Source organism: Streptomyces sp. TLI_185 (assembly GCF_003814765.1).
Taxonomy (GTDB): Bacteria; Actinomycetota; Actinomycetes; order Streptomycetales; family Streptomycetaceae; genus Streptomyces.
In genome coordinates this window covers 56452-112784 of the sequence record NZ_RKRB01000002.1, presented here as the reverse complement: position 1 = coordinate 112784, position 56333 = coordinate 56452, and the positions used below count along the sequence as shown (strand labels likewise).

Genomic DNA, 56333 nt, shown 5'->3' with positions numbered 1-56333 from the left:
CCGCCGATCCGGAACCGGTCCTGTGGCTGCTGCAGGGCCCCCGTGCTGAGGTCGGCCACCCCGGCGCGGCCGAACCAGCTTCTGTGGCGGCCGTCGAGGATCTGCACGGTGGCCCCGGGCAGACCGCCCTCGGTCACCGCGCGGTTCAGCACGTCCTGAACCCCTGGGTGGGAGCCGTCGTGGCCGGTGGTGGTCGCGGCGGTGGCGGGTGCGGCTGCCGTCATCGCCAGCAGCGTCCCGGCGGCGCATAGGCCGGCGGCGGCGCGGATCTTGAGCTTCAAGGTGTCCCCCTCGGGTGTGTGCGGCCCGCTCGCTGCGGGTTTCGCGGATGAGCTGACGGTTGATCAGCAGCGGTAGTGGTCCGCCTCGTACGGCCTCGACCGGGACGCCGATGTATTCGGCCTGCTCCGGGCGCAGGACGGTGAGCTTGACGCCGAGCGCGTCGGGCGGAGACGGGCGACCTTCCCGTCCATGCGTTCGGGGAGCACATGGGCCCCGATCGGGTACTGCTCGGTCTTGGTGAACAGTTCGCCGGACGGTGCGGCGATGGGCACGCCTGCGCTGAAGACTTTGCGGGCGCCAACTGGAGCACGGGACGCATGGCGCTGGAGTCGGCGGACCGTGGCCGCCCGCCGTCGAGGAACGGTGGAAAGCGAGCCGGGAACTGTTCGAGATCCGCTGGGGAGACACACCGGGAATGGCGCTGTGCCGCGATGGCGTGCGAGCGCCACCCACCTGGTACCAAGGCGCCACAAACACTCCTGGGGAGATGAAGTATCCGTCGGCGGGGATTTCAAGGTCCGTTCGAACGGCTGTCGGTGTGTCCGACACAAGTCGTAATTCATGAGCACTCCAGGACGGCGTGCCAGGCTCCCCCCTGTTCGCACGCGTTACATGGAGGCCTGATGGCGATTCACGCCAGCAACTTCGAACGATCGGGAAACGAACAGACCGGACCAGAGCGGACCGTGGTACCTCAGCAGCGAAGGCTTCCCGGGGAGCGCCCGCGCCGCGGTCAGGTGATGACCACGAAGGTCGGCCTGCGGATGCCCTCCGGGGCGTCCTTCGACGAGTGGGAACAGGCCGGCCGTCAGCTGTCCGGCATCGTCGACTCCTCGTCCTGGTGGCTCGGCGACTGGCTGGTGTTCGGCAAGGACCACTACGTGGACCGCTATCAGCACGGCATCCGGGCCGTCGGGTTGCAGTACCAGACCCTGCGCAACTACGCCTGGGTCTCCCGGCGGTTCGCATTCGACCGGCGGCGCCCCGCGCTGACCTTCCAGCACCACGCGGAGCTTGCCTCGCTGCCGTTGGACCAGCAGGAGATGTGGCTCGACCGCGCGGAGCAGAACCGGTGGACCACCAAGCAGCTGCGCCGGGCCATTCGTGCCTCCCGCGAGCTCGAGGAGCAGACCGGCACGCCCGTCGAGCCGGTCCGTCGGCTCGAACTCCCCGGCAGCCGGCTCCGGTCGTGGCACCGGGCCGCCGAGCAGATGGGCATCGACTTCGATCAGTGGGTGATGGCGAGCCTCGACACTGCGGCCGCCCGCGTCCTGGAGGACCTCAAGGACCTGCCCGAAGTACGTGGACTCAAGGGCGTCAACGAGCTGTCCGAAGCCGAGCGCCCGGCCGCCATCAGCGCCTGAACACGCAGCATCCCGTGAGCTGCGCCGGGGGACCTGACATCTCAGGGCCGGGCATTACGGGAGCCGGGCATCACGGGAGCCGGGCATCACGGGAGCCGGCCTATCAGGTCGGCCGTCGCGCGCTTGTGGATGCAGTCGCTGCCGGCGAACGACTCCCGCACCCGCTCTCGGACCTCGCCAGGCTGCTCCTGGCTGAGCTTGAACATCCCGTCGGCCCCGGTCACCCGCACCCGGAAGGCACCCACAGCGGGCCCGATCTTCCGGAAGTAGCCGAGCGACTCGCTCATGTCCCAGCCGGTGCCGAAGTCGCGCTCGTAGGCCCGCACCGTGGCCTGCACCACGTCCATGGCGTCGTCCATCGAGTCGAGCTTCTCCACCTCGCCACGGACGTGCACCGAGGTGAAGTTCCAGGTCGGGGCGGCCGGGGTCACCTGGTACACGGTCGGCGAGACGTAGGAGTGCGGGCCGGTGAAGGTCAGGAGGACGCCGCCGCCGTCCTCGAGCGCCTTCCAGTGCGGGTTGGCCCGGTTCATGTGCGCCAGCAGGGTGAGCCCGGACAGGTCGGCCGGTAGTTCGGTGCCGTCCTGCGCCGGGTCGCAGATCACCGGCAGATGGGTGGCGAACGGGATGCCCCCAGGGCTGCCGTTGGACACCGCGAGTGCCAACGGATTTTCTCGGATCAAATCGATTTTCCATGAACTGTGCGGTTCACGATAAAAACTCGGGACGAACATCCGGAATTCACCCTCTCAGTGGTTCGACTCAAGACCGCCGTCCTGTCGACCGGACAATGAACACCGTCCGCGAGCCCGTCTTGAGTGACCCTGTCGCGATCTTTCCTCGCTCCTCATGCTGACGTCAAAGAGTTCTCCGGACAATGCCGAACGACCGTCTTGCGGGCCACCACCACCAGGAAGACTCCGATCCACTCCAATTCAAGCCGTCCACAATTCACTTCCGAGCGGAAATGAATCATCATCCGATGAGCAAGACGGAGTTGGCGAGACGGCCGGGCCGACCATGGATCATCTCCGGCCTCCCTCGGCGAACCGGCGGCTTGGGAGTCCTTGCACCGCACCCCCCACATCGCCGGCCGACGCGGCCCACGGCGGCTGTCCTGTCGACCGGACATCGAGTCGCCATCGACCTGAACTCCAGCACTTTTACAGGTGATCGGGGGCAGAGCTTCCACCCGGGCCGACCGGCTCGCAATGATGGATCCGAAACTACAGCCCGGCCGCGGATTCACCACGGCCGGCGATTGCGAGGTTTCTCATGACGCCCAGTCCGCATTCAGCGCTGGCCAAGGCCCGGTCCATCAGCGAGGCACTGCCGTGGCTGGCCCGCCACCAGGGCCGGACGGTCGTCATCAAGCTGGGCGGGCACGCGATGGTCGACGCGGAACTGACCGCGGCCTTCGCCCGTGACGTCGCCTTCCTGCGCTACGCCGGCCTGCGGCCCGTGGTCGTCCACGGCGGCGGCCCGCAGATCGACCGGGAACTTGAACACCGCGGTCTGGAGCGGGAGTTCAGGGCCGGGCTGAGAGTCACCTCGCCGCCCGCGATGAACATCGTCCGGATGGTGCTGGCCGGGCAGGTGCAGCGCGAACTGGTCGGCCTGATCAACAGTCACGGCCCGCTGGCCGTCGGGATGACCGGCGAGGACGCGGACACCCTCACCGCCACCCGGCTGATGCCGTGGATCGACGGCGAGCCGGTCGACGTCGGACGGGTCGGCAGCATCACCCGGGTGGACACCGCGGTCCTGGAGACCCTGCTGGACACCGGCCGGATCCCGGTGATCTCCTCTGTCGCCCGCAGCGCCGAGGACCGCGACGTCTACAACATCAACGCCGACACCGCGGCGGCCGCGCTCGCGACCGCACTGGGCGCCGAGGCGCTCGTCATACTGACGGACGTCGCGGGGCTCTACGCGGGCTGGCCGCACAGCGAGGAGGTCATCCAGCGGCTCACGGCCGGCGAGTTGGAGAAGCTCCTGCCGGAGCTGAGCGACGGCATGGTGCCCAAGATGACCGGCTGCCTGCACGCCGTGCGCGGCGGCGTGGGCGCGGCCCGGGTGATCGACGGACGGATCCCGCACGCGGTACTCCTCGAGATGTTCACCGAGGACGGGGCCGGCACGGTGATCGTGCCGGACCCGGACCCAGACCCGGACGAGACGGAGGTCCTGGCGTGAACGGGCAGCGACAACAGCAACGGCAAACCATCGGCTTGGCATGGCCCCATGGCGGGCGATCCCGGTTCAGCGGCACACGAACGACGACACTCGAGCGAAGGCGAGGGCAGTGCCCATGACCCACACCCTGGGCTCCTCCCACGCCCGACGGCCGGGTCCCACCATGCCGTCATCCGGTCCGGCGGGTCACCATGCCCCAAGGTCGGCCGAGTTCATCCCGCGACCGCCGGATTCCGACCGCCTGACACACGCAGCGGATCTCACACCGCAGCCGGCGGCCGGCGGCCACGAGCTGACCCTCGCGGCCGAAACGGACGGGGACGAGGCCCGCGGGCTCGCCGCCTCTCTCCCGCCCAGGGCCGGGCTCGTACTGCTGAGCGCCGTGGCCGAGACCGACGCCTCGCCACCCGAGCCCGCGGTGGCCCCGCTTCGCTCCGGCCTGAGCATTCTGCCGACGTACCAGGAGCCCGGGCCGGACCTACCGACCGGCGATCCCGAGTCCGGCGCCCCCGAGTTCTGGCAGGCGCCTCCGAACGATCCGCCCGACGCTCTCATCCGCCTGCGGTTCGCCGACGCCATCGCGCTCGAACGTGCCGGCGCCGCCTTCGGCACCGGATCAGGCCCGGACCTCGGCGACGCGTGGAGCGACCTCGCGACGCTCACCCTCCAGATCTCCGGCGACGCCGGCGTCGAGACCCTCCGGGCCGTGCTCGCGGTCCTCGACGCGGCAGCGGTCACGGCCGAGTCGCTCACCGTGCACACACACGAACTCGACGACGTCTACGCCGCGTTCACCAGCCTGCCCTGAAGTCCGGGCGGTCCCGGAGCACCAGTCGGCGGTGGCCGTGGGCCGCGGTGTCACGGCAAGGCGAGGGTGCCGCACTTGACGCTGGCGCCCGCCCGGGGCAGCGTCCGCTCCGGTGCGCACGGTCGCTCAGGCCAGGTCGTCGCGGGTCACCCGGCGGTGCGCGGTGCGCCACTTGCCGCGGGTGCGGACCAGGACGTCCTCCATGACGCACACGTACAGGGCCTTGGAACTGCCTCCGCCCGGTGTGACGTACACCAGGGCCGAGCAACGGGTGTGCAGCGACCCGTCCGCCTGGGGCTGTACGTCGAGCATGCCGACCCAGTGGTCGAGGCGGCTGCCGGCCCGCCGCTGCCGTGCCGCGCCGGCCCGCACGTAGCGGGCGAGCCCGGCGCGCGCACGCACCGGCTCGGACAGGGAGGGCAGTTCGATGACGGCGTCCTCGGTGAAGGTGGCCGCCCAGCGCTCGGTGTCGTGCGCGTCGAGGATCTGCATCTGGTGTGCGTAGAACTGCTGTGCTTCCGCGTACAGGGCGGCGAACTTCCGGCTCTGGAGTGTGCGTTCGGCCGTTCCCTCCAGCTCGACAGTCATGATCTCGGCCTCCGCCTCCGTGCGTGTTCCCTGGGCCGTGTCCCTTGGGGCGGGTGAGGTACGCCGAGGGGATCCCGGGCACTGCGAGGAATCCGAACTCGGTACGGACAGTCTTTGAAGTTCCGCTCGAGCCTCTTTCAAATACGCCTCAAGCGTTCCTGCCGACGATGGATGCCACGAGCCACGACAGCCCCTCGGCCCGACCATCCGGAGGCAATCAGCGGTGATGGACTTTCCGTACCCGGATCTTCCGGTGGACGGCCTGCTTCGGCAGGTCGCCGTGCGCGCCCCCGCGGTTGTTGCGCTGTGCGCGGGACGTGCCGGGGTGCCCTTCGCCGGGCTCTCGGCACCATGGCGAGCGCGGCACCGACTCCGGCTTCGGGCCGCCGCGTCGGGCCCCCGACCGTCTGACCGTGGACATCCCGGGCGACGGCGACATCGGGACCCCACAGACCATCCCCACCGCCCTGGCAAAGGCCTCGTTCACCCCCGAGACCCTCACCGTGCACACGCACGAACCGACGTCTTCCCAGCCCTCACCTTCTGGACGTGACCGGCGACCGGTCCCGGCAGCACCACCCATCCCCTCACATTCCGCGCAAGAGCAGGAGTCTGTACGACATGGCCACCTTTCTCTCATCAGTGGGCCGCTTCGCCTTCCGGCGACGCGGCCTGGTGACCCTGCTGTGGCTCGCCGCCCTCGTGGGAATCGGCGTCGCCGCCTCGTCCGCGCCCACGCCGCCCGCCGACACGTTCTCCATGCCGGGCACGGAGTCCCAGAAGGCCTTCGATCTACTCAAGGAGAAGTTCCCGGCGGCGAACGCGGAAGGCGCCACCGCCCGCGTGGTGCTGCGTGCCCCGCAGGGCCACAAGCTCGCCGACCCGGAGGAGAGGGCCAAGGTCGAGGACCTCGTCGGCCGGCTCGGCAGGGCACCCGAAGTGGTCGCCGTGTCCGACCCGTTCAAGGCGAACGCCGTCAGCAAGGACGGCACCACCGCCTACGCGGTCGCCACCTACAAGGTCGCCGCCACCAAGCTGGACGACAAGGCGCACGACGCCCTCACCGGGGCCCTCGACCACTCCCGCAAGAGCGGCCTGACCGTCGAGGCCGGCGGTGACGCGGTCAAGCTGGACGCGGGCTCCGCCAGCGGCACCGAGGGCATCGGCATCCTGGTCTCCGCCCTCGTCCTGATCCTCACCTTCGGCTCGATGATCGCCGCGGGCATGCCCCTGCTGACCGCGCTCATCGGCGTCGCCATCGGCACCTCCGCGATCACCGCGCTCGGCTCCACCCTGGGCCTGTCGAGCACCACCTCCACGCTGGCGATGATGATCGGCCTCGCGGTCGGCATCGACTACGCCCTGTTCGTCATCTCCCGCTACCGCTCCGAGCTGTCCGAGGGCCGCGAGCGCCAGGACGCCGCCGCACGCGCCGTCGGCACCGCGGGCACCGCCGTCGTCTTCGCCGGCCTCACCGTGATCATCGCCCTGGCGGGCCTCGCCGTGGTCAACGTGCCGATGCTCACCAAGATGGGCCTCACCGCGGCCGGCACGGTCGCCATCGCAGTCCTCATCGCCATCACCTTCGTCCCCGCCCTCCTCGGCTTCGCACCGATCAAGGTCATGCCCCGCGCCGAGCGCAAGCGGTTCTACGGCAAGCCGCTGACCGCCCGTCAGCAGCGCAAGGCCGACAAGCGGGCCGCGCGCCAGAAGCCGAACCTCGGCACCCGCTGGGCCGCGTTCGTCGTCCGCCGCCCCCTGGTCGTCCTGCTCGTCGGTGTCGCGGGCCTCGGCGCCCTCGCCATCCCCGCGGCCGGCATGCAGCTCGGTCTGCCGAGTGAGGGCACGTACGCGAAGGACACCACCCAGCGCAAGGCGTACGACCTGCTGTCCGACTCTTTCGGAGCCGGCTTCAACGGCCCGCTGACCGTCACGGTCCAGGGCAAGGACACGGCCGCCGCGGCGGGCCGGGTCGGCAAGCGGCTCGCGAAGGTCGAGAACGTCGCGATGGCGAGCCCCGCGGCCACCAACCCCAAGGGTGACACGGCGATCATCACCGTCGTACCGAAGACCGGCCCGCAAGACCACGCCACCGAGGAACTGGTCCGGACGATCCGCGGGATGAAGGACGACTTCCGGTCCTCCGACAACGCCACGGTCCTGGTCACCGGCCAGACCGCCCTCTACATCGACTTCTCCAAGACCCTCGACGATGCCCTCCTGCCCTACCTCGGTCTGGTCGTCGGCCTCGCCTTCCTCCTGCTGATGCTGGTCTTCCGCTCGGTCCTCGTCCCGCTCAAGGCGGCCCTTGGCTTCCTGCTCTCGATCAGTGCGGCGCTCGGCGCGCTCGTCGCGGTCTTCCAGTGGGGCTGGCTCGCCAAGAGCCTCGGCATCGAGCAGCAGGGCCAGATCATGAGCACGCTGCCGATCTTCATGATCGGTGTGGTCTTCGGTCTCGCGATGGACTACGAGGTCTTCCTCGTCGCCCGGATGCGGGAAGCGTACGTCCACGGGGCGAGCCCGTCCGACGCGGTGGTCACCGGCTTCCGCTACGGCGGACGGATCGTCACCGCCGCCGCGGTCATCATGGCCAGCGTCTTCTCCGGCTTCATCCTGGACGCGAACGACTTCGTGAAGATGATCGGCTTCGGTCTCGCCGCCGCCGTCCTCTTCGACGCCTTCGTGGTCCGCATGGCCCTGGTCCCGGCCCTGTTCGCCCTGCTCGGCAGGTCCGCATGGTGGCTGCCGCGCTGGCTGGACCGGCTGCTGCCGGACATGGACGTGGAGGGCGAGAAGCTCACCCGCTTCCCGGCCTCCGCCCCGATCCCCGGCCCCCGTCACGAGCGGGAGCCGGTGCACACGGGCTGACTGACCGTCCGCCCCCTGAGTCCGGGCCGTCAACCCTCCGTCCGGACCGGCCAACGGCCACCGCCGACCCGAGTGCCTCACAGCACAGGGCCGGCGGTGGCCGTCTCTTTGCCCGCCTGTCTCTGTCGTTCTACAGGACGAGGGTGCAGCACTTGACGCTGCCGCCCGCCTTGAGCAGCTCGCCCAGCTCCACGCCGATCGGGTGGAAGCCACGGTCCTTCAGCTTCTCGATGAGCCCTGTGGCCGCCTGCGGCAGCAGCACATTGAGCCCGTCGGAGAACGCGTTGAGGCCGAACACCGCCGCGTCCTCGTCCGTGGCCAGAATCGCGTCCGGGAACATCTCCTGCAGCACCGCCCGGCTGCCCGGCGTGAACGCCGGCGGGTAGTACATGATCTCGGTCGGCGAGAGCACCGCGAGGGCGGTGTCCAGGTGGTAGAAGTCCGGGTTGACCAGCGTCAGACCGATCACCGGCAGTCCCAGGAACTCCTGCGCCTCGGCGTGCGAACGCGGATCGGTGCGGAACCCGGTCCCGGCAAGGATCCGCCGCCCCACCCGCAGGTAGTCACCCTCGCCCTCGTTGATGAACTCCGGCCACAGGATCTCGCGATACCCGTTCCGCTCGAACCAGTCCAGATAGGCCGGCCCCTCCGCGGTCCGCTCCCGGTGTCGGAACCGCGCGCCCAGTACCTTGCCGTCGACCACGGTGGCGCCGTTGGCCGCGAACACCATGTCCGGCAGACCCTCGATCGGCTCTATCACCTCGACCGTGTGCCCGAGCGACACGTACAGCTCCCGCAGCTCCTCCCACTGCCGCAGCGAGGCCGCGGTGTCCGTCGGTTTCTGCGGGTCCATCCACGGATTGATGCTGTACGTCACGTCGAAGAACTGTGGACGGCACATCAGCAGACGGCGCGGAACCGCCTCCCGTACCGCCCGGACGGCCCATTCCTCGTCGGCGACGCCGTTCGAAACCATTGCGGGTTCCTCCTTGTGAGAGTGGAGTGCGAGAGTGCGAACCCGGCGCCGCGGGGGTGGGCGGCACCGGGTGTCAGGGGGGTGCCTCAGCTGAGGACGGTCCAGGTGTCGCCGCCGGCGAGGAGTGCGGCGAGGTCGCCCTTGCCGTGCTGTTCGACGGCGGTGTCGAGCTGGTCGGCCATCTGCGTGTCGTAGACGGGCCTTTCGACGGAGCGGAACACACCGATCGGGGTGTGGTGCAGGGTGTCGGGGTCGGCCAGCCGGGAGAGAGCGAAGGCGGTGGTGGGGGACGCGGAGTGCGCGTCGTGGACCAGGACGTCGGCCTCGTTGTCCGCGCTCACGGTCACCACCTTCAGATCGCCCGTCTGCCGGTCGCGTACGACGCCCTTGGACAGGTCGCTGCCGAAGCGGATCGGCTGCCCGTGCTCGAGGCGGATCACCGCCTCCTCGGCCTGTTGTTTGTCCTTGAGGGCGTCGAAGGCGCCGTCGTTGAAGATGTTGCAGTTCTGGTAGATCTCGACCAGTGCCGTTCCCGGGTGGGCGGCGGCCTGGCGCAGCACCTCGGTCAGATGCTTGCGGTCGGAGTCGATGGTGCGGGCGACGAAGGAGGCCTCCGCGCCGATCGCCAGCGACACCGGGTTGAAGGGCGCGTCCAAAGAGCCCATCGGCGTCGACTTGGTGATCTTGCCGACCTCCGAGGTCGGCGAGTACTGCCCCTTGGTCAGGCCGTAGATCCGGTTGTTGAACAGCAGGATCTTCAGGTTCACGTTGCGGCGCAGCGCGTGGATGAGGTGGTTGCCGCCGATGGACAGGGCGTCTCCGTCACCGGTGACCACCCACACGGACAGGTCCCGACGGCTGGAGGCGAGCCCGGTCGCGATGGCGGGCGCCCGCCCGTGGATCGAGTGCATGCCGTACGTGTTCATGTAGTACGGGAAGCGCGACGAGCAGCCGATGCCCGAGACGAAGACGATGTTCTCCTTGGCCAGGCCCAGCTCGGGCATGAAGCCCTGGACGGCGGCGAGGATCGCGTAGTCACCGCAGCCGGGGCACCAGCGCACCTCCTGGTCCGACTTGAAGTCCCGTGCGGCCAGGGGTGTTTCGGACCTGGGGACGAGAGTCAGGGCCTCAGTGGACATCGATGGCCTCCTTGAGGGCGGTGGCGAGCTGCTCCGCCTTGAACGGCATGCCGTTGACCTGGTTGTACGAGTGGGCGTCGGCCAGGTACCTGGCCCGGATGAGGGTGGCGAGCTGGCCGAGGTTCATCTCGGGGATCACCACCTTGTCGTAGCGCTTCAGCACGCTTTCGAGATTGCGCGGGAAGGGGTTGAGGTGGCGCAGGTGCGCCTGCGCGATCGACTCTCCGGCCGCCCGCAGCCGCCGTACCGCCGCCGTGATCGGGCCGTACGTCGAGCCCCAGCCCAGTACCAGCGTCTGCGCGCCGTGCGGGTCGTCGACCTCCAGGTCGGGTACGGCGATGCCGTCGATCTTGGCCTGCCGGGTGCGGACCATGAAGTCGTGGTTGGCCGGGTCGTAGGAGATGTTGCCCGTGCCGTCCTGCTTCTCGATGCCGCCGATCCGGTGCTCCAGCCCCGGCGTGCCCGGGACCGCCCACGGCCGGGCGAGGGTCTGCGGATCCCGCTTGTACGGCCAGAAGACTTCGGTGCCGTCCTCCAGGGTGTGGTTGGGGCCGGAGGCGAACTGGACTCTCAGGTCGGGTAGTTCGTCCAGGTCCGGGATGCGCCACGGCTCGGAGCCGTTGGCCAGGTAGCCGTCGGAGAGCAGCAGCACCGGCGTGCGGTAGGTGACCGCGATCCGGGCCGCCTCCATGGCCGCGTCGAAGCAGTCGGCCGGGGTGCGCGGGGCGACGATCGGGACTGGTGCCTCGCCATTGCGCCCGTACATCGCCTGCAGCAGGTCCGCCTGCTCGGTCTTGGTCGGCAGGCCCGTGGACGGGCCGCCACGCTGGATGTCGACGACCAGCAGCGGCAGTTCGAGACTCACCGCCAGGCCGATCGTCTCCGACTTCAACGCCAGGCCCGGGCCCGAGGTCGTGGTCACCGCGAGTGAGCCGCCGAAGGCCGCGCCCAGGGCCGCGCCGATCCCCGCGATCTCGTCCTCGGCCTGGAAGGTGCGCACGCCGAGGTTCTTGTGCCGGCTCAGCTCGTGCAGGATGTCGGAGGCCGGGGTGATGGGGTAGGAGCCCAGGTACAGCGGCAGGTCCGCCTGGCGGGACGCGGCGATCAGCCCGTAGGACAGCGCCAGATTGCCGGAGATGTTGCGGTAGGTGCCCACGGGGAATGCCTTGGCGGCCGGGGCGACCTCGTAGGAGACCGCGAAGTCCTCGGTCGTCTCGCCGAAGTTCCAGCCCGCGCGGAATGCGGCGATGTTCGCCCCGGCGATGTGCGGCTTCTTCGCGAATTTCGACTTCAGGAACCTCTCCGTGCCCTCGGTGGGCCGGTGGTACATCCACGACAGCAGACCCAGCGCGAACATGTTCTTGCTGCGCTCGGCCTCCTTGCGGGAGAGATCGAACTCCTTGAGCGCCTCCACCGTGAGGGTCGTCAGCGGCACCGGATGCAGGTGGTAGCCGTCGAGCGAGCCGTCCTCCAGCGGGTTGTCCGAGTAGCCCACCTTCTGCAGGGCGCGTTTGGTGAACTCGTCCGTGTCGACGATGAGTTCGGCGCCGCGCGGCAGATCTCCGAGGTTGGCCTTCAGTGCGGCCGGGTTCATCGCGACCAGCACGTTCGGCGCGTCGCCCGGCGTGAGGATGTCGTGGTCGGCGAAGTGAAGTTGGAAGCTGGAGACGCCGGGCAGGGTACCGGCGGGGGCGCGGATCTCGGCGGGGAAGTTCGGCAGGGTGGAAAGGTCGTTGCCGAAGGACGCGGTCTCCGAGGTGAACCTGTCCCCGGTGAGCTGCATACCGTCACCCGAGTCCCCCGCGAACCGGATGACCACCCGGTCCAGGCGCCGGACATCCTTCGCGGGTGCTGTCCCCGTCTCGGGCAGCCCAGTCGTTTCCACAGACATACGTAGCTCGGCTCCTGTCGGTCCGTGACGAGTCTCGCGGCGGCACCGGATAGTGCGTGCACCTGAGCCCGAGGCTAGAGACGGCCGTTAGAGGCCCACTCGCGTCTGCCCGAGCGGCCGGGCCGCCCCGGCCGCTCGGGCAGCAGGGCGCGGCTCGCCGCGTTCCTCATGCAACTGCGGGCAAGTGGGGCCACCGACATGGCACTTCCACGACCTCCACGAACGCGGGGATGAGCGCCTGAGTATGGCGCTTCACGCCGCTCCCGACGCCCGCACCGCCACGTGTACCTGCCGCCCGCGGGCGGCTCGGCGTCCAGCGCTGCGGCCCCCACTGTCCCGGTCGCCCGCGCAATCGCGCCGAGCGTCAACGGGCTCGCGGCCGTCGGCCACGAACAGCCCGCCGGTCCCGACGGGGACGGCGGCCCCTCGTCTACCGCGCCCAGCGACTCGGTGCCCTCGCCCTCGCCTTGTGACCGGCTGTACTGAGCGCGGAGCCACCTCTGATCCGTTGCGCTCACCGGCGTTCAACCGGCACTTCCCGCCGGCTGCGAGCCGCTCACGCTCCGGGCTGGAGCCGGCTGGTGCGGGGCGGACCGCCGGACACGAGGGTCAGGTGCCGTCGCCCAGCCGCCTGCCGGCGTGGGATCCGGGCCGCTGCCGGCCTGGACGGCACGTCGCGCGACACCGGTGCGGTGGACGGCGGGCGCGGGACGCCGGCAGGACGCGGGCGCCCCTCGGCCACGGCGTCCTGGAGCGCCTCGGCAAACCGCTCGATGTCCTCGGCGCGGTGGTCGGGGTGGACGGATGCGCGTACGGCCGTGACGACACCGCGCTCGGGTAGGTACAGCGGGGTCTCCTGGGCGACCGTCTTCCATACGACGACTCCGCGGTCCGCGAGGCGGCGGCGCAACAGTGCAGCCGGCAGTTCCCCGTGCTGGAAGGTGACGATGCCGGACTGGACCCGGCCGGGGGCGATCAGTCCGGTGCCGGACGTGTTCTCCACGGCGGTGCGCAGCCGGGAACCGAGGTCTTCGGGCGCGGGCACGGGCGCGGGCACGTGCAGGGCGAGGGCCGCGTTCAGCGCGGCTGCGGCGGCGCCGCAGGGCGGCACGAGCGGCAGGCCGCCGTGCGGGGCCAGGACCTGCCGCAACCGCGGTGCCGCATAAGCGAACCCGACGGACTGCGGGCCGCGCAGGAAGCGCCAGCCGTCACCGGTGAGCAGGTCGCAGCCGACGCGGGCGACGTCCACGGGGAGTTGCCCAACGGCGTACGAGGCGTCGACGGCGTACAGGCAGCGGTGCGGGGCGAGGATGCGCCCCACGTCCTCGACGGGGTTGACGATGCCGCAGCCCGAGGGAACGTACGGGACACAGACGAGGGCGACGTCGCCGTCGATGTGCTGCGCCATCCACTCCAGGTCGAGGTCGCCGTCGGGGCGCAGCGGTACGACGTCCAGCCGGCAGCCGGTGCGGGCGCGGAGGGCGTTGAGGGCGCTGAGGTTGGCGGCCGACTCGTAGCGAGTCGTCCAGACACGGTCGCGCGGGCCGAGCGGGAGCCGGGACAGGACGGCGGCGAACGCGTCGGTGGCCCCGGTGGACAGCGCGGTGTCGCCGGGTGGGGCGCCGAGCAGGGCGGCCAGTCGCTCGTGGATCTCCCGGTGCAGGACGTCGTCGAGGCGTTCCTCCAGTTCGTGGGGCCCGTACCGGTCCTCGAAGCGCGTCCATTCGGTGAGGAGCTCGCGTACGGCAGCGGGCATGCGGCCAAGACCGGCCGAGTTCAGATGGACCCTTCGGTCACCGTGGGACATCGCGTTCATTTCCGGGGCCTCCCCCCGTCACTGAGATGACCGAGGCAATCTATTGCCTCGTGCTTGGCAACAGATTGCCTTCAGGAATCCAGAACTGGCAACACGGGCTCAGGCGGCGCTCAAGTGAACGAGGCTCGTCAGCTCCGAACTCAGCTGCGCCCGGCTCTTTTTCCTAGGGGTTGCCTAGCGTTGCCAGAGGCTCCGGACTTCTGCCAAAGGTCGGCGTTTTAGCAGCTCACAGGGGGTTTACCTGGGCAATCCAGTCGAGTTCGCCGGGCTTCTGAAGCGTATCTCGCGACGGTCTTGAGCGTAGTTCGACCAATTCCCCAGCGATTCCCGAGATTTACTTGCCAATCTTCTTGGCAAGAGGTTGCCAAGCAACGAACACAGAATTGACACCGAGGAGCCCGCCATGAACCGCATCGCCCGGATCGCCACCGTCGCCGCCGTCGTCGCCGCCGCGTTCTCCACCGCCGGTGCCACCACCGCCGCGAACGCGATCGACTGGCCGACGGCGCCGAAGGCGGTCTCCGCGACGGAATCCATCGACTGGCCCGCCACCACCGCAACCCCCGCCAGCGCCAACATCGACTGGCCCGCCACCACCGCAACCCCCGCCAGCGCCAACATCGACTGGCCCGCCACCACCGCAACCCCCGCCAGCGCCAACATCGACTGGCCCGCCACCACCGCAACCCCCGCCAGCGCCAACATCGACTGGCCCGCCACCACCGCAACCCCCGCCAGCGCCAACATCGACTGGCCCGCCACCACCACCGGCGCCAACATCGACTGGCCGAAGGCCGCCTCCGTCTGATCCGCGCCCGGGCAACCGTGCCCGCCCCGTGACGCCCCCGCCGGCCACCGTGCCGCTGCGGGGGCTTCGGCGTTCTGGGAGGTTCTCACCTCCGTCCCGCTCCACCTCTGTCAGAGGCGCCGCTGGCGGCAGCAATCGGTGGCCGGAGCTCTGGAGACGGCCCTGACCACCTGCACGGTGGGACGTTCCCAAGTGCTGCTGATCGAGGGTGCCGACGGCCGTGTCAACAGCCACCTGCTGAACGCCGTGGCCGAACGGACCGCCGCCGCGGGAGCACCGGGCGCCGGAGGCCCGACCAGCCGCGGCATCGCGGCCCGGCTCCCCCGCCGCGGCACCGCCGCCTTCGCGCGCCGGCCAAGCCCCCCTCTCGGCACACGAGGCAACCCTCCGCCGCTCGAACTGGCAACAATCCACCCGCATCAGCTGCGAGTTCAGTGCCGCTCGACCGTAGCTGGATACCGCCTCAGGTCGCCGTTGCCAATATTCAGGCAATGTTTTGCCAAGCCGGAAGGCGCTGTCGTAAGGAGCGGGTGCTGATGTCGGTCTTGTCGGTCTCTGGCCTCATCGAGCAGCAGGTCCAGGAGGGCCCCGACGCAATCGCGGTCCACTACCCCCAGCACGCCGACAGCCGCGTGGCTCACCTCACCTACCGCGAGCTGAGCCACGCGGCCAACCGCCTCGCCGCCCATCTGCGGGCCCGCGGCATCGGCCGCGGCGACCGCGTGGTGACCTCGCTGCGGCCGGGCCCGGAGATGGTGACCGCCTTCCTCGGGATCGTGCGGGCCGGCGCCGCCTACGTCCCGGTCGACCCCGCCGACCCGGCCGAACGGCGCCGGCTGATCGTGCGTGACAGCGCGGCCGCCGCGGTGCTCACCGCGGGCGCAGACGCCGCGGACTACTCAGGCCTGGACACGGTGTTCGTCGTCCTGGACGCCGAGGCCTCCGAGATCGCCCGACGCTCCGACGCCCTGCCCGAGCAGACCACCGGCCCGGACGACGCCTTCTACGTCTGCTACACCTCCGGCACCACCGGCACCCCCAAGGGCGTCGTCGTACCACACCGCGCCGTGCTGGACTTCGTCCGCTCCACCGACTACCTGCGGCTGACCCCCGCCGACGCGGTGGCCCAGGCCGCGGGCCCCGCCTTCGACGCGGTCACCTTCGAGGTGTGGACGACGCTCACCGCCGGCGCCCGGCTGATCGGCCTCGGCACGGACACCGTCACCGACCCGGGCCGCTTCCAGGACGCGGTCCGCACCCACGGCATCTCCGTGGCCTTCCTGACGACCGCCCTGTTCCACCTGATCGCCCGGGAGCGGCCCGCCGCCTTCGCGTCACTGCGCGCCGTCCTGTTCGGCGGCGAGGCCTGCGACCCGCGCCGGGTGCGTGAGGTGTTCGCGGCCGGCACACCGGGACGGCTGCTGCACGTGTACGGGCCGACCGAGACGACGGCGTTCGCCACCTGGCACGAGGTCACCGAACCCGCCGAAGGCGACCGTACGATCCCGATCGGCCGGCCCATCGGTGCCACCACGGCCGTGGTCGTGGACGCCGACGACACGCCGGTCACCGCGGGCGGCACCGGTGAACTCCTTCTCGGCGGGCCGGGCGTGGCCACCGGTTACCTGCACCGGCCGGAGCTGACCGGGCGGCGGTTCGTCGCGGACCGCTTCACCGGCACCGACGGCCCCCTGTACCGCACCGGCGACCTGGTGCGCCTCGGCGAGGACGGTGCGCTGGAGTTCGTCGGCCGGGTGGCGGACCGGATCGAGCTGCGCGCTGCCTGCACCGAACTCGGCGAGATCGAGCCGGTACCGACCGCCGTCCCGACCGTGTCCGCCGCGGCGTCCCCGCACGAGACCGAGGACGGCGGCAAACACCTGGCAGCACACGTCGTGCAGGCCGCCCCTTCCTCGACGCCGGCCGAGGAGGACGCACGGATCACCAGGTGGAGGGAGACCCACGAGGCGCTCCACGAGGACGCCGCTGCCACCGGTCCGGGCGACAACCTCACCGGCTGGAACAGCAGTTACGACGCCTTGCCGATCCCGCCGGACCACCTGCGGGAGTGGCAGAACGCCACCCTCGAGCGGATCCGTGAGCTGCCGCGCCGCCGGGTCCTGGAGATCGGTGCGGGCACCGGGCTGCTGATGGCGCACCTCGCCCATGACGAGGAGGTCCACGAGTACTGGGCCACCGGCTTCTCCCCCGCCGGCGTCGCCGCGTTCACCGCGCAGGTGGAGGCCGACCCGGTCCTCAAGGACAAGGTCCGGCTGGAGTGCCGGGGTGCCCACGACACCGACGGTCTGCCCGCCGGCCACTTCGACACCATCGTCGTCAACTCGGTGATCCAGTACTTCCCGAGCCTCGCCCACCTACGCACCGTCGTCGAGCGGGCGCTGCCGCTGCTCGCCCCGGGCGGCTCGCTGCTCCTCGGCGACCTGCGCAACCTCGACCTCGCCCGCTGCTTCCATACGGGCATCGCGCTGGCCCGGCCGGGCGGCGCCCGGGGCGACCGAGAGGCGCTGCTCCGCGCCATCGACCAACAGGTCGCCACGGAGACCGAACTGCTGCTCTCCCCCGCCTTGTTCGACGCACTCGCCCGGGACCTGCCCGCCGTGCGCGCCGTCGACGTACGTGCCAAGCGGGGCCGGCACCACAACGAGCTGACCCGCTACCGCTACGAGGCGGTGCTCTCCACCGCCGAGCCGGTCGCCGACCTCACCACCGCGCCCGCCCTCCGCTGGGGCCGGGACATCGCAGGCACCAGTGAGGCCGAACAGCTCCTGACGACGGTGCGCCCCGCCGTGCTGCGCCTGGCCGGGGTGCCCAACCGCCGGGTGCACGACGAGTACACGGCCATGCAGTCCCTCTTCGACCCCCGCGAGGGCATCGACCTCGCGCCGCAGGACGCGCCCGCCCCCGACCCGGAGACGCTGTGCGAGATGGCCGAGCGCCTGGGCTACCGGGCCCTGCCCACCTGGGGCGAGAGCCCGGACCTCCTCGACATCGTCGTCGTCGACCCCGCGCAGGTCCCCGCGGGCGCGCTGAGCGGCGTGTACGCGGCACCCGTCACCGACGCCGAGAGCTGCGCCAACACCCCGGCCGCCGTCGACGACACCGTCGACCCGGTTGTCGTCCTGCGCGGCCGTCTCCAGGAGCAACTGCCACTGCCGGACTGCATGGTCCCGTCCGCGCTGAAGCCCCTGGACACCCTGCCGCTGAACGCCGACGACAAGGTGGACCGGGGGGCCCGGCCCGCGCCCGCGTGCACCGCCGGCCGCCCCGGTACCCAGCCCGGCACGCCGATCCAGGAGATCGTCCGTGACCTGTTCGCCGAGGTGGTGGGCCTGCCGCGGCACAAGGTGCACGCCGAGTCCGACTTCTTCCGCATCGGCGGCCACTCGTCGGCAGCGGCACGGCTGCTGTCCAGGGTCCGTGAGACCCTGGGCGCCGACCTGGGCAGCCGGGCGCTGCACGAGGCGCCCACCCCGGCCGCGTTCGCCGCGCTCGTCGGCGACGCCCCCGCCGCGGTGACCGGGCCGGGCGCCACAGCCGGCGACAGCTCGGAGTTCTCGATGCGGCTGCACGGCGCGCTGGACACCCGCGCCCTGAAGGCGGCCCTGGAGGACCTCGGCCGCCGCCATCCATCGCTGCGCAACTCCCGGCTCGGCTCGGCCGGCACCCGGTTGCGCGCGCTGGCCGCCGACGACCATCTGCTGGAACTGGCCCTGCCCGCCGACTCGGTCGACCTGTGGTCCCACCTGCCGCTGGCCGCCGCAGTCGCCCGGGCCTACGGGGCGCGGGCCACCGGGCGCACCCCGAACCACTCCCCCGCCGCACGGGATGCGGCTCCCCTCGCCATCTTCGGCGACCTGCCGCCCACCCCGCTGCCGGGCAGCGCGTCGCAGGCCGGCGACACCTCCTACGGCACCCTGGAGTCCGAGCTGGACGCGGAACTGCACGCGCGGCTCGCCCGGTTGGCCGCCGAGCACGGCACCACCCTGTTCATGGTGGTGCACGCCGCGCTCACCGTCCTGCTGACCCGGCTCGGCGCGGCCGGCCCGGTCACCGTGGCCGCCCCCGTCCCGGCCCGGGACACCGCCGCGCTGCGCGAGGCCGTCGGCCCCTACGGGCGGGTCCTGGCCCTGACCGTGGACACCTCCGGCGACCCCGCCTTCACCGAGCTGCTGCGCCGGGTCCGCGAGCGGGACCTGGCCGCCTACCGGGACGGCGAGGCGGCGCTGGCGGCGCTGCCCGGCGGACTCGCGCTGACCGTGCTCCAGGAATGCGCGGGCCGGTTCGAGGCGGCCGGGCTGTCCGTGCGGGCCGAGCACTGCGTGCCGCCGGTCCCGGCCACGGATCTGGGGCTGACGCTGACGGAGCGGCAGAGCCCCGCGGGCGCCCCGGCCGGCATCACCGTCACCACCGCCTTCCGCCGCGAGACGGTCGGCGAGACGGCCGCCGCCTCCCTCACCGGTCAGCTCACCGCCGTACTGCGGTCGGCCCTCGAAGCGCCCGCGGCCCCGCTCAGCCGGCTGCGGCTGCTGCCCGGTCCGGCCTCCGGGAGCGGGGTGTGGGCGGGTGCGGACGTGCCGGTAGCCGAGCAGGACATGGCGTCGCTGTTCGCGGCGCAGGTCGCGCGGGCCCCCGAGGCGCTCGCACTGGCAGGCCTGGACTACGCCGAACTCGACGCCCGCTCCGACCTGTTGGCACACGCTCTCATCGAGCACCGGGCCGGTCCCGGCACGTGTGTGCTCACCGCCCTGTCCTCACCGGCCGGGTTCGCGGTGGCCGCGATCGCCGTGGCGAAGACGGGAGCCGCGCTGCTGCCGGTCGACCCGTCACTGGACCTCGCCGAGTCGCTGCGCCCCGCGGTGCTGCTGCTCGACGAGACCGCGGACCTGCTGCTGCCCGCCGTGCCCGGCGCGGCCCGCCTGGTCCGCGAGGAGGCGACCGGCCGGCTGCCGCCGGCCGGGCACTGGCCGGTGCCGGAGGCCGACCGGACCCGGCCGCGGCGCATCGGCGACCCGCTCCTGCTGCTGCCCGGCGAGGACGGCACCGTGGCGGTGGGCGGCGAGGCCGTCACCGCGGCGACGCTGGCCGCACCGGCCGACGCAGCCTGGCTGGTGCGCGGCTACCCGGACGGAGACGCGGCGATCGGGCTGCTGAGCGCCCTGGCCTGCGGCACCCGCGTGCATGTCCCGGACGGCTCGCTCTCCCATGACGTGCCGCACGAGGTGCTGGGCTGGCTGCGCCGGCAGGGGGCCCGGTGGGTGCTGGGCGGCGCCGACGACGTGCTGTGCGCGCTGGTGTCGCTCGCCCGCACCGAGGGCGCCGAACTGAACGTGAGCGGTGGCTGGGCAGAGGGCAGGCTCGTCGTCGAGCAGGTGCCCGGCGCCCCGGTCCGGCCCGCCCCCGGCTACCGGGCCTACCTCCTTGACTCGCTGCTGCGCCCGGTGGGCCCGGGCGAGACCGGATCCCTGTACATCGCGGGCGTGGGCGTGGCCCAGGGGTACGCCGGGACGCCCGGGGCCAGCGGCGAGCGGTTCCTGCCCGACCCGTTCGGCGGCCCGGCCGGTGGCACCGCCCGCATGTGGCGCACCGGCCGCGCCGCCCGCCTGGACGAGGACGGCAACCTGCGGGTGCTGGACGGCCCGGCCCACGACGACCCGTTCGCCGACGAGTTCGCCACCTTCGTGGTGCTGGCCGACCCGACCGGCCACCGCGCCCTGTGGCCCGCGACGGCCGCCGTCCCCGAGGGCTGGTACGAGACCCACGGCGAAGACCTGTACGAGCTGTGCCTCGACCACATCAACGGCCACCTCGGCGAACCGTTCTAGACCGGCGGCGGCACCGGCGGACCGGCGACGCGGGCGGGCCCGCGGCCTTCGGGGACGAGCCGCTGCGGCCGCCAGGCGGGCACGGCACCCGGCCGGCCGTCGCGCCCGGTGACGTCCCCGGCCCGCGGCACGCCTCGCACGCCTCCACCGGCCAGTCCATGTCGAGGGCACCCCGCCGACAAGGTGGAGGAGCCGACGCAGGCCGTGCCGCGCCACAGCGAGCCGAAGGCGGACGGGACGTCAACACCCATGCAGCAGAACGCTGTACGTCCCGCCCGGCGAACTCGACGAGCGGCCAGGACCGTGCAGCGAGTGCGGCCGACGGCGGTCCGCTGCCGGTGCCGCCCTGTGGATGTACCGGCAGGCGAACGACCTGTGGCCGTACCGGCAGGTGAACGCCGGGCCGTTCCGTGGACCCGGGGGTCACACTGCGGTGCCCCGTTCCGTGGCGGACTGGGCCAGGGACTCGGCGAGGATGCGCCAGATCTGCGCGGCCAGGTCGATGTTGGCATCGGCCTGGGCCTGCTCGGCGAGGGCCCGCAGGCCCTGGATCCCGCTGTCGTCGCCGGAGCGGATGCACAGCTGGTGGCGCAGGATGTCCATCTGTACCCGCTCCCGGTAGGTCATCCGGGGCTCGGCCTGGGCGAGTTCGCCGAGCAGGGCTCGGGCATCGTCATACCGGGCGGCGACGAAGGCCAGGTCGGCCTTGAGCGCGATCAGCTGTTGGCGGAGGCCGGGCGTGCCCACGAACACGAGCGCCGACTCGGCTGCCGTGACACACCGCTCGGCGGCCTCGGGGTCGGGCGGCATCTTCTCCAGGTGCAGCCGGCCGGCCGTGAGCCTGAGCCTGAGCCACAGCACCAGGTCCTCCCTGCTGTCGAACTTCTCCAGCGCCTCCTCCAGGTAGACCTGCGCCGCGGTGTGATCGCCCTGCCGGGCACGGACCGCCGCCGCGGTCCACATCGCCTCCGCCCACAGTGCGTCCGACCGGCCCGCCACCAGCTCGACCAACTCGTCGGCGTGGGCGCGGGCGTCCGGCGTCCGGCCCCCCTCGCCCTCCACCGAGACCAGGGCCAGCAGCACCGCGGCGCGGTCCTCCACGTCCAGGTTGTCCTCACGGGCGAGGTGGTGGGCGGTCATCGCGGCGTCGAGGGCGTCGTTGATGTCACCCAGCGAACGCAGGCAGCGGGCGAGTCGGGTCAGCCCGCGCACCCGCAGCGCGGTCAGTCCGACCCCGTCGCCGAGCTGCACCAGCTCCTCCAGGTACTCCCGTTCGCCCCGGTGGTCGCCCTGGAGCCGCCGTTGCCCGGCCAGTTGCCACAGCGCCTGCCAGCGCAGCACCGGCGCCTCGTGTCCCTCGGCCGCCAGGGCCTCGCGGAGCGTCTCCATGGCCGCGTCGGAGCCGGTGGAGGCGACCAGCGACAGCGCGTTGGCGAGCGAACCGCCCGCGGGCTCCTCGAAGTCCGCCACGTCCAGGCCGAGCCGTTCGGCGAGGTAGGCGACGGCCCGCTCGGTGGGCTGGCGGGCGCCGGACTCCAGCCGGGAGAGGTATCCCGTGGACATGCCGTCACCCGCCAACGCGGTCTGGGACAGCCCACGGGACTGGCGCAGTTTCCTCAGACGACGGCCGAAAGCGGGCTGCTGCAGCATGTGACCATTCCCTGGGGCCGGACGAGTGGGGGCGGCCGCGGCGGGGCAGGCGGCCACCGAAAGCCGCAACGAGCGTAGGCGGCCGGGCAAGAGCCGGGCAATGTTTTGCCAGGCGTCGTGCCTTGGGCCTCGTGTGAATCTCACGAGGCTCTCAGTCATCCCTCAAGCGGTCCTTTACCGGATACGAGCAGCATCTCAAGCGTCAGTTACGGTGCCTGCGCACCAGTCCGCTCCATGTCACGGGAACTGGTCCCGTCCGTTTCCACGGGAGTCGTACATGAAGCAGTCGGTTCCTGCCCGCCATGCTGCCCGCGAGGGCCGTGCGGGACGACCGGGACCGAGGCGCGGTACTCCCTCCGACGACGACATCGACTGGCCGTAGAGGTGGTCATGACACACACCTCGATCCAGCACGGCTCCCTCCCGGTCGCCCCGGTTGCGGACCTCGCACAGTCCCTGGACGGCTCGGACGCCCTCCTCAGAGCCTGCGCGTCACATCCCGGCCGGGCACGCGACGCCTGGCACGCACTCCCCCAGTGCCTCAAGGCGTGGGGGCATCCCCAGTCGCATTGCCGAAACGCCCACGTGGCGAGCGGGGGGACCCCATGACGCAGCGCGCTGATCCGACCGGGGATGTGACACAGCCCCTCAAGGCCCGCTCGCCTCGGCGGTCTCGCCGGCCTGGGCCGTCACGCACGCGTCAGCCCGCCATTGCACAACCGGCAACGGCCGCGCCTCGCAGCGCACCTGAATTCCCGTCCGCCGCGGCATAGGGCCGCCTCCGTCTTCCCGACCAGCACCTCCACGCCCGTCCCGCCAGGTTCCACCCACGGTGGCAAACAGGGCCGGTCCCATTCCCGACCAGTACCTGGAAGGCCGCTTGCGCCCACGCGCCCGGACCATCGTCCGCGCGAACATCCGGGGCAGAAACCCACGCGCAGGCACCCACACCACAGCCCCAGCCCCCAGCCAGACGCAAGGCCGGCGACTCAAGCCAGGGCAGGTGGCGCGCTCGCTCGTTGCAGGGCCCTCGCCAGGCTCCGGGGACCGTCCGGATCGTCGCCGGCGCCGCCGACCACGACCAGGGGCGGGCGCATCCCGGGCGCCGTGACCTGCCGGGCCAGTTCGCAGGCGAGGGCGCCGGCGCCGGAGTACCCGCCGAGCACCAGCCGGCCGGGGGAGCGCGCCAGCCGGCCCAAGGCGACGGCCGGGGCGGCGTCCTCGCCGGCGGTGAGCCGGAGCGCGAGGAGCGCCTCCGGCCCGCGGTAGTGCCGTACCAACTCCCCGTGCCCGGTGCGCGGCGCGCCCGGCACGTCGACCAGACACACGGTTGCCGCCGCAGGCGCCGTCGCGCCTCGCAGCGGCACCAGCGGCGCCGTGTCTCGGGCAGCGGGACCGTCCGGTACCCGGGGAGTGACAGCGTCCGGCAGCCAGGCCAGCACGTCCCCGACGGTGGTTGTCGCGGTCGCCGCACCGGGCAGCAGGCGCAACAACCGCGCGGTGTGCGCCAGCAGAGTGCGGGCGGCGCCGCCGTCGACGAGGTCACGGTCGTACGCGCAGGTGAGCACGAGACCGCGGCGGGCGTCGTGACCGGCGCGCAGCCGCAGGGCGTACCCGGCGGGCGCCCCGGGGGCCTCCTGCTCCTCGAGGCGTATCCCGTGCGCGGCGAGCTCCTTGCCGTAGGCGGCTTCGGGACGCGGGCCGCAGTCGAAGGCGAGCAGGCCGCCGGCCCGCGGGCCGGTGTCGCGGGCGGGGGCCGGTCCCCCGGCCGCGACCCATTCGTACGCGGCCATGTCCATGGCCAAGTCGCGCAGTTCGCGCAGCAGCTCGGGCAGGCTCAGCGCCGCGTCGACGGCGACCGTGACAGGCAGCGCGTTCTCGAACGGGCCGGGGATGCCCTCGATGCCCTCCAGGAGCAGCCCCCGCCCTGGAAAGTCCAGGCCGAAGCCGACGGTTGCGGGCCCGGGCGCGGCATCGGAGGTGCGGTACAGAAGCATCGCCCACACCGCTTGGAGCACACTGCTCTCCGCGACACCCCAGCGCGCCGCCCAGTGGGCCAGGTGTGCGCTCCGGTCCGGGGACAGGGCAGTGCGGAGCACTCCGGTGCCTGAGCTGCCGGCGGGCCCGGCCGGGCCGGGCCGGGGCACGGCGGGCGCGGCCGGCCGGCGGGCGGGCCTGTGCCAGAAGTCGTCGACCGGGCCCAGGTCCTGGGCGTCGAGCCAGCGGGCGCAGTCGCCCAGGTCGGGCCGGCGTTCGCCACCGGGCAGCACCCCGTAGGCGAGGTAGGCGCGGCAGCACTCGCGCATCAGCAGCCTGACGCTCCAACTGTCCAGCAAGGCACGGTGATAGGTGATGAGTACGTCGGTGAAGTGCGCTGTCGCGTCCGCGGGGCCGCTGTCCAGCAGCGCCACCCGCGCCGCTTCGGGGCGTCGCAGGTCGAAGCCACGGGCACGCTCGCGGGCCAGCAGCGCCGCGCGCCCGGTCACCGTGCCGTGAGGGTGGCGGACGACGTCCGTCGAGCCGCGCTCGAAGACGACGGCGCGCGGCTGCGGGTCCCATACGAAGGCGGTGCGCAGCACGCTCTCCCGTTCGCCGACGGCCTGCCAGGCTGCCTCGAAGCGTGCGGTGTCGAGGGGGCCGTACCAGCGCCAGACGACCTGCTCGACCTGGTGGTCGGGCCAGGCCAGGGCATCGGCGAGCCGCTGCTGCTGCCGGGGGGTGACCGGCTGGGTGCGCGGCAGCGTCCCGCAGGGCTGGCCGACGGGTCGCGCGAAGGCGCCGGGCCGGCCGTCGGGGGCGGGCTCAGGGGCGGCGGTGAGCAGGTCGGCGAGCAGGCCCACGGGATACGGCGCCGACGCTCCGTCGCCGTCGGGGAGTTCGACGGTGTGCAGGCCGGGGCCGTGTCGCAGCAGCCGGGGTCCCGGGTGCCGGGCCCCCGGACGGATCTCCGCGATGCGGTGCAGGGCCCGGTGGAAGCAGGCGGTGTCCAGCGGTCCGTGCAGTTCCAGGGTGCCGTGGGCACCCCGCTCGGGGTCGATCACCGCGCACACACCGGCAGGCCGGCTGTCGTTCATCGCCTCCCCCTCCTGGCCCCTCCTGGACAAACCGTACGGAGCGGACGTCTGCCCCCGGCTCAGCGGATCGGCCTGCGCGCTTCGGCCGACGAGGCGCAGTGCACCGCGCGGACGCACCGCCGCGGGCGGGACAACCGGCAAAGCCGGGCGGCGGGGGAGGTGGTCACCGGGTGCGCACGCGGCGCCCCACCGAACCGCACAGCACACACCACCGGCCCAGACCCACCACACCTCGGCGCCCCGGGCATCCGACGACAAGCACACGGTTTCGGCTGCAGCGGCGGTATGTGCCGGCCGATGTGGCGCTCTCCCATGACCGCCCCCTCACACTCGACCTCCCCACGCTAGCTCCGCCAGGTCCCGTCCGTCCGTTTTCTCCAGCGAGCCCCGAACCGTCCCCGACCTGCATTCGTCCAGGCCGAACGCTTCCTGCCGCAGGCGCCGTACACCGTCCATCGACGACGAGGCATCGAGCTCCTCGTGGCCCGGGCCGCACCGCACCACCCGGTCGAAACCGCCCTCACTCAGTCGGAGTTCGGCGTACCTCCCACGGCTGCGCCGCGCTATTACGCCGCAACAGCCCGGTCCGGCCAGCCCCACGCCACCCTCACCGGCTGCCCCCTTTCCGCCTTGAAGCCGCCTTGAGGGCAATGGAGTTGATGCCGGTTCGTCGGCCCAGTCAGCTCGCCGGCGTCCCCGGAACGAGCAGGTCGTGGCAGTGCGCAACCCGGCCCGCTGCGTCGAAGCGGAGCTCTGCGACCAGCGACCAGGCCGCCCGTCCGGCGCGCGCGGTCGCCCGCAGCACGACGACGTCACCGTCGGCGAGGACGCTCTCGGCCGTCAGCCCCAGCCCGTCGGGCAGCGCTCGCCCGGCCGTGCCGGCGGGGCCTGCCCAGTGGCGGGTGAGCTGGTTGACCTCGCCACGGTTGCCTGCCGCGACCAGTGCGAGGACGAGTTCCTTGTTGCGCTCCCGCAAGCAGCAAGCGGTGAGGAGTTCGTGCAGCGCCCCGCTGAGGGGCTCGGTCAACGTGGGCACCATGACGAGAGGCCTTTCCTCATGGTTCGTCATCCCGTACAGCTGTCCCGGAGAACATGACCGTCCGCCCTGGAGAGGTGATGGAGAACGAGTGGAATCCGGTGACATTCAAGAAAATACCCATGCACTTTCTCACGCCCGTGAGGCCGTCCCGGCAAGCCGTCACTCAATTCCGGCAATGTTTCCGGAAATTGATCTCGGCTGGATTCGTTTGCCCCACCCCGGACGGCATTTCGTTGTCCGGTGTACGTCGACGCGTGTGAAACCGACACCCTGGTGGGCGTTCCGGCACGGCTCGACCACGCTGACGACTGGTCCCTCGCGTTCGCGGGGCACCTCGCCCGCCAGAACCTGGCGACGGAGTGATCCGCGAACGCGTGGCGCGGTGGCTTCCGCTCTGTTTGCGTCCCCGGCCCTGTTGAACTCCCGTACAGACCGCCGTCCGTGGGCCGGGGGTGCCGTCCCTCATGCCGCGAACAGGTCGAACGTCGAGGTGTGGCGCGGCCCCGCCAGCACGTCCAGCTGCGGATCCACGGCCAGCATCGCCTGGTGCATGCGCTGCAATTGCGGGGAGGGTTCCACCCCCAGCTCGTCGATGAGCCGCATGCGCAGTCTGCGGTAGACCTCCAGCGCCGTGGCCTGCCGGCCGGACCGGTACATCGCCACCATGACCTGAGAGTGCAGCCCTTCGTGGTGCGGATGGCGAGCGGTCAGCTCGGTCAGCTCGGCGATCAGCTCCGAGTGGCGACCGAGCCGCAGGTCGGCGTCGATGCGCCGCTCCACGGTGACCAGTCGGCTCTCCTGTAACCGCATCACCTCGATGTCGAGGACCGGCCCGAGTTTCACATCGACCAGCGGCCCGCCGGTCCACAGGTCGAGTGCCGCGCGGAAACGCGCCGCGGACACATCGTTGTCACCCGCCTCGAACGCGGTCTGGCCCTGCCGGACCAGTTGCTCGTACTGGTTGACGTCGACGCAGCTCTGGTCGATCTGGAGCAGATATCCGCCGTGCCGCGTGACGAGAATGTCCTTCGCTCCGGTCGGCGCACCCGGGCCCATCGCCGTGCCGAGCCTTCTGCGCAATTGGAGGATGTACGTCTGAAGGGTCGTCAGCGCGCTCGCCGGGAGCTCGCTTCCCCAGAGTTCCTCCATGAGTGTGGGAACGGGCATGACCCGCCCGGGATACAGTGCCAGCAGTGACAGAATCTGTCGCGGCTTGCCGGCCGTTGGAACGATTGATCCCCCGTTGACCTCGGCACTCAACGGACCCAGAACCTTAATCTTCATGGTGTCCTCCCCACTTCGTCGAGTTCCTTGTCCAGTTCCTTGGTGGCCGGAAATCTCCGCCCCCGTACGCACGCTAGCCGCGTCCGTGCCCCCCAAGCGAATTCCTGTAGCGGTCCTCTAGCAGTGCTCCAAGTGGGGTGTTGCGCGAAGCCCGCGCGTCTCCCAAGAACACATGTATCAATACTGGAAATGAACTCTCGATTCCGGTCCGGCTTTCGAAACGACGGACAACCTTGCGACGCGTACGCTCTTTTCCCGCACTGTTCCCGCACTGTTCCCGCACCGGTGATGCCCTGGTGGCTCGCCACCTCGCAGGACGAAGGTCAAGCTAGTGCCGCATCAGGCAACGTTCGCCCTGTCGATGGCTACTCTGACGACGTGGCCGATGAGAAGGACAGTGGGAGCGGCTCGATCCGACGCCCCTCGTGGGACCACCCGGTAGTGTCCACCGTCGCGTTGGAACTGGGCGGTCTTGCTGTCTCCGGGTTGGTCGCTCTGGTGGGGTGGCCGTTCGGGTGGCTGCCCGACACTGGTTTCGTCCTCCTCGTGACGGGCCTGATCGCGATCGGGCCTGCGGCTGAGTTGTACAGCGGGGCGGGCCCGCCGCGTCGGCTTGCTGTTGTTGCCGCTCTCCTTGCGCTGGCCACGGTGAGACTGCTCGTGGCTGCAGCAGTGAACTGGGCCTTTCCTGCGCTGGCTGATCCGGGCGTCGGTGTCCTCGTCGGCTACCTTGTTGCGTTACCCATCGGCGTGGCTGTGTTGGCTTGGTTCCTCACCAGGGCGACCGTTGCCTGATGCGGCCCTAGTCATGCGGCGGGCCCACGGGCTCGGGCAGGGCGATGGTGTGCGGTGCGGCCCGGTCCCAGGGGAATCCGTGGTGCAACTCGAGGTGCGGGGCGGAGTGTTCGTCCGCGGGTAGGGCCACCGCGGCCAGCACGTCGGGCACCGGCTCCAGTTCCAAGAACCGCCAGCTCCCGGCCAGGTCGTCGGCGGGCGGTCGGAAGGCGAGCACCCCCCGGTCGTCGGCCAGGGAGAAGGAGAACTCGTCGAAGGGCAGCCCGAGTCCCAGTCCACGGGCCTTGGAGTACGCCTCCTTCAGGGTCCACAGCCTGAGTACCCGGCGGTCCCGCTGCTGTCCCGTGGGGGCACCGGCCACCCACCGCTGCTCCTCGGGGGTGAAGGCGGTCAGGATGCTCTCCAGGGCCCCAGCCTCGCGCCCGAGGCCCTCGACGTCGACTCCGATGCGCTGCCTGCGGACAATGCCGAGCAGGCTGTAGCCGCCTGCGTGGGAGAGGTTGAAGTCCAGGTGGTCGCCGTCCCTCGGCAGGCCTCCGGGCCGGGGCTGCAGGAACGGCCGCCCGCGCGAGGAACGCCAGATGACCAGCTCGGCCTCGGCGAGGCCGGCCTCCAGCGCCAGGGCCCGGCGGACCAGGGTGTGGGCGACGAGGTACTGCCGGCGGTCGCGTTCGAAGAGGAACCCGGCCGCGGTCTTGTGTTCACGCTCGTCGAGCCAGTGCGTTGCCAGCACCCCGGCGACGGCGGGCGGGAGGGCGTCGTTGGGGCACAGCCAAAGCTTCACCGGGGCCCCCGTCTCGGGGTGCGGTGCGGGCCCGGCGCTGAGGGACTCGGGTGCGGTGATGGTCATGATGTCGTCTCGTCCGTCTCGGTTCGCCGTCCCACTGCGGACGGCGCGACGTCGCGGCCCGGGGGCCGCCGGGGCCGAAGCAGGCGGGGAGCTGCCGGTGTTCGACGGGGTGGTGCCACCGTTCAGGCGGATCGGTCCGCCAGGAGAGCGGCGGCCTCGTCGACGCCGATCCGGTCGTCGCGCACCGCGTCGAGAAGCGCGACCATCTCGTCCTGGGACAGCGGGGGCCGCTTCACGGCCGCGGTGGCCGGCGGCTCCTGCCGCGCGCCTTCGCCGGCCGGTGCGCCGCTGTCGGCCTCCGGCGCCGCGGGGCTCACCGTTCCCCCGGTGCGAGAGGCGATGTAGGAGGCCATCGCGGCGAGGCTGGGATGCTCGTGGACGGTGACGGGGCGTTCGCTCAGGCCGTAGGCCCGGTTGACGCCGGCGACGAAACCGGCCGCCAGGATGGAGTCGATGCCCAGCTCGGCGAAGGCGGCACCGCCCTCGATCTCCCAGGGGTCGCAGTGCAGGATCCGCGCCAGCTGCCGGCGCAGCTCCTGCAGCACCGCGGCCGAGGCACCGGGGTCCTGAACGGCTGGGGCCACCTCGGCACCACGGCGGACGGCTGCCAGGTGGCCCGCGAGAAGGGACGGTGTGGGGTGCTCGTAGAGGGCCGCGCCGGCGATCCGGACGCCGAAGCGCTGGGCGACGGCCGCGACGAACTCGACGGTGAGCAGGGAGTCCAGGCCGAGGACGGGGAAGGGCTGTTCGGGGTCGATCCGGTCGGGGTCGGCGTGTACGACACCGGCCAGCACGGCCGTGAGCTCGGCAAGGATGTCTCCGTGGCCATCGGAAGGTGCCGTCGGCTCACTGGTCATGGTGGATGCCTCCAAGGATCGGCCCCCGTGCCGGAGGTCAGTGGGTCGGTGCGAGGGGTCCGGCGGGCGGGACGTGCGCGGCTCGGGCAGCGCGGGCCGGTGCCGCCGGGCCCGGTGTGGTCTCGGGCGTGGCCATCAGGATCGAGTGCTGGAGCCGGGACAGCCGCGGCGACGGTTCCAGGCCCAGTTCGCGCCCGAGGATGGTGCGCAGTTGCAGGTAGACGTCGAGCGCCTCACCTCGCCGCCCTGAGCGGTGCAGCGCGATCATGAACTGGGCGTGCAGGTTCTCATGAGTGCGGTAACGGCTCGTCAGTACCGTCAGCTCGGCGAGCACTTCGCGGTGCCGCCCGAGCCGCAGGTCCGCCTCGATGCGCTGGTCGAGTGCGCACAGCCGGCTCTCGTCGAGGCGCTTGGCCTCCATGGCGAGCTGGATTCCGGTCTGCACGTCCGCGAAGGCGGATCCCGACCACAGGTCCAGGGCGGCCGTGAGGGTGCGTGAGGCACCCGCGAAGTCACCGGCGTCCATGGCCCGGTAGCCCAGTCCCGCCAGGCGCTCGAACTCTCGGATGTCACTGGCGCCGCCATCGGAGGAGAGCAGGTATCCGCCCGGCAGGGTGAGCAGCACGTCCTTGGCGCTGCGGCGTTCCGGCTCGGCGCCGGACTGCTGTCCGGTGCCGCGGGCCAGGGCCGCCGCGATGAGTTCGCGCAGTTGCAGCACATAGGTCTGCAAGGTGGTGCGCGCGCTGCGCGGCGGGCGGTCCGACCACAGTTCCTCGATGAGTGAGGCAACCGGCACCACCCGGTCCGCGTGCAGTGCCAGCAGCGCCAGGACCTGGCGGGGCTTCGGCGCCGTCGGGGCGACGGACACCCCGTTCTCCCTCACGTCCAATGCGCCCAGTACGTCGATGTCCACGCCGTCTCCCCTAGTCACGTGCGCTGCTGGCACCCCCCGATTTAAAAACAGCACGAACGGTATGTCAATACCAGACCGTACGTCCTGTTTCTATCGGTCTTCGAGTGACGGTGCAGCAAGCCTCGAAGGTAGCCGCTCACGTGCCAACTCCCACGTCTGATCGGCCATTTTGACGCGCCCTCTGCAACAACAACGGACCGTTGCGTGTTCACAAAAAGGGAGGAGTCACCCCGAGTCGCTCAGGAGGAACAGACCACTTTCCCTCGCCAAGCTTCCCGGTAACAGACCGAAAGGTTTCTTCAGGGAGCGTTTCTCACCGCCACCCGCGCGATCCCTGGTAGCCCCACGGCCGCAGCCACCAGCGCGGGCGGCTGACCGGCCGCGGCGGTGCGCCCTCGTCCGCCGGCCGGCCGCGCAGGGCCAGCAGTACGACGGTCAGTGCGGCCAGTTCCTCTTCGGTCGCCATGCCTCGCTCGACGCGCAGAGCCGGTTCCGCACGGTCCGTGTCGTCCATGCCGCCTCCTCTTTTCGGCCACCGTCGGCCATGCCACTCAAGAGGCGCTCTCGGCCCGGTGGAAAGCACGGGCAGCGGCGCCACCGGTCAGGTGCTGCGCGCCCGCACCGCCTGCAGGGCCCGCGACAACGCCTCGGCGCTCTCGGCAGCACCGCCGACCCCGGTCATGACCACGGCCCAGGCCTCACCCGTCCGCTCCGCAGCACTGCGGGCGATCTCGTGGGCGACCCGGGCGGCCGGACCGGCACCGCACAGGGTCAACCGCCGCCCGCCGCCGAGCAGTTCCCGGAGGGGCCCGGACGGCACCTGCCGGCCCGTCACGCTGAGCGACACGATGCGTTCCGGCCCCTCGTGCTCGCGCACGAGCGTGTCGTACGCACCGGGCGTGACGCCGGGGACCGTGACCAGGCACACGACGTCCGCCCCGGGGGCCCCGGCCCGCAGTACCGCCAGCGCGAGCCGGGTGCCGCCCGGTTCGGGCGGCGCCAGGCGGGGCACCTCGGAGGTGCTCAGCAACCGCAGGGCGTCGCCGACGGTGAACCCCTCGTCCGGGTGCTCGGGCAGTCTGCGCAGCAGTTGCAGGCACTGCGAGAGGGTGCTGGAGGCGTCGGTGTCGGTGAACCTGGCCCGGTCGTACAGGGCGGTCAGCACGAGGGCGCCGTCGGCGTCGTAGTGCGCGACGAGCGTGACCGGCAGCGTGGTGTCACCACCGGCGCTCTGCGGCACGCCCACACGAATGCCCCGCGCCGCCAGTTCGGCCCGCAGGTTCTGCGGCAGTTCGGGGTGGCTGTCGAAGCGGACGGTGGTCTCGGTGAGGTCCGGCCCGCAGGCGCGCCCGCTCCACTCCCGGATCCGGTCGTTCGAGACCCAGGCGTAGGGGCAGAGGTCGAGCGCCGCGTTCCGCGCCTGCAGCAGCAGGTCCACCAGCGCAGCGGAGGGGTCCACGGTGACCGTCATCGGCAGCGGGTTGCCCAGCAGCCCGGGGATGTCGGCCGCGGCCCGCAGGGACATGTCCCGCCCGGACAGGTGCACGCCGAAGGCCACCGGCAGCGGCCCGTCGGCTCCGGCCGCCCGGTACAGCAGCAGGGCCCACACCGCGTGCAGGGCGCTGCTCTCCCCCGCGCCCCGGCCCGCGGCCCAGGAGCGCAGCCGGGAGGTCTCGGGCGGCCTGAGCCGGCGCTGGATCCGGCCCGGCCCCTCGGTGTGCCGCAGTGGCCCGCCGGGGCGGCCCGGGCTGACGGCGGCGTCGGCAGGCGGTGCGGCCGATGCCCAGAACTCCCGGGCCCCGGCCGGGTCCTGGCGGGTCAGCCACTGGGTGTGATCGCGGATGTCGGGCCGCCGGTCCCCACCGGGCAGCACGCCGCCGGCGAGGTAGGCACGGTAGAACTGCCGCACCAGCAGTCGTGCCCCGCGTTCGTCGAGCAGAGCCCGGTGATAGGTCACCAGCAGGCGGGTGGGCGAGTGCCCGGCACCGGTCGTGTCCGGCGGCCCGTCGAGCAGGGACAGCCGCAGCAGACCCGGCCGGTACAGCTCGAAGCCGCGGGCCCGGTCCTGCCGGAGCAGTTCGCTCCAGGCGACGTCGGCGTGCGCATGGCGTACGACCTCCACGACCGCGCGGTCGTGGAGCACCAGGCGGGCGGCGCCGGCCCAGTCGAAGGACGCCCGCAGCACCGCCTCCCGTTCGGCGACGGACTGCCAGGCGGTGATGAACCGGCTGAGGTCCAACGGCCCCGCCCAGTCCCAGAAGATCTGCTCCACGTACCGGCCAGGGCCGCACCGACTGTCCACCGCCGCCGCGAGCAGCGCCCGCTGATGCCCGGTCACGGCGATCGTGCCCGCTGCGGGCGGCGCCAGCAGGTCGGCCAGCAGGTCGTCGGTGAGCGCCCCACCGGGGTCGGCCGGGCCGCGGGGGGTGAGCCGCAGGAGATGGCGGCCCAAGCCCCCGGCGTCCGGTATGTCGTCCGCCATGTCGTCCAGGTCGACGTCGTACATCCGATGACGCTCGGCGACGCGCGCGGCAACCGCCCCGGCATCCGTGCGGGCGAGTGCACACAGCTCGAAGACGAGCGGCGACCAGGCCTGGGTGCCGAGCGGTTCATGCACCACGGCGAGGACGGCGCCCATGTGCGAGTGATGACTCCTCATCCGCTGCCCGGGGTGCCGGACAGCTCTGCCGCAGCGGCCGTCCGAGGCACCCCAACCTCCTTTTCGAATCGTTTCTGCACGACGCGCCCGGCCACCACCCGGCGGCCCCGCCCGACGCATCCGCTCACCGCTGGCCGGGGCCACGCCGCTGCGGAAGACCGATGGCCCGGGGGCCCTGCGGCGGCAGCGCCTTGGGCGGCCGCACCGGTTCGTCCGCGGATGACGGGGCCCGCGTCCCACCCGGCGCCGGCTGCGCGGCGTCCTGCCGATGCGCCTCGCTCACCAGGAAGCGCCCATCGACGAGATGGGTGGCAAAGGCCCACTCCCCGGCCGTGTCCCCGTCGAGCCGGGCGGTTCCCGTCGCGTCCCACCCGAAGCCGACCGCCGAGAACCGGCGCCGCATGCCGTGCCCGAGCGCCTTGGTGTACGCCTCCTTCAGCGTCCACAGTCGCAGGAACCTGTCGGTGCGCTCCTCCTCGGGCAGGGCAGCGAGCAGTTCGGCCTCCTCGGCGGTGCACACGTGGTCGCGCAGCGCCTCGTAGGAGATCCGGCGCCCGGCAGGCTCGGCGTCCACGCCGACCGGTCCGGCGCGGCTGACACCGACCACGATCAGCTCGTCGGTATGGGTGAGGCTCACCTGCAGGTCGGCGCCGAGCCCGCGCAGCACGGGCCGCCCGCCCGGCAGATAGGCGAGGTCGAGCCGGCCGGCGGGGACCTGGAGAGCTGCGGCGGCCGTGTGCTTGAGCACCACGCGGGAGACGGCGAGGCTCAACCGGCCCGCCGGGGCCGGATGCTGCCGGTAGCGCGGCCAGTCGCGGCCGAGCAGCGTGCGCAGCCCGGGATCGAGCAGGGCCGGTGTCAGCCACTGGCCCCAGGTGGTGTGCACGAGAGCCCGGCCCGTCCGCTCGATCCGCTCCTGGACCTCCTCCCACGGCCCCTCCGGCCCGGGAACATGGCAGGGCGGCGGGAAGGGGACCGGCGGTGTGCGGCCGTGCGCCGCGCCGGCTCCGCTCACCACGGCAGCCTCGTCGCATACAGGTCGCAGTCCACGCCGTTCGCCGCGCGCCGGGCCAGCTCGTCCCACACGCCCGGCTGCGGATCGGGCGTGCGGTCGGGCAGTGGCAGCCCGAGCCGTCCGGCGATCCGTCCCAGCGCCAGCAGCACCCAGCCGGCTGTGCCGAGGAAGGGCAGCTGCGTCCCGGCCGCCGCTTCCCGCACGCCCAGCGCGGCGGCGGCCAGCACCAGCAGGGCCTGTCGGTCCGCCAGGGCGCGCGCCGCCGGGTCGGCGGGGTCGTGCGCGGCGGTGGCCGCGCAGGCGACACGCAGCGCGCGCTGCTCGGTGACCAGCCTGCGGCCGACGCGGGCGAGCGCCGCGGTGCCGGGTTCATCGGCACCGGCGAGCCGGTCGGTGGCACCGGCCAGTGTCGCCGCGACGGTCTGCGCGCTGATGGTGCCGGGTGCCGCGGCGGCGGCCCCGGTGATCCGGAACAGCGCTGCGAGCTGCGTGCCGTCGTCCGGCCGCGAGCCGCCCGTCGCGCTCAGTTCCTCCACGAGGCGGACCTGAGCGGCAGCGGCGGACCTCCAGTCGGACCGGGCGAACGGCCGGTCCCTGAGGATCTTGGCCAGTGTGCGCCGTTCGAGGGTGTCGCCGTCGAAACCGCACTCGTTCAGCACCAGTTCGAGATCGCCGAGCAGCTCACCGACCAGCTGGGGCACGAGGTACCCCACGACCGCGGCGAGCGGTTCGCCGGACGGCCGGGGCGGGCCCGCGCCGGGCACGGCCGCGCCCGGATCCCGGTCGGGGCAGGACCGCAGGGCCACGGTCGTCAGGCTCTCGCAGGCCAGCAGGTCCGCGAAGACCGAGGCCAGCACCGGCCGCCACTGCCTGGCACCGGGTTCGTGGCTGCTCAGGCCGTCCACGATGCGGGTCACGCTGCGCAGGACGCCGCCGGCCGCCGCGAGGAGCGCCGCCGGCCCGAGCAGCGCGGCTGCCGGGTGCGGCAGCGGTGCGCTCAGCAGCGGACGGATGCTCCAGGCATGGGCGAGGGCGAGATCCCGGCAAAAAAGCGGGCGCAGGGCGCGCGCGAGCTGACCGGCAGCCGGCCGCATCTGGTCGGCATCGGGCAGACCGGCGGGAGGGGCGGGCAGATCGTCGTACCGCGCGGCCCACAGGGCGGACCGGCCGTAGGGGTTGTGGCGGTCCAGGGGGTCGCCGAGCAGCGCTTGGAGGCGCGCCGCATACTGCGCCGCGCCGGCCGGTTCGTCCGCGGGGGCGGGGAGGGCCGGGGTCGTCGGGGGCCGCCCGGCATGCGGGGCTGGCCGGGTCAGGGCCATCGCCGATCTCCTCGTCGTCGTGGTACGTGGTACTGGTCGCCGTACTGTCGTTTCCCGGCCGGCTCATCGCAGTCGGCGTACGGCGCTCTCGGCGTGCCACCGCGCCAGGTTCAGGGCCTCCGTGCTCGACCGTCCAAGCCAGTCGCGCACGTACCTGCGGGCATCCACGAGAAGTGCGCCCCCGCCCAGGACGGCCTCCACCGCGCTCTCCCGGAGCATCACGTGGTGGGAGGAGACGACCCGCACTCCGGTCACGTCGGGCTCCAGGTACCACTCCCCGTAGTGCGCGGCGACGGGATCGGGCGTCACGGTCTCCTTGTGGACGATCCGCCCCGCGGCCGGGAAACACAGCCGTATGGCCTCGGACACCAGCGTCTGCCCCGTCTCCGGGTCACAGGTGTGCAGGACCGTCGCCTGCACACCCGGTTGGTCCTCGATGACCTCGGCCCGTTCGACGTGGGGAACCACTTCGGCCCAGTCCTCGATGCGGTAGAGGAAGTCGTAGACGAGTTCGGGGGAGCCGGAGACGTACACGCTGTCCTCGAAGGACAGCAGCAGTTCGTCCAGCCGGTCCCAGCGCTCGGCCGCCTCACGCAGTGCCGTCAGCTCGGTCTTCACGTCCGTCTCGAGTGCCTCGGACATCTCCCAGGGCCCGGCCGTGCGCTCATGCCGCAGGGTCAGCAGGCACCGGTCGGCGCCGTCGGGCGCCACACTCCAGATGCCGGAGGTCGGCGCACCGGGCAGCAGGGCATCCTGCAGTTCGAACTCGATACGGCGCTGGTGTGGCCGCAGCACGCGGCGGGCGAGCGCGGAACACACCTGGCCGTGCCGCAGGTGCCACAGCCGCAGGTTCTCCTCGGCGCCGTCGAAGTCGATGCGTTCGACATGGACGAAAGGGGCCAGCAGGGCCGGCCAGCGCGGAGCGTCGGCGAGGAGGCCGTAGACGACGCCGGCAGGCGCCGCGACCGGGACCGTGTGCTGGGCGGAGTGCACTCGCTGCGTCGACATGCGCGACCCCCTCCTCCAGGTGTGATCAACGCTGCACGGCCGGGCCTGGGCGGTGCTCGAGTCCTGGTGGAGGAGGCGCAAGGTGACGTGGCGTCAGCCCACCGGGGCCACGGCCGCGCCCGTCGCGGGGCGGGCCGGGAGAGTCTCGGGGCCGGACATCAGGATGGAACGCTGCAGCTTGGCGAGCGCGGAGGACGGTTCGAGGCCCATGGCGCGCACCAGGGTGGCGCGCAGCCGCTGGTAGGCGTCGAGCGCCTCGCCTCGGCGGCCGGAGCGGTACAGCGCGAGCATGTACTGACCGCACAGACTCTCGTGGGTGGGGTACCGGTTGACCAGCACGGTCAGTTCGGCGAGCAGCTCACGGTGCCGGCCGAGCCGCAGGTCCGCCTCGACGCGCTGGTCCAGGGCGCACAGCCGGCTCTCCTCCAGCCGCTTGACCTCGGTCTGCAGCTGGGGGCCCGTCTGGACGTCGGCCAGTGCGGGGCCGGTCCACAGCCCGAGCGCCTGGCGCAGCAGACGGGCGGCCTGGGGGTAGTCCTCGGCGTCCATGGCCCGGTATCCGGAGCCTGCGAGACGTTCGAACTCCCGTACGTTGCTGGTGCCGTCGCCGGCCTTGAGGAGATAGCCGCCGGGGACGGTGAGCAGTACGTCCTTGGCCTGGCGGTGCTGCCCGGTTTCGTCCCCGGTGCCGTTCTCCAGGGCGGTGCTGATGAGTTCGCGCAGTTGCAGGATGTAGGTCTGCAGGGTGGCGCGGGCGCTGCGCGGGGGCCTGCTCCCCCACAGTTCCTCGGCCAGGACGGCCACCGGGACGACCTGACCGGCCCGCAGCGCCAGCAGGGCGATCACCTGGCGCGGCTTGGGTGCCGTCGGCGTGATGGACACCCCGTTGAGCCGTACGGCGAGTGTGCCGAGCACATCGATCTCCACGGTGTCTCCCCCATTCATTGGTGCCGTCTACAGCGTTCCCCTAGCACTCCCAAGTAAAAAACAGCACGTGCGGTATGTCAATCCCATACGAGTCGCTCCACTTGGGCTCCAGGCAGACCCCAGACCGCGCCGAGAGGGGACGAACGACTGCCGCGCGGCATGGACTTTCGGAAGGCCGAAGGCCGCGGCGGCAGGTCAGCCCCTCAGCGCGCCGAGTGTGCGCGAACCGCAGGCGCGGCTCTACTCAGACCATCCGCCGAGGTCGCGCACGTGGAGGGTCGGCACCACTCCGTGATCGGGGGATGCCGCGAGCCGCGGCAGGATGAAGGTCCAGAACTGCGCCACGCGCTCCGCCGCGAGCCAGGCGCGGTCCGCCGCACCGGCAGCCTGGAAGCCGAGAGTGGCGGCCACGATGGCAACCATCGCGGCTTCTGACGAGACGTCGTGCGCCAGTTCGCCCGCCCGCTCGGCCTGGGTGATCAGGTCGTACACAAGGGCGCGCCACCAGTGCAGCATCTCCGCCCCGCCCTTGCGGGAGGGGTCGCCGCTCAGCCTGAAGCCGGCCCGGACCACGGGATCGGCAGCAAGGACGAGCAGCAGGCGGCAGGTGGTGTCCACGAGCGCCTGCAGGAATGTGGCCGCCTCGAAGCGGCAGTTGTCGGCCAGCTCGCGCACCGACTCCGCCGCCTCGGCCTCCACCTCGGCAGCCAGGGAGTCCTTGCTCGCGAAGTGGAAGTGCAAAGCCCCGGAACTGACGCCGGCCCGCTTGCTGATGGCAGGCAGAGTGGCCGATGCATAGCCCACGTCGGCGAACATCTCGGCCGCCGCGACGATGAGGGTCTGGCGCGTACGAGCCGCCCGCACCTGCTTGACCATCGCACCCTCCTCCTGTTCCCCTTAGGCAGGACCCATATCAAACCGCATAGTTGGTTGGTTTGCCAGTGCCGGAATCGAGAGTTAACTCGCGCGGGTTGCCGCCAGGACGAGCGTAAGTCTCCTGTCCACCTTCCCTCGATGCCGCAAGTGGACTTACGACAGACCTGCCAGAGGGTCCACACTCAAACAGCACATATGAAATATGGTCTGCTGCATGCCCCGCCTCCTGGGTCACACCCGCCGCCCGCAGGATGAGAGCGCCACCGCACCGCGCCTCAGGATCGGCTTGTGACGATGACAGGGGCAGCGTACAAAACCAGGCGCCTGGTTTTGTACGCTGCCCCTGTTGGGCTCCGGCAAGGCCGCGCGGACAACGCCCGCTTGTCAGGACTCCGCTGCCACGAGCGCTTCGGCGCGCCTCGCTTCCTCGACGACCCGGGCGCCTCGGTCGGGCGCCGTGTCGAGTCTGATCAACGCCGCGGGTGTGGCGATGGCCGGCAGCATGTGGTTGAACAGGATGGTGACCCGCTCGCTCAGGTCCGACCAGTCGGTGACGGCCTCGGAGAACATCTGAATGCCGATCCATGCTCCGAGGAAGCATTCGGCCGTTTCGGCCGGGACGACGTGCGGCAGGACCTCGCCACGCGCCTTGGCCTCCGCCAGAAGCTTGGTGGACAGCTCGATCCAGGCGGGCCAGGCACTGCCGAACATGCGGCGGCCCTGGAGGTCCGCGGACAGCCGGATACCCGCCAGGAAAATCACGTCCCTGGGTATCTGGTAGGCCAGCACCATGCCCACGTCCACCCACTCCTGAAGCTTCAGCTCGCGCGGCATCCAGTGGCTGTCCGAGATCTGAGCCTCGATCACACCGCGCGCCAGGGCCTCTTTGGAGTTGAAGTGGAAGTAGAGGGCGCCTTTGGTCACGCTGGCCCGGTCCAGGATCTCGGCGATGGTGGCCGCGGCGTAGCCGCGCTCGGCGAAGACCTGAGCCGCGGCCTCAATAACCGCACGTCGGGTCCGTACCGCACGCTGTTGTCGCGCCATGGGCCCCCCAACAGATGAGAAATTAAAACCGAACGTTACGTACCTTACCCTGTTCCGACCCCGATAGAACGGAAAGAAACATGGCGTACGGTCCGATGTGGGCCGGCGTTCACCATGCGGTCCGGCCACCGTCCACGGGCAGCGTCGCGCCGGTGACGAAGCTCGCCTTGTCACTGCCCAGCCAGGCGGCTGTCTCAGCCACCTCCACGGGATCGGCGGCCCGGCCCTGGGGCGCGGACCGGTAGGCACGTTGCTCGGCTTCCGGGCTGTGCCTGAACCACTCGTCGATCATTTCGGAGCGCGTGAGTCCCGGAGCGATCGCGTTGACCCGTATGCCGTGCGGGGCGTACTCCACCGCTGCTGCCTTCGTCAGTCCGATCACGGCGTGCTTGGCGGCGATGTAGGGCGCGGCCGTCGAGGAGGCGACCAGCCCGCCGACACTACTGGTGTTGACGATCGCCCCGCCACCGCCCGCCAGCATCGCCGTGATCTCGTGGCGCATACAGTTCCACACGCCGCGCACGTTCGTGTCCATGACCAACTCGTAGTCCTCGTCCTCGAGACGGTGCAGGGGCTCCTTCGCGACTCCCACGCCGGCGTTGTTGAAGGCGATGTCCAGGCGGCCGTAGTGCTCGACAGCGTGTTCGACCGCGCGCCGGACCTCCCTGCCGCTGCGCACGTCCGCGACCCAGTGGCTCGCCTGTGCCCCGGCCTGGCGCAGCTGGGCGACAAGGTCCAGCAACCGGTCCTCGCGGCGGGCGGAAAGAACGACCGCGGCCCCTTGGCCGGCGAACACGCGCGCCGCGGCGGCGCCGATACCGCTACTGGCCCCGGTGATGAACGCGACCTTGCCGGCCAGCGGAGCCGTATCGCTGGTGGCGGTCATGAAAGCTCCTCGCCGTGCAGGCGCGCACCGGCAGTCGCGGCGCTTTCGGCCCGCTGCCAGACGCCGCCCTCGCCGGCCTCGTGGTCCACGGCACGCAGCAGTTGCTCATCGATGCCGGACAGGCTCGAGACGATGTGCCGGACACCCGCCTCCTGCATGAGGCGCCGCTGGAATCCGTGCGCGAAGGAACTGGGGTGCCCGATGAAGGGAACATCCAGTTCCCGGGCGCTCTCGGCCACTGCTGCCACATCGTCGATGAAGAGCACCTGGGCGGGGTCCAGGCCGAAGACGTCCTGGGTGATCTCCCGGACGCCCGGGCGGAAGTCGTTGGTGCAGATGTATCGGGGCTCGGTGAAGAAGGAGGCCCACGCTCCGAGGTGACGGTCGAAGTGGCTCTTGCCCAGACCGCCGTAGCACACGATCTCGAGTCCGAGTGCCCGCAGCCGTTCCAGGAGCGCGACCGCCCCGTCGAGCATCCTCAGCGGGTGTGTGCGCAGGTACCGCTCGCGTTCCGCGAAGTAGGCCGTGAGTATCTCCTGGGGGGTCGCGGTGCTGCCGGCCGCTTCCACGAAGGCCTGGGCCGCGGTCAGTCGGGGCTGGGAGAGGAAGGCGCGCTCGAGCTCGGCCGTGTAGGTGAGGCCGTGCTGGACGACCAGTCGGTGGATGACCGGGCTGAAGGTGTCGTTCAGCAGGACGCCGTCGATGTCGACGGCCGCGAGCCGGAGGGTGCGCAGCGGGGGGTGAGACACAGGAGTTCTCCCTGGGGGGATGAGGAATGTCAGCGCTCAGGCGTCAGCAGGACGGGAAGTTCCGCATGGCCGCTGGAGATGAAGGACTCCGAGGGGCGCAGCTCGTCGGCCGGCACGGCCAGCCGCAAGTGCGGGAAGCGCTCGAAGAGAGCGGGCAGGGCGGTGGTCGCCTCGCTCATCGCCAACGGCCGGCCCAGGCAGTGGTGCACACCGTGGCCGAAGGAGACGTGTTCGCGGCGCGCGCGGGTTGCGTCGAAGGTGTCGGCGTCGGGACCGTGGGTGCCGGGATCGCGGCCTGCGGCGACGAGCGACAGGAGAATCGGCTCCCCTGCGGGGATCACAGTCCCCTCCAGGTCGATGTCCTTGATGGCGAAGCGCAGCGGAATGTTGGCCACCGGGGCCTGGCAGCGCAGTGTCTCCTCCACTACGGCCTCCCAGGTGACAGCTTCTTCGCGGACGAGGCGGAGCTGTTCGGGATGAGTGAGCAGTGCGCAGATGGCATGGTCGAGGAGGTTGATGGTCGTCTCGTGCCCCGCTCCCAGAATCAGATGGAGCGTGTCCACGAGTTCCTTCTCCGTCAGCCCTCCCCCGTCCTCGTCCCGTATGGCTATCAGGGCGCTGGTGAGATCGGCGGCCGGCTCGGTGCGCTTGCGGCGGACCAGGTGGTCCAGGAGCTCGTACAGCTCGATCTGGTTCTGCTGTGCCTTCTCGGGCGTCGTCGAAGTGGTGAACAGTGTGTTGACCACCCGGTGGAAGTCGTGCTGCTCGTCGTCGTCCAGGCCGAGCATCTCCGAGATCACCCGAAGGGGCAGTTCACAGGCGAACTCCCTGCGCAGGTCCACGGGTTGTCCCGCCGGACGGCGTTCCAGGCGGGTGAGCAGCTCGTCGGTGATCGCCCTGATACGGGGCTGAAGGTCCGTCACGCGCCGGGTGGTGAAGGCTCCGGCGATCAGCTTGCGGAGCCGGGTGTGCTCCGGCCCGTAAGCGGTGAGCATGCTCTGCACCGACACCCACATGGCGAGCGGCCACGAGTCGTCCACCTCGCGGCTGATCCACGCGGACCAGTGCTGGTAGGCGTCCTTGGACACGGCCGGGTCCGTCATCACCTGCTTGATCAGGTCGAGTCGGTTCACCGACCAGGCCTTCACACCACCTGGCAGCACGACTTGGACGACCGGCCCAAGCTGTCGCAGCACAGCAGCCTCGCCGTGCAGATCCTGGCCGGACGGGTCCAGGACGACAGGAACGGATAGCTCACGCACAGGTGCCTCCTATTAGAACAGCGACAAAAAAAACCGCGAAACGGGTTTTTTACTGTAGAGCGAGGTTCACAACATCAACCGATCGAGGAAACAAGATTTGTCCAGTTTGTCGCGCTTGCGTCCCTACTTCGCTCAAAACTGGTCAGAGTTAACCACCAAAGCGGAACCTTTCCTTCACCCTTTCTACCGATGCTTGGTCAATCCTTTGCCTCGACGGCGCGCCAAGAAAACCGGTAGGTCCGTATCTTATGAGACGTCGTCGAACAAAGTTGCAAGACGGGGGTCTTTGATGGAACTGGATACGGCACCACAGGGAATCGAACTGTCCGCACTTCCTCGGCTGACCACGACCGTCCCGAAGGAGTACGTGCACCGCGCCTGCCTGGCCGAGGTGTTCCTGACCGGCTGCACCGCCGGCGAAAAGCAGAACTTCTCCCTCACGGGACAGTGGCCGCGTGCGCACACACTGTTCAACAGCGCCGACGGGAGCGGTCACGATCCGCTCCAGGTTGCAGAGACGTTCCGTCAGGCAGGCATGTTCCTCGCCCACGCCGAACTGGGTGTTTCGCTCAGCCACCGGTTCGTGATGCGGGACCTCAGCTACACGACGCACCCCGAGAACATGGGCATCGCCCTGACACCGACGGACTTCAGCGTCGAGGCCAAGTGCACGGAGATCGCCTGGCGGCGAGGAGCGGCCAGTTCGCTGCGGCTCGACCTGTCCATCCACCGCGACGGGGCCCTTATGGCACACGGGGCGGGTTCCTTCTCCACCACCCCGCGGGCGGTGTACAACAGGCTGCGCGCGAACCGCAAACCGTGGTCGGGCGCGGCCTTCGCGATAGCCGAAAGCCGCAGTCCGCTCGCCCCGTCGGCCGTCGGACGCGCCTCCACAAGGGATGTGGTGCTCTCCGCGATGGACACACCCGGCCGCTGGCTGCTCACCCCCGACCTCACACACCCGATCTTCTTCGACCACACCGACGACCACCTCCCCGGTATGGTCCTGCTGGAAGGCGCGCGGCAGGCGGCCTCCGCGGCACTCGCCCCGAAGCGGCTGAAGCCCACGAACGCCACCACCCAGTTCTTCCGCTACGCCGAACTCGACCGGCCCTGCTGGGTGGAGGTCACACGGGCCTCGCCCGAGAACGCGGGGATCATGACCGTGGAGGTCGCCGGCCGCCAGGACGGGGAGACGGTCTTCGTCTCCACCATCACCGGACCGACACTCTGAAGGCAGCCGAGCCTGTCTCCGGCCCGCCCCGCCCGTCATTTCCCACCGGCTGCGCGACGTGGACACCGCACCGCGCAGCCGGTGGCGCCAGGCCCCACCGGCCGTTCACGCGCCCGTGCCCGTAACAGCAGTACGGCACGGGCCCCCAGCTCCATGGACGTGACACCCATGAGCGGCCCTCCCCCGGATCCACCCACCGTGACAGACGAGCCGTCCGGCGCTCACAACTGCCCGGCCTGACTGTTTCCTTCAGCACTGCACCGCCGCAAGGCCCGCCGGGGCGTTCGCCCGCCGGACGCGAGCACGTCGAGCCGGTTACGTGGGCAGCGACGCCCCCGGCAGGGGTGACGACACCGCCCCGCCCTCCGACCGCTCCGTCTTGCACCCCTTGCTCACCGGCACCAGGGTACGCGGATCGATGGCCTCGGCGGGCGCCTCGGTGGCGTACAGCCCGTCAGGAACGGTGTCCCGTCCCGGTCATGGGGCAGCAGCCAGAACACCCGGCGGCGGAAGGTCCAGGACGAACGGGACGGCTTGGCCTCCGGAGCGAGCAGCGCGTAGCCGACCATGCGGCCGTCGCGGTGGTGGGCGGGCCTGCCCCGGCGGGTCGGCAGCCCTGGCCGGCCGACGGCGGGACGTACCACGTGGCGGACCCCCGGCCGCTGCCCATGGACCATCTGGTCGCTCGTCTGCGGGTGCTGCTGCGGCTGCCGGAAGTACGGCAGGTTCCGCTCGAGGAACACCGGTCACCGGTCAAGAGCGCGATGCCGGAGCTCTCCGATCACCAATACGCCCTCCTCACCGAGGACAACTGGTTCGACACAGGCCGGATCTGGCGCCGTACGGGGCTGGAGCCCGGCCCGGGGTTCGAGGACCGTTTCACAGCCTGCGCCGCCCGGTACGCACGGCAGTTGTGCCCCGGCCTCTGGCAGAGGGCGGCTGAAGCGCACGCCCCCCGAGATGATCGATTCCAAGGGTGGGTGGTCGTAGCGATTCCGGACCGGAGGGGTGTCGCCTGCACCCTCATCTGCCTGCGCCGCCTGACTCGCCGATGTGCCGTTGCAACAGCCTGACTGCCAGGTCATGGCCATAGCGAATGGCAAGGTCCATGGGCGTTTGCCCATCAGGGTCAGGGAGTTGCGGATCAGCACCGTAGGCCAGGAGCACAGCGGTGGTATGCACAGTCAGCGGCCTGCCGCTCTGCAAGGCGCTATCGCCTTCCGCGTCAATGGCGTGCGTCAGGAGCGTCATGTTGTCGCATGCCTCATCGGGATCGGCTCCCTTGGCCAGTAACTGAGCCAGGGTCTCTGCGTCCTCGTTCTCCACCGCTTGATGGGCCGGTGTCCAGGTGTTCTCCACGGCGGCATTCAACCGTTGCCGCACCAGTCCGGCCAGCGCATTCCGGCGGAACTGATCGCCAATTGAGATGACTTGTTATCGCCGCCGAGCTGGTCCGGCCGGGTGCGCGGGCGTCCAGCGCCGAGCCGGCCGACCCGGATGCGTTCCATGACAGGGATGAGCTGCGGGGCGTCGCCCCACTGGCCTGAGTGGAGCGCCACGAAGACCAGCGCCGCCAGCAACCCATGGATCAGTGCCGCGATGCGCGGGCAGGACGCGACGCTGGAACGGCTCCGCGTCGACCGCCAACTCGAAGAGGCCCTGGCCCACGGCCCCGACCCGCTCCACCTCGCCGAGGTGTTCGGCCTCGACGAGAAGACCGCGATGCGCTACGCGGAATCCGCACGAGCCCTGCTGGAACAGGGCGCTGAACAGCACCGTCGCTGAAACCTGCTCGACCGCGATGCACCATGAGGGGAATCATGGACGAGTGATGTCGACCGAAGCAGCAGCGCTCGCCCTACAGGACCATGCCGTCCTCTGGAGCATGGGCGAGATCAGTGCTACCCATGTCGTCACCGGCGCCTGTAATGCGCTCGTCGCTGGCCTCGACAGTCCCGCCCTGCGGATGCTGGCCGCGTGCACGCGCGCGGAGGCGGATTACGACGTCCCCGATCTCCTTCCCCCGGCACTCGACGAACTGGGCCTCACCTTCTACCTGGTGGGCAGCATTGCCGGACAGGAAGCCGCCGCACGAGCACTTGCCGCCCGAATGCTGGCCGGCGAGTTGACGCCACGCGAGCTGGTTTTCCGGATCCACCAGCGCTTCGGGCACGAACTGCCCTTGGCCGAACGCCTCGCCAACCTGGACGACGAGTACGACATCCTCGAGTACGGCGACAGGACACCGGCACAGGTCGACGCCGAGGTTCTGGCCGAAGCTCTTCGGCTCACTCAGCATCCTCGTGTTACACCCGAACCCACGGATCCACTGACCTGAAGCACATCGGTGGACTCTTGGGTTCGCACTGAAGAGACCTCGGTTTCCGTGAACCCACGGGGCTCTCGGGGGTCGAGGAACATCGGAACGAAAACCGGCGTCAAGCCCTTCGCGGGCCTGAGAGCGCTTTGACCTGGGGCTCTACGGGGGCGGAGCCTTCGGCAGTCGTGGTGATCATTGACTGTCTGGAGGTCCGGGACCCAGTAGCCCATCTGACTTACGGGTTGGTCTCGGACGAGCGTCGGCGGGCGAGAGCTAGGCTTGTCAGCGTCGTGATCGCCATGGCGCCGATGCCGACCAGCGCCGCGGTGGTGTAGGCGCTGTCGTCGGGGAAGAGGTGGCCGGGGCTGGTGCCCGCGGCGAGGATCAGGCCGCCGATGGCGCTGCCCAGGGAGTATCCGACGCTGCGGACGACGTAGTTGAAGCTCATGGCGCTCGACGTCTCGCTCTTGGGGGTGACGGCCAGGATGACGCCGGGCATCGCGGCCGAGAAGCCGCCGACGCCGAAGCCGAGCACGCCCATCGCCGCGAACAGTTCGGCCAGGTTCGACCGGGCCGCCGCGAACAGGGCGAACCCGCCGCCGACCACGACGGCGCTGCCGGCCAGGAGCAGGGGGTCGGCGATCCGCGTCCGGACCCGCGGCGTGAGCTTGCCGGCGACGAACCCCAGCACCGAGAACGGGATGAGGACCAGCCCGGCGACGAAGGTCGTCAGCCCGAAGCCGTAGCCGGCGCCATGCGGCGTCTGCGCGTACCGGGTGATGAGCGTGAGCAGGAGGTACATGCCGATCCCGCCGACGAACATGGCGAGGTTCGCCCCGGCGACCGCCGGGTGCCGCACCGCCCGCACATCGACCAGGGGCGTCGTGCTGCGCAGCTCGATGACAGCCCAGACGCAGAGCAGCACCACCGCGACGACGGCGAGGCCCGCCGCCACGGCGAGGTGCCGGCTCCACAGATTCCGTTCGCCGGCGAGGAACAGCACCAGGAGCAGCGCAGCGGTCAGGACGACCGCGCCTGCCACGTCCACGTGGGCGGAGCGGCCTTCGGGGGCTTCGGGCATGGAGCGCCACGCGGTCAGGAGGGCGGCGGCGGTGACGACCAGGCCGAGGCCGTAGGCGGCCCGTACCCCGCCGAGCTCGGCGAGCAGTGCGGCCAGCGGGTAGCCGACGCCGGCCCCGATGATCGAGACCACCGAGATCAGGGCGATCACGGCCGCGCTGCGCTCCTCGGGGAGGTGGTCCCGGGCCACGCCCATCATCAGCGCCGTCAGCCCGAGCCCGACGCCCTGGGCCGCCCTGCCGGCCAGCAGCCACGCGAACGGCAGCGGCAGCACGGTGAGCGCGCTGCCGGCGACGACGACCGCCAGCGTGGCGAGGATCGTGGCACGCCGGTGCGGGCCGGCTCCGAGCCGGCCCAGGACCGGCGTGGCGACGGCGCCGCTGAGCAGCGCGACGGTCAGCGTCCACTGCGCGCTGCCGAGCGAGACGTGGAACGAGGTCGCCACGCTGGTGATGAGCGGCGTCCCGAGGCTGGCGACCGCCGCGACGACCAGAGCGATGAACATCAGGGCGGGGACCAGCAGCCGCGCCTCGGAACGCGCCACCGGGAACGCCTTCACCGCGACCCCGCCGACCGGCTGCCCGGTCACTGCTTCGGCCCTTCGCGGTCCTGGCTTTCGAGCTCTGCCAGATGCTTCAGCGCCGGAAGGGCCGCCACCAGCGCCTCGACCTCGTCGCCGGTGAGCTCGCCGATCAACCGCTCGAACGCGTGGACGCCCGCCTGGCGCCGCGTCCGGACATAGGAGGCGCCGGCCTCGGTCAGGCACACCAACGTGACGCGCTTGTCGGACGCGTCGCCCCGCCGCTCGACCAGGCCGGACTCCTCCATCACCCGGACCAGGGCGGTCATCGCGGGCTGGGTGACGCCCTCGACCGCGGCCAGATCGGTGATGCGCCGCGGGCCGGTCCGGTCCAGGGTGGCCAGGGTGGCGGCGGACGTCAGGCTCATGTCCCGGGGCAGGCGTCTCGCGGCCCGGGTGGCCAGGCCGTAGAGGGCTGCCCCGATGGCGGCGGACGCGCCAGGAGCAGTGTCTTGACGACTCATGCTCGAAGCATAACATTTTTATATTCATACTTTATGGAAATGCCCGACTGGCGCGGGCGGCCTCGATCCGCGCCCTCAACGGCAGCCGGCCATCGCGCTCGGTGCGCGGCCGGAACCTGCCGCGCCCGACGACCAGGAAGTGCTCGCCCAGCACCTCCGGCTCGTGGTGGGCCATGGCCGCCTCAGTAAACGAGGACCGCCCCGGCCCCTGTGATGGAGGCAGGGTTCGGAGTGAAGTGCATGTGAAAGCGTGGGTGCTTGGCCAGCCAGGTCCTGATCGCGGGTGACGAGGAACAGACGCACCAGCAGCAGAAGTCACACGACTACTGACGATCAACTACTGGGCGCAGGACACAAGCCGGGCGCCCTGCGGGGGCCGCGCGCTGCGGCGAGCACGCCCGCGCCGAACCAGCAGATCTCCAGAATCGCACGGCCGGCGCCATGCAGGGGATGAGCAGCGGTCGGCGCGGCGAACGTGCCCCAGACGAGGGCCATCAGCGCCACCGCGGCCACCGCTGCGGCAACCCGCAGGGCCCAGGGGCCACGACGCTTCCAGGCCCACCGGCCCACGGCCACATAGACGGCCACCTCGGCCGCGAAAGCCAGTACGTCGACGATCGCGCTCATCGGGCCAGCCACCACGCGGACGCGAGGTGCAGCACCGCGAAGGCGCCGGCTCCCAAGGCCATCCCCATGTTCCTCTGCCGGACGCCGATCGCCGAGTCCCCCACCTGTGCCAGTCCCGCCACGACCAGCATGGGCCAGGTCGCCACCCGGTCGTCCGCCAGCAGCACCAAGGCGGTTGCCAGGCCCAGCGGTACGGCCCGCGCCGCGTACGCGCGGACGTACAGGTCCGTTCCGGCGGTCACCGGTTCACCCGTCGGCAGGGCCAGGCCGGGGCGCAGCACCCCGGCGACGCTGGAACCCGCGCTGACGAGGGCGGCCACCGCGTTGGCCGCCAGTACAGCATTCATCAGATCTCCCCCTGAATCATTCGAGCTATGAACGATATTTATACGGTATCATTCTCTTCGTGAATGATGTCAAGGGAGCAGCGGCCCTCCGCGCCACCGTCGTCTTCAACCTGGGCACCCTTGGGGCCGTGGCCTCGGAACGATTCGCGGCACGGGTCGAAGCGCTGGGGCTCAAGCCCAAGCACGCGGGCCTGCTCGCCGCGCTGGACGCGGGGGCGGCGGCGTCTCAGCTGGAGCTGGCCTCGCGGCTCGGGGTCGCGCCGAGCCTGATCGTGGCACTCGCGGACCAGTTGCAGGAGTTGGGCGCTGTCGAGCGGGTGCGCGACCCGGAGGACCGGCGGCGCCAAGCGCTCAGTCTCACCGCCGAGGGCCGGCGGCTGCTGGCGCGCTGCGTCCGTGCCGCCGAAGACGTGGATGCGGAGCTGACCGCGGGCCTGAGCGAGGCGCAGCGGACCTCGCTCACCCGCGGCCTGCGGCTGCTGGGCGAACAGCAGTTGCCCGGCTAGCGTCCTGCGCCCAGTAGTTGATCGTCAGTAGTCGTCTGACTTCTGCTGCTGGTGCGTCTGTTCCTCGTCGGGGCCCGAAGCTGGAACCATTGCTGCCGTCCGATGACGAGCTGGTCACCACCGACCGGCCGCATCCGAGCAACTGGTTCGGACGTGAGGCCAAGCCTGTACTACAGTCCGATGTTGCCCGCGCCATCGAGCTGGCCCTTCGCCAAGGTTGGACCGCAACCGTCCCGGGCTCTCCGTTCCACCTCGATTGGTCCGCCGGCTTCACGCCTTCGCCTTGAGCCAAGCAGAGGGTGAGCACCGCTTTAGGAGTTCGATCAGACGGCCGTCCTGGGGCCCTTCCCTAGGTATCGATATACAGCCCTGGACTGCCCAAGGTTGCTTGTGTCCGCCGTCGTTGATGTCAGCTGGTGATGTCAGGTTGGATAGCCCGATGGAACGCATTGAGGCGGAGCTGTTCACCGATGGCGGAAACGATGCTGTGGTTCGCCTGCCCGGTCGCCGGTTCCCCGGCGTGCTGATCCAGGGCGACTCTCTTCACATCCTCCGCAGCGACATGGACGAGGTGGTCCAGGCCTGCGAGCGCGGCGACCTGGCCGAGGCCGGGGAGTCCGCCGGCCTCCTGCTGGCGAGCCTCGATGCCTTGCTGATGCGGTACTCCACCGCGTTGGAAGGGCACGAGATTCAGCGGCCGTACTGAACGGCTGGACTCTCAGCTTGGAAAGCTTGGGTTTTCCGAGGGCGATTATCGCACTGACCTGCGGCGGAGCGGCGTTGGAACTCTGGGAGCGCCCGCTGCCAGTCCCCGCTGTTCCCCGTGGTTCCCCGCACGATCTGGCACGCGAATGACACGGCTGTCGCACTGCGTCGGCCGGGGTAGCGATGCCGGGACCCGACCCACCACCGATCCCCCTCCGTTACCGTGGCAGCCCATGACGGTCCTGATTATCGGTGGCAGTGGCTTTCTGGGAACTGAACTGGTCCGCCAGGCCATCGCGGCGGGGCACGAAACGGCCGCGACGTTCGCCTCCCGAGCGGGCAGGGCCTCGGGTGTCGCCTGGCATCCGCTCGACGTCCGGGACCCTGCGGCTGTCGCCACGTTGATCGCTGATGTTGCCCCCTCGGTCGTCGTCAACGCGTCCAGCGGGCAGTCTGACTGGGCGGTCACCGCCGACGGCGCGATCCGCGTGGCGCTGGCTGCCGCCGAGCAGGGCTGCCGCCTGGCCCATGTCTCCAGCGATGCGGTGTTCTCCGGCGCGCACGTGCGCTACGACGAGAGCAGCCCGCCCGATCCGGTCACCCCCTACGGCGCCGCAAAGGCCGCCGCCGAGACGGCTGTGCGGCTGCTGGTGCCGGGAGCCGTCGTCGCCCGCACGTCGCTGATCCTCGGACACGGCCAGTCCGGGCACGAGCGCACGGTGCATTCCCTGGTGGCCGGCACCCGAGATGGGGTCCTGTTCACCGACGACATCCGTTGCCCGGTGCACGTCGAAGACCTGGCCGCCGCCTTGTGGGAGATCGCGCTGTCCGACGCGGCCGGGGTGTTCCACCTTGCCGGGCCCGATGCCCTGAGCCGTCACGACCTCGGTGTGCTCATCGCACGGCACCAAGGACTTGACGGTGCGCAGCTGCCCGCCGGGCGGCGAGCCGACACCAACCTGCCCGGGGCCCTCGACGTGCGCCTCGACAGCCGCGCAACGCAGGAGCGGTTGCGGACCAGGCTCCGCGGCGCCCATGAGTTCCTGCGCGGAGACGGCCGCATCATTCAGGACCCGCTCCAGTTGCCCCTGCAGCGGTAGTCACACACGGACCTCTTCGTCTCGAAGCAACTTGGGTGGGGGCTCTGCCTTGGACGGGTGTGCCGCTCACCTGTACTGACGGTCCGTAGACGTCCGTGCTCGCCTGCCGCTGTCCACTGTCGTTGTCACGCAGTTAGACACTCACGTGGGGTTCGGCGTAGCTCCGGGCTGGCTTGGCATCTGCCGTGAAGCTGCCGCCATGAGTGCCCGACGAAGAGCGCGCCAGCCATGCTCCCGCTCTAGGCCGCTGTCATCGATTGCCTTCCGAAGCTTGGCCTCACTCACCTCGCAGGCGTGTTGCAGATCCGCTCCTTGAGCGTCGGTGCCAGGGCTCCAGCCACGTACCGGCCCGTTCCCACGGACGTGCTCAACCAGCCTCAGCCGAGCTGCGTACACGCTGAGTTGCACTGCGACCAAGCTCCGCGGAAGCTCGATGTCGACCATGAGCGGAGGGTAGATGCCGACTCTCAGCTTGGGTAGCTGCGATCCATTGCAGCCGGTCTGGGTGCTGACTTGGGCGCAGCCCTCGCGGTTGTGGCTGTTGCTGTACTTCGCCGCGGTACGACACCCAACGGCCGACGCGTTCTCGTCAGCCTGAGAAGCCGGGCTGCTGTTCTCCCCCAACACCTGGTTGCATGACTCACCTTGCGCGTGACGCGCTCTGCAGTCGCACGGGCGGGTGCTGGGTCGCCGCATGCCCCTCCGACGCTACCCACGATGAGGTTGGCGGCGTCGTGGTCGAGAAAGTCCGACAGGCAGGGCAGTCGAACCTCCTTCCGTGCCCGTCTTTAAAGGGGAACGAGGGAGGGCGCATTGAACGCCGACGAGGAACGCCAGTTCCGCGAGTTCGTGGCGGCGCGGTCGAGATCGCTGCTGCACACGGCATACCTGCTGACCGGGGATTGGGAGCAGGGCCGGGACCTGCTCCAGACCGCGCTTGCCTCCACCGCTCGGCGTTGGTCGAAGCTGCGCGACCGGGAGCAGCCGGAGATCTATGTGCGCCGGGCGCTCTACCACGCCCAGGTGGATCGCTTCCGACTCCTCAGCTGGGGGCGGGAGACGGTCACGGACACCCTGCCGGACCAGCCGTCCGGGCAGGTCGCCGACTGGGCCGAGACCGTGGTCCAGCGGCAGGACATCATGGCCGCGCTGCGGCGGCTGCCCAAGCGCCAGCGTGCGGTGATCGTGCTGCGTTACTTCGAGGACCGGCCGGACAATGAGATCGCCGCGATTCTGGGCGTTGCTCAGGGGACGGTCCGCAGCCAGACCCACAAGGCCCTCGCCTCTCTCCGCACCACCCTGGCCGAGGCAAGGCCGTCGGCCTCCTCTTCCACTGCCTCCGGAAGGGGCGTCATCGCATGAACGGCTCGACCGAACACCCGCTGCACGAAACGCTGCTGCACGACGCCCTGCACGCGCATGTCCGGGAGAGCGGCGGTGACGCCGCCGGCGCCCATCTGGTCGGCCTGGCCGACGGCGCGTTGCGGGTCGCCCGGCGGCGGCAGCGGCTGGCCCGCACCGGGGTCGGCGTCGCCGCCGTCGCCGTGGTCGCCACTGCCTGGGTGGCCGTCGCTGACGGCGCGACCCCCCGCGCGCACGTGGTTCAGCCCGCGGTAGAGGGCGACACCGGGAAGCCGGCCCCGGTCTCCCTCCTGCCGGTCACCTCGTCCACGGAGCAGGCCTGCACCCATGGCAGCGGCGGCTACACCGTGCACGCCACCGCGACCCACCCGGCGCTCTGCGTCCGCGCCGACCGGGCCAGGGGCATGACCGACGTTCGTGTCACCTCCGCGAAGGCCGAGAAAGGCACCATCGACGGTACCTGGCAGGTCGAGGTGACCCTCAGCCCCGCCGACCGGACCCGCTTCGCCGCCCTCACCGGCTCCATCGCGGGGACCCCGGTCCCGCACAACGAATTCGCCATCGTCATCGACGGCAAGCTCTGGGGCAGGCCCTCCGTGACCTCCTCGATCACCGGCGGCCGTTTCGAAATCGTCGGGGCCTACGTCGGAGACCTCACCAGCGCTACCGCCCACGACCTCGCCCACCGGCTAGATCCCGGCAGGTGAGTAGTCAACTCCTGCTTGGCGTTACGACCTGATCAAGACCCGACAAAGCATCGCGCCGGACACCCCCGACGAGGAGATCACCTCCGACATCTGGGCCTGCCCGAGCACCAACGCCCCACGCTGATCGTGCTGTTCGTCGACGAGGTCGCCGAACTCGCAGTACAGGGGCGGAACGCGGTTATTCGAAACCGTGGAGCCGGACCAGATCAACGGAGACAGCATCCGGCATCCGCCGGCCGGGACCACATCAGCTGAGATTCCCAGCACCCCCATATCTCAACTGAACTGGTCGCCGCACGTCAGGGGCCCAACTCGGAACCAGATCAATTAAGCCTACGGTGGGCAAGGGCAAGTAGCCGCGGATTCTCCCTTCCCGGGTGTGCTGCACCTCACCGCGGTGAAGGCGGTGGGCCGGGAACACGTTGGGAGGGTGGGGAGTTGATGCCTACGTGGCTAGCGGAGGGGACAGTGTCCCCGGGCCTCACCTATAGCCCATGGGGACGATCGTTTGGCTGAAGCCCCATGGAGCATCCCGCCGAGAGGTGACCGCCCTCCGCACGTCACCACCCCACGGCCCCGGCTGGCCTCCCCCGTCCAGCCGGGGCTTTCCTGTTCGGCATTCCAGGCCAGCGACTTCATTCACTCAAATGGTGCCAACTGTGCTGCCGGGTGCCAGTGACGCATACAGTCAGCGAGTCAAGGCCGGATACCGGACAACGCAACGCCGACAGGGGCGCGGAGGCCCACACAGGGTTCGTCACCGACGTCAGCGGCACCGCTTTCCAGGTGCGGATAACACCTGGTCCCGCTCGCCGAGGCATGGGGCTCCGGCGCCTCCGCTTGGACTGCGAAGGAACGCGAGTCCTATGCCAACGACCTCGGGGACGCCCGCGCCCTGATCGCGGTCTCCGCCGCCAGCAACCGCTCAAAGGCCGACCAGGACCCGGCCACCTGGCAGCCGCCGGCCGTCGGCTACCGCTGCACGTACGCCACGGACTGGGTGACCGTCAAAACCCGCTGTGGTCTGGCGATCGACCCCGTCGAGCGGACCGAGCTCGCCAAGATTCTGCGCCCATGCCCGAACACGACGATTGAGGTCACTCTCGCGCGCTGATATGGGGCCGGGCCCGTCACCACGGGGGAAAGCGACGGGCCCGGCCACCACCCACGGTTCCCACACCCGACCTGCGTGGCGCAGGCGAAGAGCCGCCCCGCGCCCGGGCGTTGTTATGCGTCGACGATCTGATTGAGCAGAAACGCTGGGACGGATGTCATCCATCAAGAGTGAACTCACACCAGACCGCCTTGCCGCCGCCCGGCGTCCGCCGTGACCCCCAGTTCGACGCGATCGTCGCGATGACAGAGATGCCCCGGCCCGACTCATCCTGCGGTTCCGCACGGCGTCGACGTGGGAGGTGGTCATTGCCATCGATCACTTCGACGATCAAGCGGCGATCCGTGCGACGGAGGCGCAGCCGCATGGGTGGCGCACCGTGCTGAAGGGCGTTGGCGACCAGTTCGCTGGCGGCGAGGACGCCCCGGTCGTGAAGTTCCGGCGAAAAGCGCCAGCTCGTCAGGACGCCGGAGGCGAACGCACGTGCGCGTGGGGCCACTTCCACCCCACCCAGCAGCTCGAGGGCCGCGTTGCGGAACAGTTCGCCGTCTGGGCCGGTGCGGTCCGGTTGCTGGAGCACCAGGACTGCCACGTCGTCGTCGTGGTCGGCAGTGACACCGAGGCCTCTGAGTAGCCAATCGCAGACGGCCTGCGAGGGGCCACTCGCTACGGACAAGGCCTGTTCCAGGGCGGCAATGCCGTCGTCGATGTCCTGGTCACGGCGTTCGACGAGGCCGTCTGTGTAGAGCACCGCCGTGAAGCCGGGGCCCAGCGGGATCGCTCCCGAGGCGTACACCCAGCCGCCCACGCCGAGCGGCGGTCCAGTTGGCTCGTCAGCACGCACGACGCTTCCGCCCTCGTCACGGACGAGGATCGGCAGGTGACCGGCGGAGGCGTACACCAGGCGGCCCTCGTTCGGGTCGTGGACGGCGTACACGCACGTGGCGATCTGGTTGGCGTCCAGCTCCGTCGTGAGGCCGTCCAGGAGCTGAAGGATCTCATGCGGGGGGAGGTCCAGACGGGCGTACGCACGGACCGCCGTGCGGAGTTGACCCATGACGGCCGCCGCCCGTACGCCCCGGCCCATCACGTCACCGATGACCAGGGCCGTGCGGCCGCCGCCGAGGGTGATGACGTCGTACCAGTCGCCGCCGACCGCCGCCTCCGAGCCAGCGGGCTGGTAAGTGGCCGCGATGCGCAAGTCATCCGGTTCTTCCAGCTCCTGCGGGAGGAGGGAGCGCTGGAGGATGACCGCTGTCTCGCGATGGCGGCGTTCACTGGCCTCCAGCTGTCGGCCCGGGTCGCGTTGCGCGTCGTGGCTGTCTCGCTGTGAACTGGCCTCACCGATCCGGCCCGAGTCGGCCCCGACCGATTGCTTATCCGACTTCGGCCCGAGCCGGT

At 70.9% G+C, this 56333-nt stretch carries 49 protein-coding genes and 5 pseudogenes (1 of these 54 running past the window's edge); 18 read left to right on the top strand and 36 right to left on the bottom strand.

Annotated features, from left to right (window positions below):
* Together EDD92_RS49060 and EDD92_RS50655 are read right to left on the bottom strand one after the other, a co-directional pair.
* Positions 1–281, bottom strand: the start of a protein-coding gene (locus EDD92_RS49060; RefSeq protein WP_260327416.1) for a serine hydrolase. The gene continues 925 nt to the left of window position 1, outside the view; 281 of the gene's 1206 nt are visible here — the first part of the coding sequence; its start codon is at positions 279–281; its stop codon lies beyond the left edge, outside the window.
* Positions 282–344: 63 nt separating this feature from the next.
* A pseudogene (locus EDD92_RS50655) lies at positions 345–530 on the bottom strand (adenosylhomocysteinase); the annotation flags it as partial.
* Positions 531–1022: 492 nt separating this feature from the next.
* Between EDD92_RS50655 and EDD92_RS49050 the strand changes: the two are divergent.
* Positions 1023–1646 (top strand): LmbU family transcriptional regulator, encoded by a 624-nt coding sequence (locus EDD92_RS49050; RefSeq protein ID WP_260327415.1) that lies wholly within the window; start codon positions 1023–1025, stop codon positions 1644–1646.
* An 86-nt stretch (positions 1647–1732) separates the two neighbouring features.
* Here EDD92_RS49050 and EDD92_RS49045 read toward each other — a convergent pair whose 3' ends face one another.
* Positions 1733–2380 carry an FMN-binding negative transcriptional regulator gene (locus EDD92_RS49045; protein WP_123970970.1) on the bottom strand — a complete coding sequence of 216 codons (648 nt, stop codon included), beginning with the start codon at positions 2378–2380 and terminating at the stop codon, positions 1733–1735.
* A 541-nt stretch (positions 2381–2921) separates the two neighbouring features.
* On the opposite strand from EDD92_RS49045, the gene argB reads away from it, so the two are divergent.
* The gene (gene argB / locus EDD92_RS49040; RefSeq protein WP_123970969.1) at positions 2922–3842 is read left to right on the top strand and encodes an acetylglutamate kinase; all 921 of its coding nucleotides are present in this window, start codon (positions 2922–2924) and stop codon (positions 3840–3842) included.
* 115 nt (positions 3843–3957) lie between these two features.
* Complete coding sequence (locus EDD92_RS49035) at positions 3958–4650, top strand: hypothetical protein (protein ID WP_123970968.1); 693 nt, start codon at positions 3958–3960, stop codon at positions 4648–4650.
* A 126-nt stretch (positions 4651–4776) separates the two neighbouring features.
* Here EDD92_RS49035 and EDD92_RS49030 read toward each other — a convergent pair whose 3' ends face one another.
* Positions 4777–5238 carry a nuclear transport factor 2 family protein gene (locus EDD92_RS49030; protein WP_123970967.1) on the bottom strand — a complete coding sequence of 154 codons (462 nt, stop codon included), beginning with the start codon at positions 5236–5238 and terminating at the stop codon, positions 4777–4779.
* A 621-nt stretch (positions 5239–5859) separates the two neighbouring features.
* On the opposite strand from EDD92_RS49030, the gene EDD92_RS49025 reads away from it, so the two are divergent.
* The gene (locus tag EDD92_RS49025) at positions 5860–8106 is read left to right on the top strand and encodes an MMPL family transporter (RefSeq protein WP_123970966.1); all 2247 of its coding nucleotides are present in this window, start codon (positions 5860–5862) and stop codon (positions 8104–8106) included.
* Between the two features lie 130 nt (positions 8107–8236).
* Here EDD92_RS49025 and ddaH read toward each other — a convergent pair whose 3' ends face one another.
* From ddaH to EDD92_RS49005, 4 genes are all read right to left on the bottom strand, one after another.
* On the bottom strand, positions 8237–9082 hold the full coding sequence (gene ddaH / locus EDD92_RS49020) for a dimethylargininase (RefSeq protein WP_123970965.1): 846 nt from the start codon (positions 9080–9082) through the stop codon (positions 8237–8239).
* An 86-nt stretch (positions 9083–9168) separates the two neighbouring features.
* On the bottom strand, positions 9169–10221 hold the full coding sequence (locus tag EDD92_RS49015; protein ID WP_123970964.1) for a 2-oxoacid:ferredoxin oxidoreductase subunit beta: 1053 nt from the start codon (positions 10219–10221) through the stop codon (positions 9169–9171).
* Positions 10211–12112: a 2-oxoacid:acceptor oxidoreductase subunit alpha gene (locus tag EDD92_RS49010; RefSeq protein ID WP_185124528.1), complete on the bottom strand. Its 1902-nt coding sequence runs from the start codon at positions 12110–12112 to the stop codon at positions 10211–10213. Before EDD92_RS49010 ends, EDD92_RS49015 begins: the two co-directional genes overlap by 11 nt.
* Before the next feature lie 556 nt (positions 12113–12668).
* Positions 12669–13928, bottom strand: coding sequence for an aminotransferase class V-fold PLP-dependent enzyme (locus tag EDD92_RS49005; RefSeq protein ID WP_123970963.1), 1260 nt, complete (start codon positions 13926–13928; stop codon positions 12669–12671).
* 403 nt (positions 13929–14331) lie between these two features.
* On the opposite strand from EDD92_RS49005, the gene EDD92_RS49000 reads away from it, so the two are divergent.
* Together EDD92_RS49000 and EDD92_RS48995 are read left to right on the top strand one after the other, a co-directional pair.
* A complete protein-coding gene (locus EDD92_RS49000) occupies positions 14332–14736 on the top strand; it encodes a hypothetical protein (RefSeq protein WP_123970962.1) in 405 nt (134 codons plus the stop codon).
* 536 nt (positions 14737–15272) lie between these two features.
* Complete coding sequence (locus EDD92_RS48995; RefSeq protein ID WP_185124527.1) at positions 15273–20579, top strand: non-ribosomal peptide synthetase; 5307 nt, start codon at positions 15273–15275, stop codon at positions 20577–20579.
* Here the strand turns inward: EDD92_RS48995 and EDD92_RS48990 are convergent.
* From EDD92_RS48990 to EDD92_RS48975, 4 genes are all read right to left on the bottom strand, one after another.
* Entirely contained in the window at positions 20576–20830 is a 255-nt protein-coding gene (locus EDD92_RS48990) for a hypothetical protein (RefSeq protein WP_123970960.1), read from the bottom strand. The two genes, EDD92_RS48995 and EDD92_RS48990, sit on opposite strands and share 4 nt — an antisense overlap.
* 172 nt (positions 20831–21002) lie before the next feature.
* Positions 21003–22229, bottom strand: a complete 1227-nt coding sequence (locus EDD92_RS48985; RefSeq protein ID WP_123970959.1) for a helix-turn-helix domain-containing protein — start codon at positions 22227–22229, stop codon at positions 21003–21005.
* Positions 22230–23218: 989 nt separating this feature from the next.
* Positions 23219–25303, bottom strand: coding sequence for a condensation domain-containing protein (locus EDD92_RS48980; RefSeq protein ID WP_123970958.1), 2085 nt, complete (start codon positions 25301–25303; stop codon positions 23219–23221).
* 679 nt (positions 25304–25982) lie between these two features.
* The gene (locus tag EDD92_RS48975) at positions 25983–26330 is read right to left on the bottom strand and encodes a hypothetical protein (protein ID WP_123970957.1); all 348 of its coding nucleotides are present in this window, start codon (positions 26328–26330) and stop codon (positions 25983–25985) included.
* A 252-nt stretch (positions 26331–26582) separates the two neighbouring features.
* On the opposite strand from EDD92_RS48975, the gene EDD92_RS51980 reads away from it, so the two are divergent.
* On the top strand, positions 26583–26705 hold the full coding sequence (locus tag EDD92_RS51980; protein WP_260327414.1) for a hypothetical protein: 123 nt from the start codon (positions 26583–26585) through the stop codon (positions 26703–26705).
* 99 nt (positions 26706–26804) lie between these two features.
* Here the strand turns inward: EDD92_RS51980 and EDD92_RS48970 are convergent, their stop codons facing one another.
* Positions 26805–27626, bottom strand: coding sequence for an AfsR/SARP family transcriptional regulator (locus EDD92_RS48970; protein ID WP_123970956.1), 822 nt, complete (start codon positions 27624–27626; stop codon positions 26805–26807).
* A 378-nt stretch (positions 27627–28004) separates the two neighbouring features.
* Between EDD92_RS48970 and EDD92_RS48965 the strand changes: the two genes are divergently transcribed.
* Positions 28005–28421 carry a hypothetical protein gene (locus EDD92_RS48965; protein ID WP_260327413.1) on the top strand — a complete coding sequence of 139 codons (417 nt, stop codon included), beginning with the start codon at positions 28005–28007 and terminating at the stop codon, positions 28419–28421.
* Between the two features lie 7 nt (positions 28422–28428).
* On the opposite strand, the gene EDD92_RS48960 is transcribed toward EDD92_RS48965, so the two are convergent.
* From EDD92_RS48960 to EDD92_RS48895, 14 genes are all read right to left on the bottom strand, one after another.
* Positions 28429–29271 carry a 4'-phosphopantetheinyl transferase superfamily protein gene (locus tag EDD92_RS48960; protein WP_185124526.1) on the bottom strand — a complete coding sequence of 281 codons (843 nt, stop codon included), beginning with the start codon at positions 29269–29271 and terminating at the stop codon, positions 28429–28431.
* 122 nt (positions 29272–29393) lie between these two features.
* Entirely contained in the window at positions 29394–30128 is a 735-nt protein-coding gene (locus EDD92_RS48955; RefSeq protein WP_123970955.1) for an acyl carrier protein, read from the bottom strand.
* Between the two features lie 37 nt (positions 30129–30165).
* Positions 30166–31041, bottom strand: a complete 876-nt coding sequence (locus tag EDD92_RS48950) for an AfsR/SARP family transcriptional regulator (protein WP_123970954.1) — start codon at positions 31039–31041, stop codon at positions 30166–30168.
* A 313-nt stretch (positions 31042–31354) separates the two neighbouring features.
* Positions 31355–31555 carry an acyl-CoA carboxylase subunit epsilon gene (locus tag EDD92_RS48945; RefSeq protein WP_123970953.1) on the bottom strand — a complete coding sequence of 67 codons (201 nt, stop codon included), beginning with the start codon at positions 31553–31555 and terminating at the stop codon, positions 31355–31357.
* Between the two features lie 87 nt (positions 31556–31642).
* Positions 31643–33679 carry a condensation domain-containing protein gene (locus EDD92_RS48940; RefSeq protein WP_260327412.1) on the bottom strand — a complete coding sequence of 679 codons (2037 nt, stop codon included), beginning with the start codon at positions 33677–33679 and terminating at the stop codon, positions 31643–31645.
* A 145-nt stretch (positions 33680–33824) separates the two neighbouring features.
* Positions 33825–34715, bottom strand: coding sequence for a 4'-phosphopantetheinyl transferase superfamily protein (locus EDD92_RS48935; RefSeq protein WP_123970951.1), 891 nt, complete (start codon positions 34713–34715; stop codon positions 33825–33827).
* On the bottom strand, positions 34712–36034 hold the full coding sequence (locus tag EDD92_RS48930; protein ID WP_123970950.1) for a hypothetical protein: 1323 nt from the start codon (positions 36032–36034) through the stop codon (positions 34712–34714). The genes EDD92_RS48935 and EDD92_RS48930 overlap by 4 nt, the downstream gene beginning before the upstream one ends.
* 63 nt (positions 36035–36097) lie before the next feature.
* Positions 36098–37042, bottom strand: coding sequence for an SRPBCC family protein (locus tag EDD92_RS48925; RefSeq protein ID WP_123970949.1), 945 nt, complete (start codon positions 37040–37042; stop codon positions 36098–36100).
* A 93-nt stretch (positions 37043–37135) separates the two neighbouring features.
* Entirely contained in the window at positions 37136–37969 is an 834-nt protein-coding gene (locus tag EDD92_RS48920) for an AfsR/SARP family transcriptional regulator (protein WP_123970948.1), read from the bottom strand.
* Between the two features lie 240 nt (positions 37970–38209).
* Positions 38210–38845 (bottom strand): ScbR family autoregulator-binding transcription factor, encoded by a 636-nt coding sequence (locus tag EDD92_RS48915; protein WP_123970947.1) that lies wholly within the window; start codon positions 38843–38845, stop codon positions 38210–38212.
* A gap of 384 nt (positions 38846–39229) precedes the next feature.
* Positions 39230–39889 carry a ScbR family autoregulator-binding transcription factor gene (locus EDD92_RS48910; protein WP_123970946.1) on the bottom strand — a complete coding sequence of 220 codons (660 nt, stop codon included), beginning with the start codon at positions 39887–39889 and terminating at the stop codon, positions 39230–39232.
* Positions 39890–39998: 109 nt separating this feature from the next.
* Complete coding sequence (locus EDD92_RS48905) at positions 39999–40775, bottom strand: SDR family NAD(P)-dependent oxidoreductase (RefSeq protein WP_123970945.1); 777 nt, start codon at positions 40773–40775, stop codon at positions 39999–40001.
* Positions 40772–41524: an HAD family hydrolase gene (locus EDD92_RS48900; protein WP_185124525.1), complete on the bottom strand. Its 753-nt coding sequence runs from the start codon at positions 41522–41524 to the stop codon at positions 40772–40774. The genes EDD92_RS48905 and EDD92_RS48900 overlap by 4 nt, the downstream gene beginning before the upstream one ends.
* Positions 41525–41553: 29 nt before the next feature.
* On the bottom strand, positions 41554–42786 hold the full coding sequence (locus EDD92_RS48895; protein ID WP_123970944.1) for a cytochrome P450: 1233 nt from the start codon (positions 42784–42786) through the stop codon (positions 41554–41556).
* Positions 42787–43075: 289 nt separating this feature from the next.
* Here EDD92_RS48895 and EDD92_RS48890 point away from each other — a divergent pair, with 289 nt between their 5' ends.
* Positions 43076–44020, top strand: a complete 945-nt coding sequence (locus tag EDD92_RS48890) for a ScbA/BarX family gamma-butyrolactone biosynthesis protein (protein WP_123970943.1) — start codon at positions 43076–43078, stop codon at positions 44018–44020.
* 315 nt (positions 44021–44335) lie between these two features.
* Here EDD92_RS48890 and EDD92_RS48885 read toward each other — a convergent pair.
* The 3 genes and pseudogenes from EDD92_RS48885 to EDD92_RS51975 all read right to left on the bottom strand — a co-directional run.
* Positions 44336–44634: pseudogene (locus EDD92_RS48885) on the bottom strand (DUF6009 family protein); the annotation flags it as partial.
* A gap of 409 nt (positions 44635–45043) precedes the next feature.
* A complete protein-coding gene (locus tag EDD92_RS48880; RefSeq protein ID WP_123970942.1) occupies positions 45044–45379 on the bottom strand; it encodes an ankyrin repeat domain-containing protein in 336 nt (111 codons plus the stop codon).
* 65 nt (positions 45380–45444) lie between these two features.
* Positions 45445–45564 (bottom strand): annotated as a pseudogene (locus EDD92_RS51975) (IS5/IS1182 family transposase); the annotation flags it as partial.
* Between EDD92_RS51975 and EDD92_RS48870 the strand changes: the two are divergent.
* Together EDD92_RS48870 and EDD92_RS48865 are read left to right on the top strand one after the other, a co-directional pair.
* Complete coding sequence (locus tag EDD92_RS48870) at positions 45527–45805, top strand: hypothetical protein (protein WP_260327441.1); 279 nt, start codon at positions 45527–45529, stop codon at positions 45803–45805. The pseudogene EDD92_RS51975 and the gene EDD92_RS48870 sit on opposite strands and share 38 nt — an antisense overlap.
* A gap of 46 nt (positions 45806–45851) precedes the next feature.
* A complete protein-coding gene (locus EDD92_RS48865; protein ID WP_260327411.1) occupies positions 45852–46358 on the top strand; it encodes a hypothetical protein in 507 nt (168 codons plus the stop codon).
* 217 nt (positions 46359–46575) lie between these two features.
* Here the strand turns inward: EDD92_RS48865 and EDD92_RS48860 are convergent, their stop codons facing one another.
* From EDD92_RS48860 to EDD92_RS48845, 5 genes are all read right to left on the bottom strand, one after another.
* A complete protein-coding gene (locus EDD92_RS48860; RefSeq protein ID WP_123970940.1) occupies positions 46576–48009 on the bottom strand; it encodes an MFS transporter in 1434 nt (477 codons plus the stop codon).
* A complete protein-coding gene (locus EDD92_RS48855) occupies positions 48006–48368 on the bottom strand; it encodes a MarR family winged helix-turn-helix transcriptional regulator (protein ID WP_014173936.1) in 363 nt (120 codons plus the stop codon). The genes EDD92_RS48860 and EDD92_RS48855 overlap by 4 nt, the downstream gene beginning before the upstream one ends.
* Positions 48369–48495: 127 nt before the next feature.
* Entirely contained in the window at positions 48496–48639 is a 144-nt protein-coding gene (locus EDD92_RS50385; RefSeq protein WP_185124524.1) for a hypothetical protein, read from the bottom strand.
* 158 nt (positions 48640–48797) lie between these two features.
* Positions 48798–49091: a DUF2568 domain-containing protein gene (locus EDD92_RS48850; protein ID WP_123970939.1), complete on the bottom strand. Its 294-nt coding sequence runs from the start codon at positions 49089–49091 to the stop codon at positions 48798–48800.
* Complete coding sequence (locus EDD92_RS48845) at positions 49088–49438, bottom strand: hypothetical protein (protein WP_123970938.1); 351 nt, start codon at positions 49436–49438, stop codon at positions 49088–49090. Before EDD92_RS48845 ends, EDD92_RS48850 begins: the two co-directional genes overlap by 4 nt.
* 59 nt (positions 49439–49497) lie before the next feature.
* On the opposite strand from EDD92_RS48845, the gene EDD92_RS48840 reads away from it, so the two are divergent.
* From EDD92_RS48840 to EDD92_RS52680, 7 genes and pseudogenes are all read left to right on the top strand, one after another.
* Positions 49498–49944 (top strand): MarR family winged helix-turn-helix transcriptional regulator, encoded by a 447-nt coding sequence (locus tag EDD92_RS48840; RefSeq protein WP_123970937.1) that lies wholly within the window; start codon positions 49498–49500, stop codon positions 49942–49944.
* Positions 49945–50383: 439 nt separating this feature from the next.
* Positions 50384–50650 carry a DUF6959 family protein gene (locus EDD92_RS48830; RefSeq protein ID WP_123970936.1) on the top strand — a complete coding sequence of 89 codons (267 nt, stop codon included), beginning with the start codon at positions 50384–50386 and terminating at the stop codon, positions 50648–50650.
* Between the two features lie 232 nt (positions 50651–50882).
* A complete protein-coding gene (locus EDD92_RS48825; protein ID WP_123970935.1) occupies positions 50883–51749 on the top strand; it encodes a sugar nucleotide-binding protein in 867 nt (288 codons plus the stop codon).
* 813 nt (positions 51750–52562) lie between these two features.
* On the top strand, positions 52563–53111 hold the full coding sequence (locus EDD92_RS48820; protein ID WP_123970934.1) for a SigE family RNA polymerase sigma factor: 549 nt from the start codon (positions 52563–52565) through the stop codon (positions 53109–53111).
* The gene (locus tag EDD92_RS48815; protein WP_123970933.1) at positions 53108–53818 is read left to right on the top strand and encodes a SecDF P1 head subdomain-containing protein; all 711 of its coding nucleotides are present in this window, start codon (positions 53108–53110) and stop codon (positions 53816–53818) included. The genes EDD92_RS48820 and EDD92_RS48815 overlap by 4 nt, the downstream gene beginning before the upstream one ends.
* 19 nt (positions 53819–53837) lie before the next feature.
* Positions 53838–53974 (top strand): annotated as a pseudogene (locus EDD92_RS51970) (conjugal transfer protein TraS); the annotation flags it as partial.
* 643 nt (positions 53975–54617) lie between these two features.
* Positions 54618–54932, top strand: a complete 315-nt coding sequence (locus EDD92_RS52680) for an HNH endonuclease family protein (protein WP_123971063.1) — start codon at positions 54618–54620, stop codon at positions 54930–54932.
* Between the two features lie 157 nt (positions 54933–55089).
* Here EDD92_RS52680 and EDD92_RS48800 read toward each other — a convergent pair.
* A pseudogene (locus EDD92_RS48800) lies at positions 55090–56220 on the bottom strand (SpoIIE family protein phosphatase); the annotation flags it as partial.
* Positions 56221–56333: the final 113 nt, after the last annotated feature.

What these genes read in the sequence shown, in the direction of transcription:
- EDD92_RS49030 (WP_123970967.1), bottom strand. Translation starts at nt 5,238, where the DNA reads ATGACTGTCGAGCTGGAGGGAACGGCCGAACGCACACTCCAGAGCCGG.
- EDD92_RS49025 (WP_123970966.1), top strand. Translation starts at nt 5,860, where the DNA reads ATGGCCACCTTTCTCTCATCAGTGGGCCGCTTCGCCTTCCGGCGACGC.
- EDD92_RS48990 (WP_123970960.1), bottom strand. Translation starts at nt 20,830, where the DNA reads ATGGGTGTTGACGTCCCGTCCGCCTTCGGCTCGCTGTGGCGCGGCACG.
- EDD92_RS48905 (WP_123970945.1), bottom strand. Translation starts at nt 40,775, where the DNA reads ATGACCGCCACCAGCGATACGGCTCCGCTGGCCGGCAAGGTCGCGTTC.
- EDD92_RS48830 (WP_123970936.1), top strand. Translation starts at nt 50,384, where the DNA reads ATGGAACGCATTGAGGCGGAGCTGTTCACCGATGGCGGAAACGATGCT.
- EDD92_RS50385 (WP_185124524.1), bottom strand. Translation starts at nt 48,639, where the DNA reads ATGGCCCACCACGAGCCGGAGGTGCTGGGCGAGCACTTCCTGGTCGTC.
- EDD92_RS48960 (WP_185124526.1), bottom strand. Translation starts at nt 29,271, where the DNA reads ATGACCATCACCGCACCCGAGTCCCTCAGCGCCGGGCCCGCACCGCAC.
- EDD92_RS48915 (WP_123970947.1), bottom strand. Translation starts at nt 38,845, where the DNA reads ATGGTCAAGCAGGTGCGGGCGGCTCGTACGCGCCAGACCCTCATCGTC.
- EDD92_RS48865 (WP_260327411.1), top strand. Translation starts at nt 45,852, where the DNA reads ATGTCGACCGAAGCAGCAGCGCTCGCCCTACAGGACCATGCCGTCCTC.
- EDD92_RS48825 (WP_123970935.1), top strand. Translation starts at nt 50,883, where the DNA reads ATGACGGTCCTGATTATCGGTGGCAGTGGCTTTCTGGGAACTGAACTG.
- EDD92_RS48910 (WP_123970946.1), bottom strand. Translation starts at nt 39,889, where the DNA reads ATGGCGCGACAACAGCGTGCGGTACGGACCCGACGTGCGGTTATTGAG.
- EDD92_RS48940 (WP_260327412.1), bottom strand. Translation starts at nt 33,679, where the DNA reads ATGGGCGCCGTCCTCGCCGTGGTGCATGAACCGCTCGGCACCCAGGCC.
- EDD92_RS48890 (WP_123970943.1), top strand. Translation starts at nt 43,076, where the DNA reads ATGGAACTGGATACGGCACCACAGGGAATCGAACTGTCCGCACTTCCT.
- EDD92_RS48970 (WP_123970956.1), bottom strand. Translation starts at nt 27,626, where the DNA reads ATGAAGATTAAGGTTCTGGGTCCGTTGAGTGCCGAGGTCAACGGGGGA.
- EDD92_RS48870 (WP_260327441.1), top strand. Translation starts at nt 45,527, where the DNA reads ATGACAGGGATGAGCTGCGGGGCGTCGCCCCACTGGCCTGAGTGGAGC.
- EDD92_RS49045 (WP_123970970.1), bottom strand. Translation starts at nt 2,380, where the DNA reads ATGTTCGTCCCGAGTTTTTATCGTGAACCGCACAGTTCATGGAAAATC.
- EDD92_RS48985 (WP_123970959.1), bottom strand. Translation starts at nt 22,229, where the DNA reads ATGCTGCAGCAGCCCGCTTTCGGCCGTCGTCTGAGGAAACTGCGCCAG.
- EDD92_RS48845 (WP_123970938.1), bottom strand. Translation starts at nt 49,438, where the DNA reads ATGAATGCTGTACTGGCGGCCAACGCGGTGGCCGCCCTCGTCAGCGCG.
- EDD92_RS49010 (WP_185124528.1), bottom strand. Translation starts at nt 12,112, where the DNA reads ATGTCTGTGGAAACGACTGGGCTGCCCGAGACGGGGACAGCACCCGCG.
- argB (WP_123970969.1), top strand. Translation starts at nt 2,922, where the DNA reads ATGACGCCCAGTCCGCATTCAGCGCTGGCCAAGGCCCGGTCCATCAGC.
- EDD92_RS49005 (WP_123970963.1), bottom strand. Translation starts at nt 13,928, where the DNA reads ATGAACGCGATGTCCCACGGTGACCGAAGGGTCCATCTGAACTCGGCC.
- EDD92_RS48980 (WP_123970958.1), bottom strand. Translation starts at nt 25,303, where the DNA reads ATGAACGACAGCCGGCCTGCCGGTGTGTGCGCGGTGATCGACCCCGAG.
- EDD92_RS48945 (WP_123970953.1), bottom strand. Translation starts at nt 31,555, where the DNA reads ATGGACGACACGGACCGTGCGGAACCGGCTCTGCGCGTCGAGCGAGGC.
- EDD92_RS49015 (WP_123970964.1), bottom strand. Translation starts at nt 10,221, where the DNA reads ATGTCCACTGAGGCCCTGACTCTCGTCCCCAGGTCCGAAACACCCCTG.
- EDD92_RS49050 (WP_260327415.1), top strand. Translation starts at nt 1,023, where the DNA reads ATGACCACGAAGGTCGGCCTGCGGATGCCCTCCGGGGCGTCCTTCGAC.
- EDD92_RS48995 (WP_185124527.1), top strand. Translation starts at nt 15,273, where the DNA reads ATGTCGGTCTTGTCGGTCTCTGGCCTCATCGAGCAGCAGGTCCAGGAG.
- EDD92_RS48955 (WP_123970955.1), bottom strand. Translation starts at nt 30,128, where the DNA reads ATGACCAGTGAGCCGACGGCACCTTCCGATGGCCACGGAGACATCCTT.
- EDD92_RS49000 (WP_123970962.1), top strand. Translation starts at nt 14,332, where the DNA reads ATGAACCGCATCGCCCGGATCGCCACCGTCGCCGCCGTCGTCGCCGCC.
- EDD92_RS48850 (WP_123970939.1), bottom strand. Translation starts at nt 49,091, where the DNA reads ATGAGCGCGATCGTCGACGTACTGGCTTTCGCGGCCGAGGTGGCCGTC.
- EDD92_RS48925 (WP_123970949.1), bottom strand. Translation starts at nt 37,042, where the DNA reads ATGTCGACGCAGCGAGTGCACTCCGCCCAGCACACGGTCCCGGTCGCG.
- EDD92_RS48930 (WP_123970950.1), bottom strand. Translation starts at nt 36,034, where the DNA reads ATGGCCCTGACCCGGCCAGCCCCGCATGCCGGGCGGCCCCCGACGACC.
- EDD92_RS48855 (WP_014173936.1), bottom strand. Translation starts at nt 48,368, where the DNA reads ATGAGCCTGACGTCCGCCGCCACCCTGGCCACCCTGGACCGGACCGGC.
- ddaH (WP_123970965.1), bottom strand. Translation starts at nt 9,082, where the DNA reads ATGGTTTCGAACGGCGTCGCCGACGAGGAATGGGCCGTCCGGGCGGTA.
- EDD92_RS48815 (WP_123970933.1), top strand. Translation starts at nt 53,108, where the DNA reads ATGAACGGCTCGACCGAACACCCGCTGCACGAAACGCTGCTGCACGAC.
- EDD92_RS49035 (WP_123970968.1), top strand. Translation starts at nt 3,958, where the DNA reads ATGACCCACACCCTGGGCTCCTCCCACGCCCGACGGCCGGGTCCCACC.